Origin of the sequence: Vibrio sp. 10N.261.52.C2 (genome assembly GCF_041471425.1) — a bacterium.
GTDB classification, from domain to species: domain Bacteria; phylum Pseudomonadota; class Gammaproteobacteria; order Enterobacterales; family Vibrionaceae; genus Vibrio; species Vibrio crassostreae_C.
In genome coordinates, this window is record NZ_JBFROH010000015.1 from 57,672 (window position 1) to 113,397 (window position 55,726).

The following is a 55,726-nucleotide window of genomic DNA, read 5'->3' on the forward strand; positions in this document are numbered from 1 at the left end:
GGATGAGCCAGCCGTTACGATTAAGTGATCAAACACGCCAATCGATTCGAAGTATTCACAAATTGACTTTTCATTGCTGATATTAAGGCCTGTATGTCGGCTAGCGACGTGCACTGTGTTGTTTTCGTTTCTCAATTTCATCGCGAGTGCTTTACCGATGCCTGATGTGCCACCAATGATGACGAAAGTGCGCTGCTCTTGATTAGTCGATTCGTTAGTCATGCTCTGAATTCCTGCGTTGTTCTGTTGATGTTTGTCATTATATGTATTCGACTAAATTTGATAATTGTCTAAAATATAAATTCATTATTCGGATAATCTGAATAGTGTGGCTAAGTGTTGAGATCGAGCATTAAGATCGAGAAGTAAGACGAAGAGACGGAAGCGAGAATCGTATGGATAAGTTTTCAGATATGGCGATGTTCGTCAGTATTGTTAAGCATCACGGGTTAGCGGCGGCTGGGCGCGAACTGGGTTTATCACCTGCGACCATGACAGCAAGGCTTCAAGCGCTGGAAGAGCGATATGGTGTGAAGTTGTTGAATCGAAGTACGCGCCATGTGTCTTTAACCGACTCTGGCGAGCTGTATCACAAGGCGTGTCTGGAGATATTGGATAATGTCAGTGAGGCCGAAAACCTGATCCAAAATGGCGTCAAAGAGGTCAAAGGTCCACTCAAAATCGCCGCGCCGAAAGACATCGGAAAGCAGTACATTCTTCCGATTCTCTCTGAGTTCTGTCAGCAATATCCCGACGTGATCCCTTACCTCTACTTGAACGATAACCTCTCGAACATTGCTGAATCTGGCATGGATATCGTGGTCCGTTATGGTGAATTGGTCGACAGCAGTTTGATATCCAGACGCTTGTCACCAAGCCGACGTGTGCTGTGTGCTTCTCCTGAATATCTTGCCAAGCATGGAACACCGTTAACACCACAAGATTTGGTAGATCACGATTGTTTAGCCATGCTGCGCAGCAATGAAGAGCTCAAGACATGGCACTTCCAAGATCATGATATGAAGAAGTCGATTACTGTTGTTCCAAAGCGATTTTCAGACGATGGCGAAGTGATTCGCTACTGGGCATTAAAAGGCGAGGGCATTGCTCTTAAATCGGTACTGGATGTGCAAGGCGACATCAATAACCAGCGCCTTGTGACGCTGCTTAATGGCTACATGAAGAACTTCAACACCGCGATGTCGGTGTCGAGTGCCGATTTGAATGTGGTGTACATCAGCAAGAAATATCAGCCCAAGCGTATCCGGTTGTTTCTTGATTTCTTGTTTGAGCGGTTTGGCGATTTGGTTGAAAAGTCTAGTTAGATTAGCCGAGAAGCAGCGCATGACAGATCTCTCGAACTCAACACCCGGGTACGGACAGAGAACATTGAACTGGTTATGATACGACCAACATAAGGATGTGATTGGAGAGAAAAATGAAAGTCGTCGGAGATACGGTTATCCAACCTTTTCACAAGGCAACCTGCCATTGCGGTGCGGTTGAACTAGAGTTCAGCTTACCTAACGGGATAGAAAAACCACGCCGCTGTGATTGCTCTATCTGTCGTCGCAGGGGAGCGATTGTGGGCTCTGTTGCACTGGACGGCATCAAGATCCTCAAAGGTGCCGAGCATCTCAAGCTTTATCAATTCAATACCAACACCGCAAAGCATTATTTCTGCTCAAACTGCGGCATCTATACCCATCATCAACGCCGTTCTAGCCCAAATGAATACGGTTTTAACATCGGCTGTTTGGAAGGGGTAAACCCTTTTGATATTGGTGATGTGGTGACCAACGATGGTGTCAATCATCCAGCTGATCGTTAATTTATTGAGCATAAAAAAGGAAGGAATTATGTCTGAATACGGAGCGATCATTCGCTGGAAAAAAGCAGAAGATGAAGTCTTTAGCGACAATCAATACAGTCGAGGTCATACGTGGGAGTTCGATGGTGGTGTCACTGTGCCTGCTTCGTCCTCTCCACATGTTGTGCCACTGCCGTTTTCGGTGGAAGCGAATGTTGATCCAGAAGAAGCGTTTATCGCGGCACTTTCTAGCTGCCATATGCTGACGTTTTTGGGCATTGCCGCAAAGCAGAAGTACGTGATCGACTCCTATGTCGATGATGCGATTGGTGTGCTGGAAGAAGATGAATCTGGCCGCTCATCGGTCACTAAGGTGACTCTGCGCCCTAAAATTGTGTTTTTAGGTACCAAAAAGCCCACCGCCAAGCAGCTCGACAAACTGCACCACTTGGCGCACAAAAACTGCTTTATCGCGAACTCGGTAAAAACGGACATTGTGGTAGAAACTAAAGCGTAAACCACACACGTTAACATCCAAAAACCGCGAGGTTGCTTAGTGCATCACTGGCGGTTTTTTTGTGTCTGTGTAATCCTACGTACGGTTTTAATTGAGTGACAGTTAGAAAGCTCTTGAATGGTAGGAATAGATTGATTAGCAGAGAGTTATGTTTAGCGTCCCATTGAATAGTTTTGTACATCGTGTGAGTGATAAAAGCCAAGTGATGGTGAATGCTGCGGAATGTGGATGTCAGTTGAAACGAGTTCGTCGTTCGCGTAATTGGCTGTTGGTCGCTCAAGAGTATCAACTCGTTGAATTTAAAACGATGTTAACCCATGAAAAAGACGGTTGGATAGCAATTGCAATCGACAAAGTGCTGCCTAAACCCGTGGTGTGTTTGGCATCTCTGTTGGCCGCTACACCTTCAATGACTGTGGCTCAGCTGGTGATGGAATCTGGATGTTCAATGGCCGAAGCAAGACGTGCTATTGATGAACATGAAGGTCTGTAGGCGTATTCAAATCGTGTGAAAAGAGAATTGCGAGCAGCAAAAAGCCCGTAACGATATTGCGCTGGAAAACGTCATATCGTTACGGGCTTTATCATCTGTGCTGCTGTTAAGCTAAGCCATGCGGCTTATGAAGCATTGAATCGATTAAGAGTTCGCTACTTTTACACGAATCGTGTTTTTGCCAAGCTTTGACAAGTTCAGCTTGTTTAGTGCCGCTTTAGCTTCTTCTTGCTCTGGCATTTCAACAAAAGCGAAGCCTTTTGAGTCGCCAGTTTCTTGGTCTAAAACTAGGCTGCACTCTTTTACTGAGCCAAACTCAGAAAATAGCACACGGATGTCTTGCTCAGAGGTAGAGCGCGATAGGTTACGAACTAGAAGTTTCATAATAAACCTTGAATATGAATTTACGCCGAGCATTGTCGCACACTTTCATGCTCACCCTCACAAATAATTACTCTAATCATTTCTTTGGTAATGTGTCGCTCTATTTACCGATTAAGCGAGCTGTTTACCTGCTAGCCGCGGTTTATCGTGATATCTGACACGAATCCATGCTCTGTGCTGGTCAACGCCTGTTGTAGCATCTGAGCGGCTTCTTGCGCGGTCATAAAGCTCGAGGTATCCATGCCTTTACCGCTTGTATTCCAAAACTCGGTCGCCATTCCTCCAGGGTAAACCGCCACGATTTTCATCGGGTGACCTTTTAGCTCTAACCTTACCGATTCGATAAAGCCTTTCACGGCCCATTTTGCCGCGCAGTAGGTGGACTCTTCCGCTTTAGCACCTTGTGCCGCCGTCGACATCACCACAGCGATGGTGACCGATTGATCTTTGTAGCGCTGTACAAGCTCGCGAATCAAAAAGATCGAAGACTCAATATTGTTCTTCAGCATGTCGCTGATGATGGTTGGATCTTGCTGTTCTATCTTACCGAAGTACCCACTGCCAGCGCTGTGGATCACCAGCTTCGGCATTTCAGGTAACGCATCCAATAACTCGCTCACTGAGTGCGGGTCACAGAGATCACACGCTTGGCTAATGGTATTCGCAGGTAGGCCTTGCGCCACTTCTGCTAAACGTTGTGCATTGCGACCTGTAATGGCTACGCGCTGAGCGTCGGCGTTAGCATATTGTTTCGCGAGAGCTGCGCCTAAACCGCTGCTTGATCCGGTAATTAAAATCATACTGTCTTCAATTTGTAGAGTTGATTCGAGATAGTAAGGGGCTAGGCTAAGATTTTCTGAGATCTATGGCTAAAGTTGATCGATAGCCTGGTTGATAGGTTGATAGGTTGATAGGTTGATAGGTTGATAGGTTGATAGGTTGATAGCTTGGGTGATCGGTCGAGCGGTAAGGCTGAGCTAAGAAAGTGGGGGAAAGCCGTTAAGAATCGACGGGTTTAGCAAGAAATAACAGCGTTAAAAAACAACGAACTAACAAGTAAAAGCGCCGGCATAGAGCCAGCGCTTTTGAGTAATCATAAGTGATTATTCGTCGTCGAACTGTTTGATCGTGAACGCGTCTTCGATTCGGTTAAGCTCTTCTTGTTCTTTCACTCGCTTCTCTTCTTGCAGAGTCGCTCTCGTTTCGTTGAAACGTTTTTTCTCTGACTTAGTCAGGAATTTTACAGCTTTTTTGTTGGTCAGTGCGTAAGCAACTACGTCTTCACCTTTTTCTCTGCGGTCGTTTACGCGTTGTGAGAAACGTTCATTGTCGCGAGCTTTACGCTCCGCTGAGGTCAACTTGCTCATGCTTTAAAGCCTTTTCAATTATTCATGGTAGGGAATCTACGCTTAGCGAAACAAATGGGGACTGCTTAGTGTCAGTCTAGTCCATTTGTATGCTGGTGGCGCATCTTAGCACAATGGCTTGAGCATGCAGGTATGCTATTCGAGGGATCAAACAAAACAGCCCACAATTTTCGTTGTGGGCTGTTTTGTTACTTACTGTAGATGTAGTCATCGTTTTAAAACTAAGAATCAGAAACGGCAGTTACATCAAATCTTCTCGATGAATAAGATGACCTCTCCGACTTTAAAGCCAAACTTAGACATCTCAGTCTTGTTGAACAAGCGTTTATCGTCCATTAAGAACATCCAATCATCGAGCACCACTTCATAGGTGCTGCCGTCTACTTCAATCTCTAAGTCATATTTCCAATACAGCGCAGAACCTTGGGTTTCACCATAAGCGGTTCCAACGACATCGTTGGCAGTCCCAGAATAGGTGTTTTCGCCCGTTTTGATCAGATTCCAAACGCGAGTTGAGCGCTCGCCATCAGCAAAAGAGAACCACTCTTTTATTTCTCCGTTGTCACCGTCCCAAGTCGCGATCAGTTTGGCATCAAAGCGGCGCAGTAAGTTACCAGAGCGGTCTAGCACCATGCCGTAGGCCATTAGCTCGCCATTAAAAAAGGTTTCAAGCTTGAGCTCTGGCGTTGTGTCGACATGGTCTTCTAAACTTGCAGAGCCACAGCCCACTAGCCAAGTGAGTGAAAAAAATGCCAGAGCAAATTTTATTATTGTTGTTTTTGGATTCATTTGTTCAAACCTAAAAGTTGTTTACGAAGACCGGGTTCAGAGGTGTTTTCAGACAACCAAATCGCTAGAAAGGCTTCACCAAATTGCTTGTCTTGGATGGTGCCGATCGGTTGTTCATCGAAATAAAAACGACTTACGTTATCTTCAGCGACACGAATCGTGAGTGTGCTTCCTTCTTCCACGTTCGGCCACATCGCGTACAAGGGTTTCAACCAACGTTGAATGTTGCTGTCAGAGTAGCCAAGCTTGTTCCACTGATCTTCGGTAGCGTCTACGAGGTCTTTGCTATCGATAGAGCGGTAATACTCAAGCTTCAAAGCTCGTTCGGAGTTGGTTGGAGTCGCGTAGAATTCTGCCGAGTAGAGAGTCCAAAACAGGTAACTCATTTCACCCTCACCACGTTTGTTCAGATCATCGACAGCAGAGGCTCTAGCGTGTCCGGCAAATAACAGCGCAGCAAAGATTAACGGGAGAGTAATAAAGCTTAGAAGTGTGTTTTTTGCTTGCTGATGAGCGCGAACAATACCTCGCTCAGGTTTGAACGTTTGTGTCGGGTTGCGTGGATAAGCCATAAGTCACCTCGTTATTGCCATTTTAGGTTGTATTAAGTTGGAGTAGGCGGCCACCAGTAAGGGCAACAAAATCCCCCAACTTATTGCAAGGGCAGCAACTACCGATGCATCTGGCCAAGTAGTAAGAAGAGCACCTGCTTTGATGCCTCCCCAATAACTACTAGTACCTGCTACGAACCCTATGACAAACAAGATCACTTTCGAGCATTTTAAAAGCCAATTTAGGCTGTGGTTAAAACTGATTAAGAACATGATCCACAGGCAGACAAGCCACACCGGGAACCACGATTGATTCGCAATTTCAGAGTCGACGGCAAACACGCCGAAGTGGAGTAAGAGGCTATCAAGCAATAGCCCCAATGGTAATAAAATGAGTATCTTCAAATCGCTACTGCGAGTCGGTGATAGAAGGAAGTGAACCACTACAATCAGTGGTGTGACGAACGGGGCTTGCGCGGTAAAGAAAGCACTGCAAACCCAGGTCGCTTGAAACAGTACGAGATTAATAATCCAAAACCGCTTCATCTTTTTCTCCAAAGTAACGAGGTTTTCTTGCGACTACATGGTGAGTGCTGATCACGCGCTCTTTGAATGCGCCTTCACAGTAGCAGAAGTAGAAGGTCCATAAGCGTTTAAACTCTTCTGAATAGCCGAGAGACTCTAGCTCTTCCCAACTATTTTCAAAGGCGATGTTCCAATCATTCAGCGTTCGAGCGTAGTGCAGGCCAATGTCATCAATTTCTTGAACCACAAGGTCGGTGCTGGTCGCAAGGTGTTGGGTCATCACTGAAACAGAAGGTAGGCAACCGCCGGGGAAGATGTACTTCTGAATAAAGTCGACACCTATACGGTATTTGTCGTAACGGCTGTCAGCAATAGTAATTGCTTGAATCAGCATCTTGCCTGAGGGCTTAAGTAGCGAGGAACATTTTTCAAAGAAGGTTTGTAGATACTCATGTCCGACCGCCTCTATCATCTCGATCGAAACCAACTTGTCATACTCACCAGTGAGATTGCGATAATCCTCTTTGAGCAGGGTGATTTTGTCGGTTAAACCAAGCGCTTTTACTCTCTGTTCAGCAAGTGCATGTTGGGCATCTGAGATCGTGGTAGTGGTGACGTGGCAACCGTAGTGTTGCGCCATGAAGATGGCTAAGCCGCCCCACCCTGTGCCTATCTCGACCACGCTATCTTTCTCAGACAGTTCTAGTCGCTCACAGATGGTTTTCATTTTGTTTTGTTGAGCCTTCGACAAGGTTTCTGCGTCTTCGCTGTAGATTGCGGAAGAGTACTGCATCGAGCTATCTAAGAAGCGCTCATACAGTTCGTTGCCAATGTCGTAGTGGGCGAGAATATTTCGCTTAGAGCCTTGCTCGGTGTTGGCATTCTTACGGCGCAGCAATAGGTTTTTGATGCGAGAAATCCATTGTGTCTTGTCATCAAGCTCATCCAATTGGGCTTGGTTACGAGCCATGATTTGAATCACACGCGTGAGGTTTGGGCTGGTCCATTTACCATCGATATAGGCTTCAGATGCGCCGATACTGCCGTTGATGACCACATCTCTAAAAAAGGTCGCATCATGAATCACGATTCGACCTTTCAATTCAGCTTCTCGATCACCAAATACTGAATGCTGGTCGCGCTCAATGATTTCAAGCGTTGCGAATTGCAGGCTTTCTAACACCTTGAAGATTAAAGCTCGATATTTACAGTTGCTTGAAACAGCAACGGCTTTAGCTTGTTGTTCAATATTGTTGTTTTGTTTGGCAAGCTGTTCCATGTAAACCTCGCTGATAACTCATTCTAATATTTTGTGCCAACTAAGCTGAGTTCTGCTCCTTGATTGGAGCGAACCCAAGCTTCAATTGAGTTCTTTCATGTGCGCTTAAGACGTTGAGTCTGGATGCGCCACAAACGGTACTTTTTTCAGGAATAATTTGAGAGCCTGATAATAAATTCCCATCACGACTTTTATCGTCATCGCCGGAATCTTGAATACCGTTCGTCTAATGTTTGTCTTGGTTACTGACTGCTTCGTCAGGGCTAGTGTCGCATCGAAAAGCTTGTCGTCTCGGCGGCTTTCGATGTGAACTAACGTGCGTTTCGCTGGTGGCTTAATCTTCCAAAAATAAGTCATGTTCAAATCCATGAACGGCGAAACGTGAAACTCTTTTTTTACCTTCAATTCTTGGTGCATGTCGATGAGATAGTAGTGTCTTTCTCGCCAAGGCGTGTTACTCACCTCAGCCAACATGTACTTACAATCTCCAGTCTCGTCATAACAGAAGAAACAGTTGATTGGGCTGAAGTAGATGCCTAAACAGCGGCACTGAGCCAGCATCGTCACACGGTTTGAATCAGACCAAACCCCACCAAGTTGTTGCACTTTGGAAGCTATACGTTGCTTAAGTGATTTTGGTTCATCCGTGGTGACATTTTCTTTTTTTTCAGCGAGATAATCCGATTCGACAAAGCGAATCGGGTTGTACCAACGAGTTCCGAACAGCGCACTGCGCGCTGTGGTTTGGGGCAGCTCATCAAGATCTAACCCCATCATATACAGCTGATAGCTGAACTCATGAGTGATGTCGCCAAAGCGGCGATGTCTGACGTTACCCCAATAGATACCGCTGAGCTCTTCACTCTTTTCGGATGCGATCCCCATCTCGGGTGTCAGGGTTTGACTGTTCATAGCGCGGAACTCGTACTCAAATCTAAACCGAAGCGTTTGGTCACATCGAGTGCACTGTGGACACCGTCTTCATGGAAGCCGTTATACCAATAAGCGCCAGCAAAGTGCGTCTGGTTTTTGCCACAGATTTGCTCACGCTTGTGCTGAGCTTCGACCGTGTTCGAATTAAGTACCGGGTGATGATAAACAAAGCTGCGAATAATTTTTTCTGGGTCGATGGCTTCGCTTTGATTCAAGGTGACACAGAAGGTGTCTTGGCTTTCGATGCCTTGCAGAATGTTCATGTTGTACGTGACACAGGCAGGTCGTTTACTGTCGCCATCCAACATGTAGTTCCAGCTTGCCCAAGCCAGTTTTCTGTCTGGTAACAAGCGAGTATCGGTGTGCAGAACCACTTCATTGCGGCTGTATGGGATCTCGCCCAGTACCTGTTGCTCTTGTTCTGTTGCATCACCAAGCAAGCGTAAGGCTTGGTCTGAGTGGCAAGCAAAGATTACTTCGTCGAAACCTTGTGCGCTGCCATCTTCAAATTCAATCGTGACGCCTGTTTCTTGGCGAGTCACTTGTTTAATCGATGTATTCAGTGCAACAGTCTTACTTAGGCGTGAAAGGATGATTTCAACATAAGAACGCGATCCCTTTGGTATCACATACCACTGAGGACGGTTCGCGATATCGAGCAATCCATGGTTGTAGAAAAACTGAATGAAGAACTTGAGCTCAAACTCTTCCATTTCTTCCAAGCTTGTCGACCAAATCGCCGCGCCCATCGGTAAGATGTAGTGCTGGCTGAAAAAGTCGGAAAATTGATTATCTCGTAGGAAACTGCCAAGGGTAACGTCTGGTGTGAATTCATTGCTTTCAAACTGAGCCTTACACAGCTTGTTGAACTTGAGAATGTCAGACACTAAAGACCAGAACTGAGGTTTGAAGATGTTGCTCCTCTGCGCGAACAACGAATTAATGCTGTGGCCGTTGTACTCGAACTTAGTGGTGGTGTTGTGGACGCTGAAGCTCATCTCAGTCGGTTGCCTTTCGACATCGAGTTGTTCTAGAAGCTGATTGAAATTCGGGTAGGTTCGATCGTTGAATACGATGAAACCTGTATCTATCGAAAACGCCGAGCCTTGATGTTCAATATCAACGGTCGCGGTGTGCCCCCCAACGTAATCATTCTTTTCGAATACTGTTACGTCGTGGTGCTTATCTAATATATGCGCGCAAGTGAGTCCAGAGATACCTGAACCAATAATGGCGATTTTCTTCATTGTTATACCATCCTTGAAGCGAGTTTTTGCCAAACTGGAGTTGGAAGCATTCTTAGTAGCTTCATCAACATGATGAATCGTCTTGGGAAATCAATTTCACTCTTTCCTTGAGCGATACCATTTACGATTCGCTGAGTTGCGGCCTCACTACTAATAATCATAGGCATAGAGAACGTATTTCGCTCGGTTAATGGCGTTTCAACAAAGCCAGGGTGCACAATTGAGACATGAATGTTGTGCGTTGCCAGATCAACCGAAAGTGTTCTGCCTAAGTAGGTGAGAGCTGCCTTTGAAGCGCCATAAGCCTCGGCTCTTGGCAAAGGTAAAAAGCTGGCGCTGGAGCTGACTAAAACCAAACGGCCGCCGGGCTTGATGTTTTTTAACCAAGCTTTAAGGGCGTAGCCAATTGAAATTAGGTTTATGTTGATGACGCGCTCAAAAAGCTCGGCATCAAAATTCACTGGGTCGTCGATGTACTCACAATCACCCGCATTTAAAATCAGCAGATCGAGCGGCTTGTCTTGGTCGAGTTCTGGGAAGTTGTGGTAATCAGTCAAGTCGAAACAGAGCGGTGAAATTGATGAATGCGCGACGTCTGTCTCGTGCGAGTCAACTAAGGCTTGCAGCTTGTCTGAGTTGCGGCCACAAGCAATCACCTGATGCCCTTGCTGAGCGTAATCTTTAGCTAGGGATTGGCCGATACCAGAGGTCGCGCCTGTAATCATAATACGCATTATCGGCTCGCCCTCTTTTTGATGGATTTGATCGCGCAGCCCAGTACTGGAATGTGTTCGTACAACATAGAGCCGACGTCGAGGTAGTCTCTGTGGTAGACCACTTGACCGTCGAGCATCTTAAGGTGGCTGTGCCCTTGTACTTCGATTGGCTTTTGCCCATTTAATTGCTTGTGAGCAAACTGCATCGTCCAGTAAACGGAAGCTTCGTCGTTCGCTTCGAAAGTGTGTTCGATATGAAAGTAACAGCTGGTTACTTGGGTGTAGAGGTTCTCGAAGTAGTGCGTAAGCGCCGAAATACCGCTGACATGATGCAGCGGATCTTGGAATTCAATATCAGGGTGATAAACCGTCTTAAGCACGTCGAAATTGTCGGTTCCGAGTTCTCGATACATGTTGAGAAAGTTATCAAGCCATAGAGAGTTATCCATAATATTCACTCTAATTATTTGAAGAAGGCTAAGGCTCTCAATCGTGCTTCTTTATGCTCAACGATGGGTTGCCAGTATTCGCTGTCTATTCCGTTTTTAGCGATAAAGTCATGTGGGAAATGTACATGCTTATCTGGGATATTTTGCAGCTCTGGTATGTACTTACGAATAAAAATTCCTTTTGGATCAAACTTTTCACTCTGAGTGATTGGATTGAAAATTCGGAAGTAAGGTTGAGCATCACAGCCAGTACTTGAAGCCCACTGCCAGCCACCATTGTTGGCACTAAAGTCTCCGTCGATAAGGTGCGACATAAAGAAACGCTCGCCCCAACGCCAGTCAATAAGCAGGTGCTTGGTTAGGAAGCTTGCCACCACCATTCTTAGTCTGTTGTGCATCCAGCCCGTTTCAACCAGTTGACGCATTGCGGCATCAACCAATGGATATCCTGTTTTTCCTTCGCACCAAGCTTTGAAGCTAGGATGATCGTGATACCAATCTAAACCATTGTATTTTTGCTGAAAGTTAGCACCTTTGACCAGTTTAGGGTGGTGGAACATCAAATGCTTATAAAAATCTCGCCAAATCAATTCATTGAGCCAACAAAAGGCCGGTAATTGCGTATCAAATAACAGATCGGGTTGCTGCTGAATCAATTGAATCGCTAACCAACGTGGGCTCACGGCGCCAATCGCTAAATAAGGTGATAGCCCCGATGTTCCTTTAACTGAGGGAATATCTCTCAGACGTGCGTAGTCGTTGACTTTATTGCCTAAGAAATTGGGGATCACATTGCCCAATACATCTTGGCTTAATGGCCAGCGACTCGAATCAACACGCGGAAAATCGAAATCATAGTCAGCAGAGATGGTTAAGGCTTGTAAGTCGTCAGGAAGCTGTGTTTGTGAACGTTCAGCTGACTCGACAGGAGCTGGACTGCAGATGATGCCTTTCACCTGAACTTCTTTTAACCAAGCGTTCTTAAAGGGCGTAAAGACTTTGAACATCTCGCCTTGTTTGTTGAGAACGCTACCGAGTGGCAGCATAACGTCACAATCGCTGATCTTCAGGTTTAGGCCGCTTGAAATCAGCTTTTTATCGCGAGCTTGTTCATCGACCTCTGGTTCAGAGTTAGCGTAGACGCACTTGGCATCAAGCTGCTGGCACAAATCGATGAGCTGTTTGGATTGGTCGTCAAAGTCGCTAGCTTTCAGGTGAAGCAACGTTATCCCGAATTCAGCGAGCTGGGAATCGAGTTGTTTTAGATGACGATAGATGAAATCAGCTTTGATCGGCGCAAGGTGGTGTTGCCGCCACGTTTGAGGAGTTGAAATGAAAACGGCGATTGTTACGCCGTTTTCAACTGCCGAGACGAGCGCTGGGTTATCGAGAATCCGCAGGTCTCGTCGTATCCATAGTATGTCGCTCAATATCCGTATCTCAGTTTAAGTTCTTGAGGGTGCGGGTTTAGGTAAACCTGTGATTCTAGGTATTCGTTCGGGTATTCCATCAGGTAGTGATTGATCAGTGTCAGCGGCACTAACAGTGGGATAACACCTTCTCGAAAAGCTGCAATTTGGTTGGTCAACTCTTGTTTGTGGGCGCTACTCAGTTGTTTCTTAAAGTAACCCTGCAAATGATGCAGCGTATTGGCGTGACTGCCTCGATTCGCGTGATGTGACAATGCTGTCATCAAGCCCTCGATGTATTGAGCCGCCAATTCGTCGATTTCTAAGTCATTACCCGCTAGCAGTTTGCCTAAGCTTTTGTAACCCTCAACGTGGTGACACATGACGAGGTACTTGTGGGCGCTGTGGAACTGAATCAGTTTGTGTTTGGTCACACCTTCATCCACAAGATCGAGCCATTTTTGGTATGTGAATACTCGAGTCATGAAGTTTTCACGCAAAATGGGATCGTTAAGGCGACCGTTTTCTTCAACGGGGAGTAACGGGTTACCGTCCATAATTTGTTGGGTGAACATGCCTACGCCAGTCGATTCAGAGCCGCGACCATGGTGGTGGTACACCTTCACGCGCTCCATACCGCAGGTTGGGCTTTTTTGACACACAATAAAGCCAGCAATGTGTTGGTTTTTCTTTGAGTAGTTTTGACCGAACTCGATCAGTTCGTTGGTCACATCACCTGAGCCATCAGGGCGAGAAACATGGATGATGTCATCTAGCATTCTTGTCTGACGAATGGTTGGACGAGGGGTTGGAAGACCAACAGCCATCTCTGGGCAAACAGGTTCCAATTCCACGTAGTCTGCTAGGTCGTCTGTACAAAAACGAGAGCGTTTATGACCTGTGTCGAAACGTACTTTATGTCCAGCAACACATGCACTGATACCGATTTTGATTTTCTTTTCCATTGGCCAACTCCTTTGCTCTTGCTCTGAGCTTTTTCTTATAGTTCAACATTGCTAATCGTATTTACAGAGCTGGGTGTGTTTTTACTTTGACACCGTAGTTGTTTTTATTCAGATGTATTGACGATATACAGGATAGCTTTATGCCATCCTGTATATTTATAGCCTGCAACTGGGTTAATAGATATATTTTCCAAGTGGATTGAATAGTTGGCTCACACCTTTTGTGAAGTAAAGCGCATCACTTGAAACGGTTAAACAGACACAACCTTCTTTTGTTGCCGGTTGATGAGTGTGATTGCCATCCAACCAGATGAAGTCACCTTTGTTGTAAACGCCCATTTCGTCTTCGAAACTGCCCTCTAGAAGAAGCGTGATCTCGAAGCCTTTGTGGGTGTGGCAAGGCACTTGTCCATCTTTGTCGATGTGCAACAAGCTGGTGTGGTGTGCTTCGTCAGCAAAATCGAGTCTTGCTCGTGAAATTTTGCCTAGGTTCATCCAGTCCTTTCTCGCTACTGAGTTTAGAGCGCGAGGGATTGTGAATGTCGTGTCAGCAACAGTTACTTTCTGAACCTCTGGAGTCACTTCAACAGACTGAGAAGTATCAGCTGTGATTTGCTCTATCGCGTCAAAATCAAAGTCCATGTCGTCCATTGAGAAGCTGTCTAGATCTTCATTTGAGAATACTGGCTCTGCGTCAAAAGCATTATTCGCTGCTACAGCTGTAAGCTGCTTGACTTGTTGTTGGCAGTGTTCACACAGCTCTACATGGCTAGAAACAATCAAAGAAACTGAATCAGCCAACGTGCCATCGACGAAGTCTTTCAAGATTGCCGCGTTTGGGTGATGTTTAATCATGGTCTTGTTCCCCCATGTGAACTTTTAATTTGGCTAAAGCGAGTCTCAGACGTGATTTCACTGTTCCAAGTGGGACGCCAAGTTGCTGAGCGAGTTGCTCTTGAGAGAGCTCTTGAAAGTAAACGCCTTTGACGATGGTTTTCTGAGCGAGAGGCAACTTTTCTATTTGAGTCATTACGTGTCGGCTCATCAAATGGTCACCGAATGGCAAATCTTCGCTTTGAGACTCGGCTACCATCGCATCGATTGGCCAGATATCGTCGGCTATCGTTTGTTCGGCTTTCGCTTTCACTTTGCGCAACATGTCGAATGCTGCATTACGCATTACCGTGTAGACCCAAGTGGTCGCAGCGCCTTTATCTACATTGTAGAGATGTGCTTTCTTCCAAACATTAGTCATCGTGTCTTGAACTAGCTCGTTTGCAGCAGCTTCGCCACCCAACTTACTGATACCAAAACGCTTGATCTTAGGAGCGAAGAACTTGAACAAACAGGTGAACGCCTGCTTGTCTCGGTCTGTACCAACCAACACCAGCCAGCTCGAGAGCTCTGTCGGTACTTTGTTGTCTGTAGGTACTTTGTTATCGGGAATAATGACATGCTCCTTGCCGTTCCCTGAACTTCTGCTTTCCACTTGCATAGTAACTAACCATCATGCGAATTTGATGGGCACTACGTGAAAGGAGAAAGTCGGGATCACTTTAATTTAAATTAATTTCTACTATACAAAATTATAGTGAAGAAAAGTGCTTATTGCCCCGTAATGATTTGATTCAAAAAAGGAACTAGAGACGGAAAACTGGCTGGCTCAGTAAATTCTGTTTTCTTTTCCAGTGGGATAGGCATCATTTCGAGCAATCGCGCACAGATCCATTGTGGGCTCTCAAAATCAGGAGTGGGATAGAGTGTTCTTATCGAATCGTGGTCGCGAAACAACTGAACCAAAAAAGCGGTAAACACGTTAGGCACTTTATATTCATCGGTAGGCCAGTGAGGCAACAAGCTGAACTTACTTTTAATCAGGTCATCATCGTCTCGAAACGACCCATGCAATTGCACCAACTTTTCGCCTTCGACATCAATTTCTAATATCTGGTCGTCCGACATATTGAAGTCGACGATGGTCACCTTTGTTCCCCAAGAGCTGAGATGATCAGAGTTAGATTTGTCTTGAGTGGCGATAATGAAACCATCGCCCTGCGCTGCGTGAGCGACCATCGCGAGATACTTTGGCTCAAAAATGCGCAGTCTTTGTCTGCCTCCCGGTAAAAGGAAGATGGGGAGGGGAAACACAGCGAGCTCCAGAGAAGACTCTACGGGTGTTTCTGGTTCGGCGTCTGTCCGCGTGGTCTTCCTAGGTGAATTCGGCACATAGTACTCCTTAGTTCAAATGTGATTTGAGAAGATATACGCGGGGAGGGTGGTGTTCGATCAATTCGCTTCGGCTTATGTTCGTAAAGGGATAGGTATTTTGTTGCACCTGTTCATAAATTCACTGTTTTTACCTTTTTTCATACGCGTCATTATGTAATATATGTACAAATAGTAAGCGAATGGGTAGTCGCCAGACGATGCTTATATCTGACGTTCTTCTATACCTAACATCGCATCAAAGGAATGGTCATGATTGTTATTTATGGTATCAAAGAGTGCTTAAATCCAATTAAGTTGCAGCTCTCTAATGTGTTGCAGCAGTGCTTGAATAGTGAAATGGGTTTACCCGATGACAAGCGAGCACATCGATTTGTGCCATTGGAACGGGATGACTTCTTTTACCCAGAAGGAAGAACAGAAGCCTATACCGTCATTGAGATCAACATGATGGAAGGTCGAGCGGTAAACACCAAAAAGCGTCTAATCAAGAAGATCTTTTCTGAGATTGAAAAGCAGCTCTCTATCTCTCCGATTGATATTGAAATCACCATTAAAGAGCAGCCTTCACATTGTTGGGGTTTTCGAGGGATGACGGGCGATGAAGCACAAGATCTGAAGTACAAAGTGAACGTCTAGGGTTTAAGCTCTTAACTCTTAACTCTTAACTCTTAACACGTAAGACTTAAGCCAATCTATCGAGTGACGGCTTTGGAATTTGATGCCAAAGCCGTTTTCCTAGTTCTCGACACTAACCTTTAAGCATCTAAGCATCTAAGCATCTAAGCATCTAAGCATCGTCACTCTTTTTTAAATACTGATGCCAATTTTCATTGATCACGTCAAAGTGCTCAACGCAGAACTCTTTTCTGTCTTTCAAATAGTCGTTTTCCACTTCATCGAGCAAGTTCTTATAGGCATCGGGATCGCTGCCATACACCAAGCATAACGTGGAGAAGTAACGCTGCAGGTCGAAACTGTGCTCGTCGATGTATTCCCCCAAGTCGTAATACTCTGGGCGGTCTTCTGACTCGAAAGCGAACATGTCTGCAGCGCTGATAGCAGCGTCGGCCCCATGCTCTACGTAGTTAAGCAGTAGCACGGTTGCTAGGTTATCAACCGCATCTTCTTCTTTACCCAATATGGCAATGTTCTGATCTTCGATATACGCATGCCCAGTCTCGTGTAGCAGGGTGTGCAGCAAGGTATCAATAGCGCCGGTTTGCGCAGATTTCCCATACTCTTTTTCGTATTGGTTCTTCTCAAAGTAATTGAGTGACTCAGCGTAAAAACTGTAAGGGATCAGTACTTGATGGGTTTGTGGATCGTAGAGTGGTCCTTCTTCCCCGCCATATTGAATGGTTAATGGCTTCTCAAACATGAAGAGTTGGTTTGATAGGTCGACCACGGTGTCATTAACGCCACTGCTTTGAATCTCTCGTTTGAGCTGCTCTTCTTCGGTATTTTGCGGTGTAGAGTACTCGACGATTAGGTTACTTTGGGTGGCTTGTTCACTAGATGCATAAGTTGTGGCAAACATTGCACTCAGGGCTAGGCTGCAGGTCAATGTTCGTTTCAATAATGTCATCGGCTATCCTTGTGATTACGTTGCGATTCAGAGTCGTGCTGGGGGTAACAACTCCAAGCTGTGTACCCTGATTTAGTTATTGCGTTAGAGTATAAGTTTAGACGGAATTTTGATGCATCGAGGACTGCAATTTTTGAAGTAGGCGCTATCCTATCAATGAATAATCCGCTTAGAGATTCGCCACAAAGAATAAGTAAGCTGAATGAGCGGTGTCGATGTGATTCGTTTCTATTGGTAATTAACAGATAAATTTCGGTTCAACACAACCCTTGTGCTATACTCCGCGCCCCAATCCGAATTGGCTTGTTTAATCTTAGGAAATTATTATGAGTGTTAAAAACGAACTTCAACAAATTAACAACCGTCTAGACAAGTGTCGCCACAAGTTAGATGCTGCTAAAACTCGTAATGATCGTCCTGTTGTTCGTCAGTTCGAGGAAGAGATTAAGAAGCTAACTAAGAAAATTGCCCAGCTTAAACACAAAGAAAGCTATGATGTGAACCAAGAGCGTAAGTCTCTGGTTGATATGCCATTTAGCCGTGAGATCACTAAGGCTGAGCAAGCGGATATGGGTAAACTTAAAAAGTCTGTTAAAGGACTCGTAATTGTTCACCCAATGACGAAGATCGGTAAAGAACTTCGCATTGAGGTTATGACTGGTTACGCACCGAAAAAATTCTAATTACCAGCGATGGTGATTAAAGAGGAGCTAGAAATAGCTCCTTTTTGCTTTTTTAGGTTTTAAGAAAGCAGAGTCAGCGGCATAGGTACTCACGCCGTTTTCAACTTTTAGGAGGTGATTGTTGTCACAAATCCTTTTATCTCCTATAAAAGTTAACGTGCTACTAACATGGTACTAAGCGATCGCAGTAATGTGTTCGCTTTTCGAATCCACACTTTCTCTCCAGTTTGTATAAATATAGGTAGAGCAGCACAAATAATTACAGATAAAACTAGACTCATTAGGGAAGATGAGAACGTAAAAAAATAGAGGTTATATGAATCAATTAATTTCAATTGGACCACTAGAATCCTTCCTAATCGCGATTAGTGTTTTGTTTCTAGGTCATTTCGTCAATGCAAAGCTTCCGATTCTCAAAAAGTACAACATTCCAGAGCCCATTGTCGGCGGCTTGATTGTCGCTTTTGCTATTACAGCCCTGCACTTTAACGGCCTTGATCTTGAGTTTTCCTTGCCCCTGCAGAACACGTTTATGTTGATGTTCTTTGCAACGGTCGGTCTTGCGGCGAACTACACGCAGCTGATAAAAGGTGGTGCTAAGGTATTCCTATTCTTAGGGGTAGCGTCGGTTTACATCATTATCCAAAACGGTGTAGGCGTAACCTTAGCTACGGCACTAGGCCTTGAACCCTTGATGGGTTTGATTGCTGGCTCTATCACCCTTTCGGGCGGTCACGGCACAGGCGCGGCTTGGTCTCAAACTTTTGCAGACACGTTTGGCATTGCAAATACGCTAGAAATCGCGATGGCTTCAGCGACCTTTGGTTTGATCATCGGTGGTATTATCGGTAGCCCAGTGGCGCAAAAGCTGATTGATAAAAACCAGCTTGAATCTGAGTACGGCACTGGCACGCAAACACATGAACGCTTCCCTGAACTTGTTACTTACAACGAGTATGAAGAAGACAAAGTGACGGCGAAGAAGGTGATTGAAGTGTTGTTCATCCTTCTTATCTGTATCACGGGTGCGAAGTACCTAGAGCAGTGGGTGGCGACTTTTGAAATTTCTTGGTTGATGATTCCTGACTTCGTTTACGCGTTGTTTATCGGTGTGTTCATCACTAACGTGTTTGAAGTGACTAAGCTGCATAAGACTGACAGCGAAACGGTCGATATTCTTGGTACGGTGTCATTGTCACTGTTCCTAGCAATGGCGCTAATGAGCCTTAAGCTTTGGAACATATTTGACCTTGCGATTCCGTTCTTGGTTATCCTGGCGGTTCAGGCGGTTGTGTTAGGTATCTTCTCTTACTTTGTGACGTTCAAAGTAATGGGTTCTAATTACGACGCAGCGGTTATGGCGGGTGGTCACTGTGGTTTCGGCCTAGGTGCAACACCAACAGCGGTAATGAACATGGGCTCTTTGGTGAACCGTTTTGGTCCTTCACCACAGGCGTTCATGGTGGTGCCAATTGTTGGTGCCTTCTTTATCGATATCGTTAACCTGATTATCCTTCAAGGTTACATCTCGTTTATCGGTTAATGTTCGCCTTTGTTTAAACGCGATGAGCTCATCGCACTAAGATGAACACAAGAAAGCCAGTCTGTTGACTGGCTTTTTTTGTTCTTGTTTATCGAGGTTTTCTTGCCTGATACCCCTGCGGTTAGGGCTCTGTCACATCAACACGCCCTAAAGTGTTGTAATGACTTCATCAAGAGCTAGGCGCGCTTTTGGTTTGCCGTAGTTGTAGTCTTCGCCGTCTTTGTGGTAGCCGATAGCTAGAGCTACATCAACAACGTGACCTTCTAGTTCGTCAGCAAACTCTTCGCTGATCATAGCTGCATCTACACCTTCCATAGGTGTTGAAGCGATACCTAGACGAGCTAGTGTGTGCAGTGTGTTACCTAGTGCGATGTAAACTTGAGACTTAGTCCAGTTACCGTTGAAACCTGTTTCGTCTGTGTTCATTTCTGCGAATGCGTAAGCACCTAAGAATTGCTCGTACATTTCAGCTGGTAAGTGACCAGAGCTTACTTCTGTATCAGCACGCTTCGCGAATTTCTCTTTAGTGTACTTAGGATCGTGAGCAAACAGGATCGTGTGTGACGCTTCTTTCGCATGTGGTTGGTTAAACTGGAACATGTTTTCGAAAGTATTGTGGAAGCGTTGTTTTGCTGCGTCACTCTCAATGATGATGAATTTCCAAGGCTGAGAGTTGATAGAAGAAGCTGACAAGCGAAGTGCTTCTTTGATTACTTCCATGTCTTCCGCAGAGATGCGTTTTTCTGCATCGTATTTTTTAGCTGTGTAACGAGTGTTTAGATCAGTAATGATTGGATGAGTCATGTTGAATCCTAATATCTATCAATAATAAATGTTGTAGGGTTTTATGTTCAGTTACGTCAACAATAAACGGATAACCAATTTAAACGAATCTCAATAGATTGAACGTCTAAATAGTTATCGAACATGCCCCAATAAATCGAGTATCTGCGGTAGCTCAAGTCGATGGGTGTAAGATAATAGAAGAATGACTCGGGAAAAATAGCGAACATATCAAATCACTATGGTTAATAATGTCCATAATGATTCAATAAGTGTGATCTTAATGGAGGTGGAATCTCTAGATTCAGTAGCTTAGTACGCTTTGATACCATATTGGCGCAATAATGGCGGAAGTACGCTGTCTAGGTTGGGGATATCTTCTGGCGTGATTTCGATTAAACCAAAACCATGCTCTTCATAGATTTTTCTCGTAGCTTCACGTTTATTTTCGGCGATTGGCGCAGAATCAGTTCCCCAGAACTGGATGTATACTTTGCCACTTGGTAGATAAAAATCGCTGATCACTTCTTTTGATATCGGAAGCGGACGCTCGTACGCATGGACCACTCCTGCCATATAAAGCCAGTTATCAATGATCAGCTCTCCCTTTGATCGAACATAATGCCCGTCTAAGCTTCGGTGCTTCGCCTCAAATTTCTGACGAAAACTGGAGAATGACACATCGGTCGAGTGGCTTTCAGCATCATGCCCTAGGAATTCAACAACAGACTGCTTTAAACGTTTATTGCGAACCAATGAGTCGTGCCATACCACGAATAAGTTTTGAGTCGCTTTGTCTTCTCTTTGTTCACCTCCGGCTTTTAAGCCTGTAGAGGTGACATGCCAACCGTCTTCTTCTTTTGTTATCCAACCAAGCTCGTTGAGCAGTAAGTTGATTTTCTTTGCGCTGAGTTGAAAGGCACTGCCAAGCTGGGTGGCGGTGAGTGTTTTTCCTGAGAATGAGTCCAAATCGATAAGCAGTTTCTCTGGCCAGACAATAAAGACACCAAACTTCTTGTGTTCGACATATTCCCCACCAAAGCTTTCTCCCCGTTCTGTGAGAATCCAACGCTCTTGTGAGCGCACGATATAACCTGCTGTTTTTAGATCGCTAAATAAAGTTTTAGCTTCTATGCCTTTTTGTTTAGCGAGTGCGGATGTGGAAATTTTGTCTGACATAGTCTTTTCTCAAATAGCAGAGTGATCCGCTGATGGGTTTTGGTGAGATACATGATGTGATAGCACAGGCGAGTACCATATCACATCTACTAATGCCAACTGCTGCTCACTGGTCTATGTTTTTAGTAGAAAGTCATGTCTGATTTTGATTTTGTGGGAAATGTGGTTCTTTCTGTAATTAAATTACATGATTAGCGATTCTGCTCATCTGGGTGCATATTTTCTATACGTGACACGATGTTCTTTTATACGGTTTATATAGATCTTAGATGCTATATTTTATTAAGTGTGATTTTGATCACTATTTATTTTTAAGTATTACAAGATAAAGTGTGATCTAGATCTTGCGTTAATGATATTTATTCTCATTAATTTGGCTTTGTAATTTTAATTCATGGTATTTTTGTGATCTAAAGTGCTCTTGTTAACCCTAAAGTGTTTTTCGTGTGTGATGGTTGTCACGAAAGTTGGGCTAAGGTGCATTTTAGAAATGTTGTGATACATTTTAATCGACTTTTGAGTACACACTTTCGGTCATTTGACCAACCAATACATTACGGGGTTCTACCTATGTTATCACCAGAAGCAAAGATTAAGGTTCAAAACTTTGGTCGTTTCTTATCCAATATGGTAATGCCAAACATCGGCGCATTTATTGCGTGGGGTTTCATTACTGCACTATTCATCCCAACCGGTTGGTGGCCTAACGAAACGTTAGCATCAATGGTTGGCCCTATGATTACATACCTATTGCCACTATTGATTGGTTACACCGGTGGTAAAATGGTTGGTGGTGACCGCGGTGCGGTAGTAGGTGCCATCACGACAATGGGTGTTATCGTTGGTACTGATATCCCAATGTTCATGGGTGCAATGATTGTGGGTCCACTAGGTGGTATCGCAATTAAAAAATTCGATGAAGCTGTTCACGGTAAAGTGAAGAGTGGTTTCGAAATGCTAGTGAATAACTTCTCTGCGGGTATCATCGGCATGATCTGTGCGATCATCGCGTTCATCGTGATTGGTCCTGCGGTTAAGATTCTATCTGGCGGACTTGCTGCTGGCGTAAACGCAATGGTAGAAGCAGGTGCATTACCTCTAGCATCTATTTTTGTTGAACCTGCGAAAATTCTATTCCTAAATAACGCAATCAACCACGGTATCTTCTCTCCACTAGGTATCCAGCAATCTGAAGAGATTGGTCGTTCAATCTTCTTCTTAATCGAAGCAAACCCAGGTCCTGGTTTTGGTCTTCTACTTGCTTACATGGTGTTTGGTAAAGGTAGCGCGAAGCAATCTGCTGCTGGTGCATCTATCATCCACTTCCTAGGTGGTATCCACGAAATTTACTTCCCTTACGTTCTAATGAACCCACGTCTAATTCTTGCGGTAATCGCAGGTGGTATGGCGGGTGTATTCACTAACGTAGTGTTCGATTCTGGCCTTATCTCTCCAGCATCTCCAGGTTCTATCTTCGCAGTCTTACTGATGACGCCAAAAGGCTCTTACATCGGCGTGATTCTATCTGTTATCGCAGCAACGGCAGTATCGTTTGTTGTAGCGTCAATCCTTCTTAAAACATCAGCGCAAGATGATGAGGAAGATTCACTAGAGAAAGCTTCTGCACAAATGAAAGACATGAAAGCGTCTTCTAAAGGTGCAGCAGCAGAAGCAAACGTAAACCTAGCGGATGTAAAAGCAGTTTATGTAGCGTGTGATGCGGGTATGGGTTCAAGTGCAATGGGTGCAGGTCTACTACGTAAGAAAGTAGCAACAGCTGGCCTAGACATTGAAGTAACCAACTACGCAATCAACAACCTACCGGCTGATTCGCAAATCGTTATTACGCATAAAGACCTAACAGACCGTGCTCGTAGCACTGTGCCAGGTGCGATGCATATGTCTCTAAGCAACTTCCTAGACGGCGGCGTATACGACCAACTAGTTGCTGAGCTTGTCGATGCTCAAAGTGGTGAAGCGAAAGTAGAAGCTCCGGCAGCAGCTCCAGCGCAAGAAAGCAACAAGCTTGCACTCACTGACGACAGCATCTTCCTTGGCCTTAAAGCGACTCAAAAAGAAGACGCAATTAAGTTTGCTGGCGAACAATTAGTAAAACTTGGCAACGTATCACCAGAATATGTAGATGGCATGTTTGCTCGTGAAGAGCTTGTGTCTACTTACCTAGGTGAGTCTATCGCAGTACCACACGGCACAATCGAAGCGAAACAGTACGTACAAAAAACCGGCATCGTTTTCTGTCAGTACCCTGAAGGTATTCAGTGGGGCGAAGATGAAGACGATATCGCGAAGATGGTTATCGGTATTGCCGCACAAGGCGATGAGCACAACATGGTGCTGATGGCTATTACCAATTCACTCGATGATGAAGAAGCTGTGGAATGCCTACAGAACACAACAAACCCTGCTGATGTTCTACGTATTCTCAACGGAAACTAAAAAGCTCTAGTCAAGCTCCTGAGTGAAGGAGGCCGGTATCCCCCTACTGGCCTCATTTTCGGTCTTAATCTTTCTAACAAGATTCAGTCTGAATAGCTTACTGCTTAATGCCGAGGGCACATCGTCAAGGCATGTTGTTGAGCAGTTAGCTATCTAGATTCAAATATTTATAAGGTCAAAATTATGAAAGCGTTACATTTTGGTGCAGGTAATATCGGTCGTGGTTTCATTGGTAAGCTTCTTTCTGATGCTGGTATGAAGGTTACGTTTGCTGACGTAAATGAAACGGTTGTAAATGCGTTAATTGAACGCCAAGAATACCCAGTTAAGATTGTTGGCGAAGAGTGTGTTGTCGAAGTTGTTAAGAACGTGACAGCAGTAAACTCAGCGACAAGCGCAGTAGTAGATTGCATTGCTGAGTCTGATCTTGTGACGACTGCAGTGGGCCCTACGGTTCTTAAAATCATCTCTAAGTCTATCGCTCAAGGCATTGAAAAGCGTGCAGCAGCAAACAACACTGCACCAATGAACATCATCGCGGCAGAGAACATGGTTCGCGGTACTAGCCAATTAAAAGCAGCCGTGTTAGAGCACCTTTCTGATGAAATGAAAGCGTTCACTGAAGAGCACATTGGCTTTGTTGATTCTGCGGTTGACCGTATTGTTCCACCGGCAGAAGCGGGCGAAACAGATCCTCTAGCGGTAACGGTTGAAACGTTCAGCGAGTGGATCGTAGATCAAACACAATTCAAAGGTGAGATTCCAAACATCCCAGGAATGGAATGCACTGATAACCTAATGGCTTTCGTTGAGCGTAAACTGTTCACGCTAAACACAGGTCACTTGGTAACGGCATACCTTGGTGTGCTTGCAGGTCATGAGACTATTAAAGACTCTATCGAAGATGACGTAATCCGCGCTGAAGTAACAGCGACGATGGAAGAGAGTGGTGCGGTTCTGATTAAGCGTTACGGCTTTGATCCAGAAGCACACGCTGCCTACATCCAAAAGATTCTAGGTCGTTTTGCTAACCCGTTCCTACGTGATGAAGTAGACCGCGTTGGTCGTCAGCCAATTCGTAAACTGAGCCCGCAAGACCGCCTAGTTAAGCCTCTAAACGGTACATTAGAGTACGGCCTACCGAATGCTCACCTAGTAAAAGCAATCGCTGCTGCGTTCCATTACAAGAACGAAGACGACCCACAAGCGGTTGAACTTCAAGCAATGTTCGCAGAAAAAGGCTTTGCTGAGACATTAGCGCATTATTCTGAGCTGAATAGTGACTCAGAAGTTGTTAAACTAGCGGAAGAAGCTTATCTAGCATTGAAATGATTAACCATCAAAGTGCCACACCAGTGGCACTTTCTTATTGTCGAGCCGTTATGCCAATACAAACAAGCCATGAAACTGAATTACTCGAAGCCCTTTCGGAAGCTGAGAGTGCTAGCGCTTGCCTAATGGCTGCTTATGATGCATTGGACGACACGGTAGATGCCGTATTAAAAAACATCTTTAAGAAAGACGACACTGCAATTAAGTTCGTTGTCGAGCCACTTCTCAACAGTGGTGGGCCGTTAGGCGAGATCATGATTCGTGCTAAGTTGCTACTCGGACTTGGCGTGATCAGTAAAGAACTCTACGATGATCTAGAGGTTTTCGTTACCTTGAAAGAGTGGGCGAAAATACAGGGTGAAGACACCAGCTTTACAGAAGTTGATGTGATATTTGAGCTCAACAAGGTGCACGCGATTCAGCGTATTATGCCTATCGAATATGACGCGGAGATGGTGGAAACGATGTCTGGCCCAATGCTTGAAATGTTCTTGGGGCGACATAATCAAAAGGTGAAGTCGACGATCGTATTAGCTATCACTGACATTATCACTACCCTATGCCGAGATAACGCGCTGAGCTCTTAGCTCTAGTTTGCAGCTCTGCTTATCTTGTTTCACATCCTACATAACTTGTAGCTGTTCGTTCGTTTCAATACAAAGATTAAAATGATGGCGGTTTCTCTCGTTGGAGAAATCGCTTTGTTGTTTTTGTGCTTCTAAAAAATATCCGAAATATCTTCCCATTAAATACAAAAGCAGCAGGCACAAAAAAAGCCACATTCAGTGGCTTTTTCTATTCAAGACGCTCTCTTTATAAAAACGCCCTGCTATTCAAGACTATAGGAATTATAGGTCTTGGATGTTCTCAGCTTCTAGCTCTTGGAAGTAGCGTAGAGTCTTAACTTTTAGCTCTTGTTGAGCTGGCTCATCAGCAACGATGATAGCTTTACGGTGCATCTGTAGAGCTGTAACAGTCCACATGTGGTTTACAGAACCTTCGATAGCCATTTGAAGCGCTTGAGCTTTGTTGTGGCCTAGAGAAAGGATCATCACTTCTTCTGCATCTAGAAGAGTCGCAACACCGATAGTTAGTGCGTATTTAGGAACTTGGTTGATGTCGCCATCGAAGAAACGAGAGTTCGCGATACGAGTGTCTTCAGTCAACGTTTTGATACGAGTGCGTGAAGATAGAGAAGAACCTGGTTCGTTGAATGCGATGTGACCGTCGATGCCTACGCCGCCCATGAACAGGTTGATTTTGCCGTATGAACGGATTTTCTCTTCGTATGCTGCACAGTGAGCATCGATATCTTCAGCTTTGCCGTCTAGCAGGTTGATGTTTTCTGCTTGGATATCAACGTGGTTGAAGAAGTTCTCGTGCATGAATGTGCGGTAAGACTCTGGGTGGTTAGGGTCGATGCCAACGTACTCATCCATATTGAATGTTACAACGTGCTTGAAGCTAACTTCGCCAGCTTTGTAAAGTTCAATTAGCTCAGCGTAAGTAGTTAGAGGTGTGCTACCAGTAGGAAGACCTAGTACAAATGGACGCTCAGCCGTTGGAGCGAACTTGTTGATTGAATCTGCGATATGACGAGCAGCCCATTTACCTACTTTAGCTTTGTTGCTTAATGGAATAAGTCTCATTGATTTTGCCCCTAGAAATAAAATTTTATAGTGTTCTGAAACATTAATTCGCATTATAAAATAAGTTATCCAGTTCCGCTATTGTTTTAGGTCAAGTTTTTGCTTTTTTCGTCGTAACTGTGACTGGAACTATCAAAATTGCACAATTATTGTATGGATATTTGGTGGCGTTAAACAAGATTAATACGTTTGTCATATACAGCAATGTTGATCTAATTCAGCACCTGAAAGGGTTGGTGTGTTTCTATGCCTTGATACGATTATTGCAATAATGGCATCGCTCGAACCATTGACGAATTTTGGTGCATTAACGTGTTTCGAGTATAAACAAGCGTTGAGCGTATAGTTGAAACTAGAAAAATAATGATGGCAATGGAGCGCTATCGTGATAAAAGACAGGGGCAGGATGAAGAACGATGAATCTCAGTGGGATGAATACCCATAAGATTGAACGAGAGCTGTGTTTTAGTCACGCTATCGCTATGAATTGTATATAAATATTGGTAAAAATGGATAGGTTGGCTAAACTTACCAATTACAAAGAAGATGTGTGTTTGAAGGCAAAAAAAAGCCCAAAGTGATGAGGTATCACTTTGAGCGATTTTACTAATCTTCTAACACTAACTCACTTTCGTATTCTTCCCTAGATACGTCGCCGCGTTTGCAGCCGTTTAGGGTGTGAAAGCGACGGCGTCCACGAGCCAGTTGAATGTACTTCAACCAAACACGCTCTAACTTGGACTTTGCCTTATGAGGGTGAGACAACACTTTAATGAAGTGTTTTTCTTCTGCATTGATTGGTGCTAGTTCACCAGTTTCAAGTGCAAGCATAGTGTCACCAAACAAGGTTAGGATTTCCTCTTCTGAAAGAGTAAAATCACCCGACTTAGCGAACCCTCTCGGGAATTTAATGGTGTCATAAAAACGTTTTTTTCCGTGTCGGAATTCGGTCTCAGACATATCAGCCTCAGTAATGTGGTTAGATAGAAATTAGTGTTTATTGCTCACGCGAAAATATTGTTAAAAGGCTAAAATAGGAAACAAAATGTTTTTGCCTTTACGATAAACAATCCTAGATCGGCTAGTTAGCAGATTTATTACAGAGATGTATTTGATGGATGTGAAAGTATTTAGAACCTTTCTTGAGGTTGCAAGGGTGCGCCATTTTGGGCGTGCAGCTGAAAACTTGTATTTAACACAAGCGGCGGTGAGTGCGCGGATCAAACAGCTTGAAGGCTATTTTGATACTCAGCTCTTCATTCGTGACCGCAATAACATCAAACTCACATCTTCCGGTGAACGTTTGATTGGTTATGCCGAAGTGATGGTGTCCACCCTACAACAAGCCAAATTTGAGCTGTCGTTAGAGAGTGGTAAAGCCTTGCAGTTAACGCTGGGCGGCACGCCGAATATTTGGGATGCGTATCTGCAAAACTGTTTAAGTGTGGTAACCGACTCTTTTGGTGGTTACGGCTTTATGGCAGAGGTGATGGGGCGCGAGCAACTGAACCGTAATTTGTTAGAACGAACCTTAGATATGGCTTTCGCGTTCGATCAGATCAAAGCAGAAGAGCTGAACTGTAAAAAAGTCGCTGACTTGGTTTTGGTGTTGGTATCAACGCAGCAAGATGATCTGGAATCTGTATTTCAACATAAGTATGTTTATGTGGATTGGGGAACGCGCTTTGGTTCTGAACACGCAGAACGTCACCCTAAAGTGCCAGCACCGTACCTACGTACCTCTACAGCCCGTATCGCCCTCGATTTCATTTTAGAGAAAGGCGGCAGTGCGTATCTTCCGGTGTCTCTAGTCGAACCTTTTATCGATTCGGGTCAGCTGCACAAGGTGAAAGGGGTTGAAGACTGGTATCTCCCAATTTATCTGAGCTACCGTAAAAGCAGCACCTCGGTTGATGCGATCATGCAGGTTGAGAAGTTGGTTAATGAGATTGACCCATCGACGGCTTACACATTGCAGCAAGCCGCTGAACAAGCACCTGAGTAACGGCATTCGCGGTAAGCAGTGGCTTTGCTGATTAGATTCAATAAAAAATGGCTCCCAACTAATTGTATAGTTGGGAGCCATTTTTGTTTTAAACCAGAAATGTACTTCTTTTCGGAACTAGAGATCGTTTCTAATTCCATAAATATCGTTTAAGCCTGGTATGTGTAGCCTTTATTAAAAGCCCTATAGGTTCATTAGATTCTCAATAGACTCTTCAAGAGAGTGTGACATGTACGAATGGATTTGATTGCCATCCGTTGCGTCAATCTCGATCATAGAAATCCCGTTGTCCGCTTTGTCTTCAAGAAAGCTTAGAGACTGCTCGACTGATTGACTGGTGAGAACCTGTTGATTTGATAAAACAATACGACATGTGTGTAGAACCATAGCCTTTTCCTTTTTATATTCGATAGGTCTCTGCATCTTGGCGTGCTAAGTACCGATCGTTGACGTTGTGAGAAGAATGTCCTCTCTAGGTTAAATTTAGTCGAATTGAATAAAATTAAAACCCTTTTTTGTGATTTATCTGACCTTCGCTTCCGAAAGTGGCTAGCGACAATGGTGGTTCACGGTAAACTTTTAGGTATCGGATCAAACGCTATGGTAAGTGGGAAGAGTACGGCATGTCGAAAAAGATCAATCACAACAGCAGCTTAACCAGTGAGCAGTGCCATTTGGCTCGATATGCACGAGATGCTCGCTTTGATGGGATGTTTTTTACAGCGGTGAAAACGACAGGAATTTTTTGTCGCCCGATTTGCCCAGCCACACCACCCAAAGAAGAAAACGTCGAATATTTTTCCCATCAAGCTCAAGCATTGAAAGCGGGATATCGTCCTTGTTTACGTTGTCGACCAGACAGCGCACCTTTTTCGCCGGCTTGGAAGGGCGTCGAAACCACTTTCTTACGTGCGATGCAGTTGATTGATAATGGCGCTCTGAATTCAGGATCTATCGTCGACCTTGCAACGCGGTTAGGTATTTCAGATCGTTATTTACGAACCTTATTCGACAATTACATCGGCGTGTCACCCAAGCAATATAGTCTGTACAGTCAATTGATGTTTGCCAAGCAGTTGCTGCACACCAGTAGCATGAGCATTACTGATGTCGGCTTTGCTAGTGGCTTCAATAGTACGCGCCGTTTTAATGATGCCTTTCAAAAAGAGCTGCAGCTTTCGCCAAGCCAAATTAGGCGAGCGAAGCCAAGTGACACTCAGAGTAATCATATTCAGCTTGGTTTTCATGGACCCTTAGATTGGAACCACTTGTTGAGGTTTTATCGACGAAGAATGATTGAGGGCTTAGAAGGCGTTGGCGAAGATTATTATAAGCGCACGGTAAATGTGAACGGGTCAAAGGGTTGGTTCAAGGCGACTTTAGCCAAAGATAACCGCTTGGATATTGAATTCGAGTTGGATGATATAAGCCAATTAAGAAGCTTGATTGCGAATATCCGCCGTATGTTTGATCTTGATGTCGATATTGCCAAGGTTGAGACGTTCTTTACGACTATCGATCCTAACTTGGTGGCTAAGAGTGGTATCCGTATTCCTGGCGTGTGGAGTGCTTGGGAGGCAGGCGTGAGAGCGATTCTAGGACAGCAAGTTTCGGTAACCGCGGCGATTGGTCAGCTTAACTTATTGGTCAAAGAGCTTTCTGATGAACATGAGAAAGCCAGCTTCCCAACACCAAAACAGATAGCGGACGCTGATGTTAGCTTCTTGAGAATGCCGGGAAGCCGCAAAGAGACCCTAAAGCGTTTTGCCGAATACATGGTCGACAATGAAGCTGAGCATCCTTCCAAATGGATTGAGCTAAAAGGGATTGGGCCTTGGACTATTCAATATGCACTGCTTCGCGGGTTAAGCGAACCTAATCATCTGTTGGTTGGTGACTTGGTGGTGAAGAAGTTTATTGAGCATCGCCCCGCCATCAACACGGAGAGTGTTTCGCCTTGGGGTAGTTACGCCACGTTCCACTGTTGGAATCAGTCTTAATCGGAATACTAAGCTAGGAGATATCATGGACAACCGTTTTACTTACTATGAGAGCCCATTGGGAACCGTGACGTTACAGGCGAACGATGAAGGCTTGCTCGGCCTTTGGTTCGAGACACATACCACCAAGCCGGAACCGTTGGGTGTTCAAGATGATAGCTTTCCGATCTTTGCATTGGCTATCGAGCAGCTTAATCGCTATTTCTCGGGCGAAGCTATTCAGTTTTCTGTGCCGATTGCAGCTAAGGGCACGCCATTTCAGCAGTCGGTTTGGCAGGCGCTGACGACCATTCCTTATGGAGAGACTTGGAGCTATGCACAACTGGCCGATGCGATAGGCAATCCGAAAGCCGTTCGTGCTGTGGGTTTGGCGAATGGCAAAAATCCGGTTTCAGTGATTGTGCCGTGTCACCGTGTGATTGGTAAAAACGGCAAACTGACGGGTTATGCAGGTGGCGTAGAACGTAAACAGCACTTATTGGTGATAGAGGGAAGAGAGCAAGACTAGCAAGCGATTTAGCCATGAGCCTGTCGAGATGCTGGCTGAATATCTCGTACTACTTAATGGTGAAGGCGAGTGGTTCTTAAAATATGACTTTGAATTAAAATCAACGCTTTCTGGGAAATATCGATTTGGTTGCATATTCTTTGACTATGTTCTCTAGGCAAGGATGCCCAAATGAATAGATTCCCCTTACTAATATCTGGCTGCAGCTCTGCATTATTGCTGACAGGTTGTTTAACTGATACCAGCCGACCTTTCGAGGTTCCACAGCTTGCTCTGTTCAAAGGTATGTATGAGAACGCAGATAATGACAGTTATCTACTTTTTGAATCCGGGCAAGTGACTTATCAAACAACGGATAATTCCGTGACTCGAACCTATCGTGTTGATGATGACTTGATCACCATTGAATTCAATTCTGGAAGCAGCCGAACTGACTCTAGACTAGTGATGCGCATTCAACAGAAGGGCGAGATGCTAACTTGCAACCAATGTCCAGCGATACAATTGAGTAACGTCTGGACACTTGTAGATAAGCCTGTGAAAGACAGTTCGAACTAGAAAAGATCTCCGAATTAGAAAAGATCGCCATTAAGCCATAGGTGTGCAGCGATACTGACGGCATAGCCAATCATGATCACTGGCATCCATTTCAAGTGGCCAAAGAAGGTGTATTTGCCATGCGCCGCGCCCATTAACGCCACACCTGCCGCACTACCAATAGATAACAAGCTGCCGCCAACGCCTGCGGTTAAGGTGATCAGTAGCCAGTTACCCATCGACATTTGAGGTTCCATCGATAACACGGCAAACATCACCGGAATGTTATCGACAATCGCAGATAAGATCCCCACCATGATGTTGGCCCAAATTGGATCCCATTGGCTATACATCACGCCAGAGGCAAGCTCCAAGTATCCCAGTAGACTCAAGCCACCTACACACATTACCACGCCGTAGAAGAACAGCAGAGTGTCCCATTCGGCATGGGACACTCTTCGAAATACATCAAAGGGCACGACTGAACCGAGTCGCTTCAATGCCCCCCCATCATTGTTGGCAATCGCCACCGCTTTTTTCTTCGCCAGTGAATTTGGTAAGGTCTTACGCAAGAAATAACCAAAGAACTGTAGATACGCCAGCCCCATCATCATGCCCATTACTGGAGGGAAGTGGAGTACGGCATGGAAAGCAACCGCAGTGCCGATGGTCATGATGAACAACAACACGATGCGTCTTGCACCGCGTTTTAATTCAACGTGCTGATGCACCGTGTCGGGTTGGGTTGTGGGAACAAAGTAAGACATGATCATTGCAGGGACGAGGTAATTCATCACTGAAGGAATAAATAAGGGAATGAATTCACTGAAGCTCACATAACCAGCCTGCCACACCATCAACGTTGTGATGTCACCGAATGGGCTGAACGCGCCGCCAGCGTTAGCGGCTATCACGATATTCACACAGGCTAGGTTAACGAATTTAGGGTTAGATCCTGCGACTTTCAGAACCACGGCGCACATCAATAGAGCTGTGGTGAGGTTGTCGGCGATCGGTGAGATAAAGAAGGCCAGAATACCGGTTAGCCAGAACAGAGAGCGGAAATTAAAGCCTTTGCCCACCATCCACGCTTGCAGCGCATCAAACAGTCTTCTCTCTTCCATGGCGCTGATGTAGGTCATGGCGACGAGTAGGAAAAGTAACAGCTCAGCGTATTCCAGTAAGTTGTGTTCGAGTGCTTGCTTAGCGACTTCAACAAGGTTGTGTTCTTGGTAGATAAAACCAATGATTATCCAGATCAGTCCTGCTGCAAGTAACACTGGCTTAGATTTTCGGAGCTTTAGGTACTCTTCCATCATCACCACGATGTAGGCGACAACGAAAATGGTCAGGGATAGGTAGCCAGCGAATGAGTTGGTGAGCTTGAGTGGTTCTCCCAACTGAGAAGTGGCAGCACCTGCTACCGAAGAAAAGAGTAACAAAGAGAGAACAGCAGAAAGCTGGATACCTAACATGGATTACGCTCCGAAGTTAATAAGTTATTAACACGGGTAAAAGAGTAGACCTAAATAACCATGTGCAGTGTGATAGATATCTTAATAATTCAATAGATTATAATGAAAAAGAAAGACGGTGGCGAAAGTATTAGCTTTGATGGATACTCCTGGCAACTCAGGCTTAGCATTGATTGCGTCGCTTCAAAGTACTGATGCTGGCGCGGGGCGATCGTTAACTTCTTCTCTTCAGGTACAGTACTGTTCACCCTTCCAGTTATGGATGGTTCTTTGGCGGTAACTTCGTCAATTGGCCTAGCGGTTGCTGTGATGTTTATCTTCAAGTTTGTTGGTGCAATACATGGGCCGTATTATGGGACCAATTGGTACTGAAGGTCGCTACATCCCGGTGATGATCGCGATTTCGGTATTGAATGCCTTTGGTGCAATGTTCTTGATGAACATTATTTTGTAACGTGACTTTGAACGGTTAGTTGCGAACAGCTTTCAGACGTTACAAAAAAGGAAACCCCGTTTGGCTTTCACCAAACGGGGTCTATTCTTTTCGTAGCCATCCTGCTACTGCGCGTTACTTATCTTTCAATAGGTAACTGGTGCTCCCTGCATCGTTCCTTGACGTGGCTAAATCCTTTAACCTATCCAATTCATCGCCGTCCTAGCGGTGTCCTTGCAAACTCATCATCCTGATAAGCGACTCTATCCTAGAGCATAACTTCCTTGCTGATAACTCATCCTAAGCCATCAAATCTTCATCCTGAAGATACCTAATCCGTTAGGCTTTTTCCTGTTCCTGCCAACTCCCTGTCGACATGTGTATTAAACACTGCAGAGGCTTTGCTCACAATCCACCCTAAGAAATAAATGTACCCACTGATCGAAAGAAATATGCGTGGATTCATACAAAACAAGGGCTTGGGTTTGTATTTTAGGAATTTTCTGCGAAGCTTGATTGTGATCTCTTACGTTCGGTGTGAGAGATCTCTTACAAGTACTCGGGTGCGATTTTCATTTTATCTCGGCGGGTGTTGTCGAACAGATAACAAAGAACACTGAGTAAACACAAAATAATAGGGAAATATGATGGTTACAGCACTTTACGCAGCCTTGCTGACGATCGTAATGATTTGGTTAGCAATAGAGGTGATCAAGCAAAGGCGAATCAATCTTGTTGCTCATGCTGATGGCGGTGTCGAGTCGTTACAGATAGCACGTTCGGCACAAAGTAATGCTATGGATTACATCCCAATCACCGTTATTTTGATGGGATTGTTAGAGATGAATGGCGCCGGTGTGTGGCTGATTCATGTCATTGGTGTGGCGTTTATTCTGGGGCGTGTGATTCATGCGAAAGGGATCTTAGCGAAGAACTTCAAAGGTCGAAAAGTGGGTATGGTGTTAACGCTTATCTGCATGATCTCTTTGATTGTCCTAAACTTAGCTTACCTACCTTTTGATAAAATGTTCTAGGGAGCATTATGGCGTTGCGTCTTCCTCCTGCTTGGGCGATTGTCCTCGCAGGCTTGATACTCAACATCATGGCGATTGTCATGTCGAGCTTGGTGCTCGATAAAATTGAAGCTGAGAAAGCGGAGTACAACGATCGCAAATACGGCAATGTGTACTCAATACAGCTTGCTTGGAATACGATTGAAACCCTAGAGCGCAAGCGTGAAGCGATTTTGATTCACCTTGATAAACTAGAAACGGTGCAGCCGACCACGGTTCTCGACGAAGCACTGCGTGGGCAACTTAGGCGTTGGGTGAGTAGCGAAGTGCCAAGTATCTCTTTGGCTCACTTACCGAAACTGATGATGCTGATAAACAGTGCACAAGAAGCGCAACGAACTCGAATCGATGATTACTATTTGGATAACCTGACCTTGGTTGAGTTAATCCAAAGGCTTGATGAGAAAATAGCTTTCTATAAGAACATCGCCCTGTTTCTTCAAGTATTTGGCTTGGCGCTTATCTTAGCTCGCGATCTCGCTAGAAGACCTTAATCTTTAACCTTACTTCGTTCATTTACTTATCGACTTGTACCGTTAGCGAGACTCGTTTGGCAGGTTAGGGTGCTGTTGGCCTTGGTACTTTGGTAACTGTTCTTTTAGCCCCTTAAACGTGCTCAGTGCACTGCCTATCGATAACTTGTTCATCAACCAATTTGGCAAGATGCCACCTGCGTTCGCATACGCGGTGTAGGTGATGTAGGTATTGCCATTAGTCAGCGGTTGCAGCGTCCAAAGAGCGTCCACATCGTAGATTCGAATGTACCCCGACTCTTTCGCCAAATAGTTCGACGCATCCTTTATCGACAAGACAAACTGACCATCTTCAATGCTGTATTTTGAGTAGGTCACCATGTCTCGATCTCTGGCAGGCCACGGTGCTTTGAATTGGGTATAGACGATGTTTTCATCTTCAGATATCTGTATCAACACACGGCTTTGCGATACATTATCTATCCAGTTTGGCACGTTCTCACTGTCTTCCAATACCAGTAAAAAACCGGAGTAAGTGGTGGGCGTTTGCATCTGTGCTCGTATTTCGACCAAGCCTTCGCTGTGTGGCCTTTTATCAATCATGATGCCATCTTCACTTTTGACGAACTGCCATGGGTTGGCATAAGTCAGTGTCGATAGGGCGCAGAGGCCGAGTACCAAAATCTTAGGTAATGTCATTATTCTTCCATAAAAAGAAAAGCTTATCTGCTAGGAGTATAGAATAGAAATGGACTTAGTAGGTGTTGCCAATCGCTTTGGGTTGGCCTCTTTGGGGAAAATCCCAATGAAAACGGAAGCGTTCGGTCGCTTCCGTTTTATTCTTGGGCAATGGATAAGCGCTGTAGGCTAGAGCTTATAGGCTTCTACGGTTTTGATGGTTGTCCAGTTGCTGTTGGCGTCTTGGATGAACTCTTGTGTATTCTCCAGCCAGCGTTTCTGAACCGATTTGTCTAAGTTCAGATACAACTTTCCATCTTCCACCTTCCACCTTCCAAGCGAGAGGGTCGGTTTCAAACTTCTTACCCATGGCTACTCCAAACGCGCAGTAACCGCCATATTGAGGGGCATAGGCTTCTGGATTGGCTCGAAATTCATCTCTGTTTTCACTGCTCGCAAAGTTATAGATCGCATTCTTATAGGTCGCTGTGAACTCAGATGTGCCTTTTACTGGACCTTCATTGGCAAAGTAAGCGACAGGATCATAGCCTTTAATTGCGAGGTTATTGCTGTCGACACTCATATCAAGGTCTGCTGCCATTAACGAAAAGCTGGTGCCTAGTAACGCGGCCATTAGAGTGATTTTTTGACTGGTCGATTTCATGTGTGACATATCAAGTTCCTTGTCAGTGTTGGTTATCTTGTTTGAAATAATTTAGCCCACTCGTCCGGTCTATAGAGGGACAAAAGAACTAAAAACTAAGCGAATCGTTCGGAGGATGCATGGATCTGCTTTCACAACTAATGGAACACTTCTCGATACGCACTGGCGTTTTCTATTCTGGAAACCTGTGTGGAGTATCGTCATTTAACGCGCAACAAGGTAAAGAGGGCCACCTTCATGTATTGAGCGCGGGGGAGTTGAGCTTGTCTAGCGCTCACACGGAACACAGGCATTTGTCGCAGCCTTGCATTGTTTATTTGCCGAAATGGCGTCACTGGCCGCGATGTCTCGTACTCAGTTTATTGAAGCGTTCAAACGGGAAGTGGGTGAAACGCCGGGAGATTATGTGCAAAAGTGGCGAGTCTCTGTTGCTCAATCTCTGTTATTGCAAAATAAGCCGATCAATTGGGTCGCTGATGAAGTGGGTTACAATAGCTATTCAGGATTCTCACGTGCTTTTCAACATGTTGCCGGAGTGTCGCCGCGCCTTTGGCTAAAGCAAAATGCGTCGTGAAACGGCAGGCAATCCCCACCCGATTTATGGCTATTCGTATCTGGCTGGTCTATGTTTTAGCGGAAATTGTATGTAGTTTGTTCTTTTATCGGAAGAGGGTGTAAAAAGGTGGACTTTATAAGCTCGTTGTAACATCCTGCCCGTCCTATTTTATCTAGACACCAATGAGACGAAGTGCCTGCTGAACATTATTCAGCCTCCCGTATCTCATTAAAGTATTAAGGAGTTCAACTTGAACCTATTTGTAAGAGACCTTACCGTTATCGATTCTTCATACATCTGTGAACACAGAGGGGTCGTAGGAGATAGTTGGATTTTAGATGTCACCATGTCTGGTGAACTTAATGAAATGAGCATGGTGCTGGATTTTAGCAAGGTCAAAAAGCAGATCAAACAGCTTGTCGATGAGCATGTTGATCATCGTTTGCTGCTGCCAATGCAGAGCGCTGCAATTGTTCTTCAAGCGAGCAAAGCGGGCTACTCTAAGGTTGATGTGTTGCGTGGTGACAAGAGTCTTCATCTACATTGCCCTGATGAAGCATATTGCCTCATTGATGCAGAAGCGATCACCATCGAGAGTGTGACCGCACACGTTTACAATATTCTTCGCGATAACCTACCAAGTAACGTCACAGGGTTAGAGATCACCCTACGTCATGAGAACATTAATGGCGCGTTCTACCACTACACCCATGGTTTAAAAAAGCATGATGGCAACTGCCAACGCATCGCGCATGGTCACCGTTCTCCAGTAGAAATCGTGGTCGATGGTCAGCGTGACGGGCAACGTGAACAAGCATTTGCTCAGCGTTGGGAAGACATTTATTTAGGTTCTAAAGAAGACCAAGTTTCAGTTTCATCACTTAACCTGAGTGAAAACGCGAACAGTGTTAATGATGAAAGTCACTATGGCTTCCGCTACACCGCGCCACAAGGCGAATTTGAGCTAGCGATTGCTAAGAGTGAGACGGAAATTTTACCGACAGATACCACGGTGGAATTACTTGCTGGCTATATCGCGGATCAAGTTGAACCGAGCCTAGCAGAGAACCAATCACTACAAATCGTCGCTTATGAAGGTGTTGGCAAGGGCGCAATGGCGTTCCGATAACACTCCAGCGAGTGACACAGTCTCATTACTGACATGATGAAATAAAGGCAAGATAATCCGTTATCTTGCCTTTATTTTTTGTGACTCTTTAAAACTGATTTAGCTGATGATGTTAGGCACAAACACTAACGAAGCAGCACACGTCGCAGTGGTGTTTTTTCGATTCCAACAACCAACCCGAAGCTCAACAATACGGTGCCAAAAAATACCGTAACGTCTTTTGCCAATTCCGTAATGCCTAAAACTCCACAGACATTGAACAACACGATAATGATCAGCAAATGGCTGACGTAGATACCTAGCATGCGATTTGAAATGGCGCGAACCCAAGCGTAGTTACCCATGTTTGGATTTGCTAAAAGCCACATGAACACGCCCATCCCCCATAGCGCCGTGCCAAACAAGAAATCATTCATGTTGAATCCGACGTCGAACGTGGTGAGCCATGATGCCTCAGCAAAATGAATCAACATGCCTAACGCTAATAACCCCAACGCTTTAGTTGATGACACCTTCCATTGATTCTGACGAATAAGGAAACCTAAGGTCACCATTAACGTGCTAAAGAACGGGCCATTACGCGTGAAGAAAGGTGCTTCTAACCCGGCTAGCGTTGCGTAGCTGCCCGCTAAAACACCATAAACGTAAAGTACAATGGCCGCTGGTAATAGCAGTTTGTCGAGTTTCATTTCGACTATCAAAGCAATGATCAAAACTGCACATACGAGAGCGGGAATAAACCATAAATGAACCAATCCACCCTCTAAGAAAGAGTTAAGTGGCGTGTTCATTAAAAAGCCCCAATAGCCTTGGCGCTCACCTAGGTAACCAAACTCTTCTACCTTCGCGAGGTTGAATGGCATCACTAAGCAAATGATGCTCCATGCTAACCAAACCTTAAGCAGTGGTTTAGAGTAATTAATGACGGTTTGCCACGGGGAGGCAGTCAGCTTGGGCTGAATAAGATAACCGGAAATTAGGAAAAACAGAGGTACCGCAAAACGAGCGGTTTGGTTGAGTACATAACCGATCCAAGGCACTTCATCTATTTGCCAATAAGTGAGTGCCATTTGACCGTGTAAACCAATGATCGCCAAGATAGCAATCACTCGGCCTAACTCGATACTGGCGATGTGTTGTGAAGGCGTATGTTGAACGGAAGACATATCAGATCTCTTAGTAAAATTTTTACGAAATCTAGCAGTCTTTATGCCTAACCAGTTAGTCCTAAATCAAGGCTTATGACCTTTGTTTCAAGGCTAGTGTCGGTTTTTTGAAGCCTGTCGCAGCTATATTAAATCCATTGCAGTAAGTACAAAAATACCGAGAGTACAAGTGATAAGAGAAACAACAGTAGTAAGCGCGATGATGTTAGCCGCCAGTGTTGAGTTTCCTCCCATCGCACGAGCCATAACGTAGCTTGCCGCTGCCGTTGGTGCCGCGCTCATCAAGAAGATAAGCCCGAGATCGAGCCCTTCAAATCCTAAGTACCCAGCCGCCAATGTAATCAGTAACGGTGAGGCAATTAACTTGTAGCTAGAGGCAAACCACGTCGATAACTTTTCTTGTTTGAGCGAGCTGATATCGAGCGACCCACCGGTACACAGCAGTGCTAAAGGCAACGTCATGTTGGCAAAATATTGACCAGCATCAGTGACCATTTTTGGGATAGGAATCGAAAGTGCATAGAAGACGACCGCTAAGAAAATAGCGATGATCAATGGGTTTTTGGTAATCGACTTAGCGATCACTTTAATCGCTTTCGCGCCTGTGTCTTCGCCTTTGGGTGTCAGTGCAATTACGGCTTGAATGTTATATAGCACGGTTAGGGATGCGACATAGATAGCCGCCAATGCCACGCCTTGGTTACCATAAATATTAGCTACATAGGCGAGGCCGATGATCGCGGTATTAGCGCGGAATCCACCTTGGACAATCACACCTTGATCTTTCGAACCTTTAAATACTAACTTGGTCGAGAAAATCGTGAACAAGAAAAAGATAAAGTTAGCGATGACGCCAAAGGCAACTAACGCGCTACTGGCTGAAAAGTTGTGATTCGATTGAACAATACTCAGAAATAGCATCGCGGGTAGGGTGACTTGAAAGACCACCTTAGATGCGACATCAATGAAATTGTCGTTGATTAAGCCGATTCGTTTGAGCATCACACCAAGAAACAGCATTAAACAGATAGGGCCTGTTACTGACGCCGAAAACGCAAACTGTTCCCAAAGTGTGTTCATTGTTTTTCCTTTGTTAGTCGATTTCAATTTCCTTTGAATACTGTCGCATTTTTCCACAATTCTTTGAGAAGAGAAATTGAATCCCAATAGATAAGTAAAAATCTTTGAAAAAAAGAACGAACGTGCTAAAAATAACGTATCAGATTTATCCTTGGTGAATAATGAGTAAAGGAAAGATAACCAAAGAGTATATTTTGAGTCATGCATTCGCACTTGCGAGTGAAAACGGGCTTGAGAGTTTGACGATTGGCGAATTAGCCAAACAGTGTGGCATGTCTAAGAGTGGCTTGTTTGCACACTTCAACTCTAAAGAAAACCTGCAACTCTCTGTACTGGAGTATTCCAACGCCATATTCACCGAAAGAGTCATCATTCCCGCAAGAGAGCTGGGAGATGGTGATATTGAAGCGAAATTGAAACAGCTGCTTGACAATTGGTTGGGCTGGAACCATTCATTCCAAGGCAGTTGCATGTTTATTGATGCATGGAAAGATGCGGGCAGTGAAACGTCTGTGATTCAGAAAGCACTGCAGAAAACCATTTCAGTGTGGATTGACTACTTGACGATTCAGGTAGCAAAAGCGGTTGAGAGCAAACAGTTCAGAGCCGATTTAGACCCGAAACAGGCAACCTTCGAGTTATACGGTCTTTATTTGAGTGCGAACTTGTTCTACTCGTTACGAGGCCAACAAGCGAGCCACACCCATTTTTGGAGTGGTGTCGAGCGCTTGGTAGCCAGTTGGAGAGCGGTTTAATACATACAGCAGGTTAACTCGCAAATCATGTGACTTTGCTTAACTAAGGTTTGCAAAAGATTTTAACAGAAGTGGCGGCAAGCAATCATAAACAGCGCTATCGTCATTTTTTATACTAACAAATAGCACGGTCGTTCGATTTTCAGGGCCGAGCTCGATCCGCCAATGATGATGGCGATACAAGGAGCGGTCATGAGTGACAAAATCTACTTTAATACATCGAACAAATTCAGCTTCAAGCGCAGCTTAATTGGCGCAACAACCAATCTTCATTACATCCTAGCGCCGAGTCATGCGAAGAAAACAGCACGTAAGTTGCTGCTCACTCCAATGCGTACTGAGCAGAAAAACGCTGATCCACAAGGGTTGATTAAGAGTGAAATCAAAGGCCGTGATGGCGTGCTAAAAACGTACTCTCTGGGTACAGGTCCAGTTTGGGTGCTGACTCATGGTTGGTCTGGTACGGCGAGTCAGTTCTTTCCTCTTATGGAACATATCGCAGCCAAAGGCTTTACGGCTCTGGCTTACGATCATCCAGCTCATGGTGGTAGTGATGGTGTTCATGGTCATATCCCTGCGTTTGTGAATGGCTTGGAAGCGATTCTAGATTCGGTTGGCGAAGTGGCAGGCTTAGTAGGTCACAGCATGGGTACCGCTTCTGCGTTGGAATGTAAGCACATTAAATTGGAAAACAAGCCATTATTGCTGATTGCACCTGTATTGGATTATCTAGAAAACCTATTTGGCAGCGTCGCGCGTTCTGGTTACTCAATGAAGCTTTTTGAGGCGGTAGTCGGTGAAGTGGAAGAGCAATTTAATTACCCAATTCAGTCTGTTGATCCTTATGGAAAGCTAGCGCTTCGTGAGTCTCAGACGATCATCGTTCATGATGAGCAAGACAAGTTTACTAAGTTTGATGTGTCTCAGCGTGCGGCTAATGAAATGGGTCGCGTTACTTTAATTGCGACTCAAGGACAGGGCCACGGGCGAGTAATGAAGTGCCCACAAGTGTTCGAGAGCTTTGATAACTTAATTGGCTAAGCACAACGAGCGCAAGTCAGTAGGACGCCAGTAAAAAGATCGTAAGCTCAAAGCTAAGAAAACAAACATTAAAAAGGCCAACCAGACATTATCTGGTTGGCCTTGCTTTTAGGTGCTTAGTTGGTGTTTAGCTCAATCCTATTTTTAGTTAGCACAGCTTGCTGGGCCGATCTCTTTCCACACGCCCCATTGGCCTGTCGTTGTTGGATCTTCACCGGTTGTCCACCATTTCGCTTCCCAAACCTTACCGCCTTGAGTCACTTGGTCGCCACCAGTGTAAACCGCGCCTGAATCCCAAGCGTTAGTACACGTACCGCCGCCTGTGGTTTTCTTAAGAACTTTCACTGAAGTAGCTGCTACCGATGTCTCTGTGCCATCGCTGACTGTTACAGAGAAGTTCAGCGTTGTATCTTTCGTGTATTCCGCTGCGACAAAGCTCACTGAAGAACCTTGAACCGTTGCATCAATACCAGCAGGTACATCCCATGTGAAGGTCAATGTGTCTTGGTCTGCATCGCTTGAAGCCGAAGCATCAACCACGACTACATCACCCGCATTAACTTCAGCCGGAGCCGTAACCACTGCTACTGGTGCTGTGTTTACTGGGCCTGTATCTTTAGGGCTTACTGTTACAACAACGGTGTCAGTAGAAGTAGCACCTTCGTTGTCCGTTACCGTTAGGCTGAAGGTTAGTGTTTCTTGCTGAGCGACTTCAACAACATCGAAGCTCGCAACCGCAGCATTAGCGTTCGCCAGTGTTACTGCTGTACCGCCGACTTGAGACCAAGCGTAGCTCGCGATTGTACCATCGCTGTCTTTTGAAGCGCTGCCATCTAGAGAAACAGAAGCTGGGCCTTCAACCGATTGGTCTGTACCTGCAGCTGCCGTTGGTTTGCGGTTGACAGGATCAGTTGTACCGCCCGCTAGGCCTTCATGCATTGCATTCAGGATGTCGCCGTTATCTGCATCAATTTCCCAAGAGAATAGACCCGCAAGGCCAAGGCTACGAACGTACGCGCCTTTTGCTTTTACAGAGCGATCATCATCAAATGTGATTAGCTGACCTGAAGTGCGGTTCCAAACGTAAGGCGCTTCTGCCATTTCGTCATAGCCATATTCGAAGCCGTTGATGCCTTGGTTATTCGCGCCAAGCATGTTTGCTTTAATGCCTTTGTAATCAATAACGCCATCTTCCCATACGCCTTGCGCAGAGCTGCCTTTCAGTTTGCCGTTACCAACGCCAGTCATTGGGTCGCTCGGATCGGTGAGTGATGATGGTAATACGCCTTCCCAACCACGACCGTACATCGCTGTACCAACCACAAGCTTGTTCGCTGGAACACCTTGCTCAAGCAACAGTTGGATGCCGTTGTCTGTGGTGTAAGCTGGGCCTGTGTATTGTTCGCCATTTTCATCAAGGCCTGTGCCATCACATTGACCAGGACGCATGAAGTTACCGCAGTTTAGTGCTGTTTGGTGACCTAACACGTTGTTCCAACCGCCGTAGAAGTCGTAAGTCATTGCGAAGATGTAATCCATGTATTGGATAGCATCGCCGTAGTTCACGTCTTCAATCTTATCGTGACCAACACCGATCGCAGAAGTGAGCTCGTAAGTACGACCGTTTTCCGCTTCTAGCTCATCTAGCATCACGCGAAGTTCTGCCATCAGTGCAATGTAAGCTGGGCCGTCATTTACAGGATCACCAAGGTCTGGAGCAGCACCGCCACCACCAGGGAATTCCCAATCGATATCCACACCGTCGTAGAATTTCCATGTGTTAAGGAATTTCTTAACAGACGCTACAAAGGTGTCACGGTTGGCTTTAGTTGTGAAATCAAAGAACGGGTCAGACAGCGTCCAGCCACCAATCGATGGGATGATCTTCAAATCAGGATTACGCTGTTTGAGCGCCATCATCATTGCGTAGTTACCCTTGATCGGTGAGCTGTATTCGTGTCCCGCTTGAGGGAAGCTTTTCTGGAAAGCCGCCCAAGGGTCATGAATCACCACTTCGTAATCGTTAACACCCTGACAAGCTGTCATGAGTGCGTTGTAGCTGTTACCGCCTACTGATTTAACTGATTCGTTCGGACCACAAATTGGGATGAAGCCATAAAGGATATGGGTTAAGTTGTCAGCGGGTAGGTTATCAACGGTGTAATCACGGCCGTAAATACCCCACTCTACAAAGTAAGTACCGACTACCGTATTTGGATCTGTGTTGTATGACTTGTTGTTCGGATCCACATTCATCGCAAGTGGCGCTAAGTGTGCGCCATCTGTATCGGCAATCGTGATTTTAGCGGGTGCGCTTTTGCTACAACCTGTTTCGTCACACGCTTCTATTTCCATTTCGAATAAGCCGCCTTGGCCATATTCGAATGAAGCCGTGGTTTGGCTGCCAGTGATTGGGCCAGTGGCTACTTTAACGCCATCAAAGTAGATGTTGTACGTGTTTCCTGACGTTCCGCTCCATTGGTTGAACTTAACGTCGACTTTTGCTTTGTCGTGATATTTAACCATCTGGTTGTAGCCAGAGGTGGTTTCCATCGCGAGTTCAATTTTAGAAAATTGCAGGTTGTTGGAACCGTACATGTCGATGCTAGGTGCTGTTGGAGCAGCTAATGCTGTACCAGATAGCGCTAGAGCAATGCTTGCAGCACAGGTATTTATACGAATCATACTATTTCTCTCATTCCTTGAAGATTACGAGAACCCAATGGCCCCATAAACGGCTCCAATCAGTTTTGAAGGAGCTTCCCAGTCAGTATTCGAGAGAGTTTTAATTTCATAACTGAAAATAAATCCGTTTTCGATGGACAACTAAAAAATTGTATCTTGTTACAATTCTGTTGCTTAATGAATGAGAGGCTGAGTCCATGTTTTATAAAATAAAACATCCTTCAGTAGGAAAATCTCACAAGTGTAAATTCACGACATGAAGTTATGAAAAGGTGCGACAAACTATAAGAAAATACTGTGGATTGAAGCTGAATCACAAAGTGAAGTATGTTGAGCGAGCGGGGTCGATCGACGGGTAAACTTGAAGACGAATGCTTATGGCAGTATGGATAAGAGGGTTATCTTTTGAATTGCTCAGCTAAGGAAGTGCGTCGTTGTTGCATGACACTATGGGTATCACCAGTCGCAGTATCTTCGTAGCCTTCTTTAATAAATTGCTGAGATGGTACGCTTGGCTCTAATCGCTTTAAGCGAGGCGAATCGTAAGTACCACTGATGGTGTAAACGGTGGTTCCAGAGCCAGTGTTGATCGTGACGATCTTCCCGTCAAAATCGAATGAGGTAGTGATAAGACGATGATTCATCATCACACCGTTTTCTGAAAGTGTCAGGATGTCGGTGTTGTAAGGTGGCGCCGCAATCTCTATCCATGTGCCATAGACGTTGCTTGGGCTGACAGATTGCTGGTGGGCTTGGTAAGCAAAATAGCCGGCGGTGAGGGCAACCATAAAGCCAGCTAATAGGAAGCCGTAGAGTAACGAGTTGGCAAATAGATCTCTGCTTTTAGTCGGCTTTTTTGCCATTATCTCTTCATTTTTCGACTGATATTGTTTTAGATTCTATTAATTAAAACCTTAGTTTGCAAAAATTGTTCTAAGAGTTAGAAGCAGGATCGAATGTTCTAATAAATGTGGTTGCGTTAGTGGTTTTTAGCCTTGCTCCTCAGTATTTACGCTATCAATGAAAGCGAACTCCAGAAATGCTTAAGCTATGCGTATTTATTTCTTGTAGGAAAGTCTCGAATTGGTTAAAACAATTATCACCTAAATTTACGCATAGGCTTACTCGGTGAGCTCAATAATTGCAATTTGAAGATAACAAGGAAGTACAATGATTAAAGAAAACACATACTTTGAAGGTGGCGTTAAGTCGTTAGCGTTTAACCAGTCTGGTGCTGATGTGAGTGTTGGTGTAATGGCGGCTGGTGAGTACACTTTTGGTACTGCGGCTCCAGAAAAGATGACCGTTGTTAAAGGTGCTTTGATTGTAAAGCGTGTTGGCGATGATGATTGGACGACATACCAATCTGGTGAGTCTTTTGACGTTGCGGGTGACTCTTCATTCGACCTACAGGTAAAAGAAGCGACAGCTTACCTATGTGAGTATTTGTAATCAGATCTAAATTTGTTCAATCAGGGCATCGTTTGTCTCTGATTGAATAGAAAAAAACCACGCTCTAGGAGCGTGGTTAAATAAGTGATAGTAACCGGCAGTGGATAGTGTCACTTGTTTTTGTAGTCATCAAATGGATGACCAAATCGTTGTTCGTTACAAAATCTCTTCAATCTTCAAAGCTCAAAGCTCAAAGCTCAAAGCTCAAAGCCAAGACATCAGTAAGTCTCAAACACACCGTTGTTGTAGTCTTGAATTGTCTGTTCAATCTCTTCCATCGAGTTCATGACAAACGGGCCATAATGCACAACCGGCTCATTAATCGGCTGACCAGAAAAAATCAGTACACCTGAATCTTCTAGGCTTTCTAAAGACAACAATTCAGCTTTGGTGAGCAGGGCAAGTTGACTTTGGTTGATGACTTTGTCGCCGATCTTAATACTGCCTCGGTACACATAAGTCATGGCATTGTGATTAACATTAGTCCCTAACGTGACTTTTTGCCCAGAATGAGAGCGCCAATCCGCAACGCTTAATGGCACACCTGTTTTCTGTAATGGACCCTGCGCTCGTAAAGCCTCTGAATCCTTGTCAGTTTGGTTGTGCAGTTCAAACCCTCCGGCAATCACTCTTAACAAACCACTTTGTTCACTTTGATGCTCCGCGATGCTTTCACTTTGGAAATCGTGATACTGAGCTGGCTGCATTTTGTGTGTCGCAGGTTGGTTTATCCAAATCTGAAAACCATGCAGCGCACCTTCTTCCATCATTGGCATTTCGCTGTGAATGACACCACGGCCTGCGGCCATCCATTGAGCGCCACCGCTGCGTAGCTCTCCAACATTCCCCATATGGTCTTTGTGTTGGAAGTGACCTTGGAGCATGTAAGTGAGCGTTTCTATCCCACGGTGAGGATGTGGAGGAAAGCCGCCAACATAGTCTTTGCTTTCATCCGACTTCAGTTCATCAATCATTAAAAATGGAGAGAAACGTGCGTTATTAAAACCTGCGAGTCGTTGGATTTTGACGCCATCACCATCTGAGGTGGCATGTGCTGTAATCACATGATCTACTGCTCTTACATTCGTCATTTTGAAACCCTCATAAACTTGAATAGCTGTAGTTTATGTAATTTGATTTAAAAAGAAGATGGCACAGCGTTGAGTGACTTATTCGAAAATCTTGAACAGGTAACAATATGAAATTATGTCTATACTCAATAGAGAGTATATCGCCAAGGAGGCCGCTATGGCAGTTCAGCAAAAACATGGCGAAAGGCATGGTCGGATAGGTTTTGATAACGACTTTACAACGGAGCAAAGCCAGCGCTTTACAGAGGTTGCAAACAGCGCAGTTAAACGCCGCGTGAAAAAACGTGAGATAGAAGCGCCGTTTATTCAGTCAGCTAAGCAAGCCGCTTTTAAAACCGTGGTGAGGCGACCTAAAGGAAATAACCCAAACCGAACACGTCAAGTCATATGGATTATTATGATCGGGTTAGTGAGTCTTTGGCTTATGTACCTTGCAGGTTAGCAGCGCCGCTCCGTTATAGGAATGGCTAGCGTTGGCGCGTTTTTAATAGCGTAACATTGTTCCCTTCGATCTTCGCTTCAAAGCAATCTTCAAGTTCAGATGAATCCGGTGCTGAGCTAACAAGGCTCGTTGGTAGTTCTTCTATCAGGGTCGATACTGGGTTGTCGTGATAATAAGCATATCGGTTTTTTCCTGAATGCTTGGCAACATACATCGCTTTATCAGCACATCTCGTCAGCTCATGTAATTCTTGGGCATCTTGCGGATACAAAGCAACCCCAACACTTAACGTCAATTCCTTGATTCTCTCGTTTGTTTGGCAGCCGCTTTCGAACAGCCCGCAGATCCTATCTAGAATGCCGTCTAGATCTTTACGAGTTGGCACATCGTAGAGCATCAGAACAAACTCGTCTCCAGCAAAGCGCGCGATGGAATAATCGTATTCATGGCTTTTTCTGTCTCTGGTTCGAATGTTGTTGCTCAAGCGATTGGCAAAATGCTGTAAGACACTGTCTCCCACATCGTGCCCGTAGCTGTCGTTAATGCCTTTAAAGTCATCTATATCCAAAAAGACCAATGCCGTAAGTGATCGCTCACTATCCACGGTGGCTAGTTTTTCTGTCGCCCAGCGTTCAAAGCTCCAACGGTTTGCCAAGCCGGTTAACTGATCTCTGTAAGCGAGATCTTCAATGCCTTCTTTATACAGGCGTTGAATATAACTGACGGCTTTTGTGTAGTAATAGGCGGATGTGTGGCACACCAAGCTCATGGTAAATAAGCTAAGGAAAAATCTGTGTGTGCTGTTAAATGGTAAAGAAAAATTGTTGGGCATTGCTGTAATCAAGGTGCTGATGAACAGGCAAAACGAGGTGCTGAAGATTATGCCAATTCTAAAATCATTAATGAAAATGACCGCGGCCAGAATTGGGTAGAGCCAGAGGATGCGATCTGGGATGGCGTGACTGTACAAGAATAGGATGACGCCCTGAACTAGAAGAACACCACTCAGAATCAATTCGGAATACTCAGGATTGATGACTTTTCTTACATATAAAGCGTTAGAAATGGCAATGATGGCGAAGCACAATTCGAATATTGACAGCGTGTAATGCTCGCCTTCGAAGTAAGCCCAAGTATAGAAAATGAATAACGCAGCGGCAGTCAGTGAAAAGGAGTGGACAATTTTTTGCTTGCGGGTGGATCGTATGTCCGCCATTTCTTCTAGGTGCCTGCCGACGAGCCTTTTCATGTGATCTGTGCCAAAGTTTTTGATAATGGTGGTAATAGTAGATTAAATAACAAGCTATGCAGAGGCTTAGATGTCTATTTAGTGTGACTACTATCAAGGTTTCATATGAAAGGCTGTTCAATCAATTCCAAATAGTGATGTATATCACCGATGGTGCTGGTCATCTCTAGAAGATTAGATTTAAGCATCAAACTTGTAACCGTTGTTTGATGTTTATCTACTTGCTTTCCAGAGAGTTACTCCACATAGTTTGTAAACGACCAAAATTAAGAAAGGCTCATTATGTTAATTACCTTTAGTTGTAAAGCTCATGCTAGTGTCACGATGTTTGGTGAAGTCGGCCTCCAGTTCATCAAGATGCTTGGGCATAGCGGCTCCATCCCAGGTGCTATGGATGCTTCAGAGGTTCCTCAAGCTCTGGATAATCTACGTGCTGCTATTGCAGCAGAGCAGAGCAAGTCCGTAGAGCATGAAAATACTGATGACGACAATGAAGAAGAGGTGGTTGAAGCGCCTGTTAATATCGGTAGTCGAGCGTTCCCACTGGTTGAATTATTAAAAGCTGCCATCAAAGATGAATGTGAAGTAATGTGGGAAGACGGTAGCGGCAAGCGACTGTAGTACGATTCACGCGAAACGTAACAAGCCTATTGAATCTATTTTAATCAGAATGAATGCTGAACCAGTATCGGACACACCATGACCATGGAGTTTTATGGTGATGAACCGATACTGGTGTTTTTTTAGTGAAGTAATCCACTCGTTTCTGTTTATTTACAAGGTTCGTCAGCCCTGAAATGAGTGACTTTTGTTATCGTAATATCAATCCATAACAGACCGTAAACAAAGTGATGCTGTTCACGCTTTCTTGACTCCCAATTCTGAACTAAGAATTTTTCCTAGTTATTCTAAGACCCTCTCTCATGCGGTCGATTTTTAGACTCCTTATTATTTCACGGTCAACTAACAAACAATGTATGGCCGCAATTATGCCGTGCAGACCTCACAAAAAATAAGAGAGTTCACAATGTTAAAGTTCCTAGATCAGGTTCGAAAACCGACGCTGGATCTTCCGGTCGAAACTAGAAGAAAAATGTGGTTTAAACCATTCCTACAATCTTACCTCGTCGTGTTCATTGGTTATCTAACCATGTATTTGATCCGTAAGAACTTCAATGTCGCGCAAAACGACATGATTTCTACTTATGGATTATCGATGACGGATCTAGGTCTTATCGGTCTGGGTTTCTCTATCACTTACGGTATCGGTAAAACCGTCGTTTCCTATTATGCCGATGGTAAAAACACCAAGCAGTTCCTGCCATTCATGCTTGTCCTTTCTGGTATCGCTATGTTGGGCTTCAGCTTCAGTATGGGCGGTGGCAGTGCTAGCTTATTCTTGATGGTTGCCTTCTATGCGTTGAGTGGTTTCTTCCAAAGTACCGGCGGTCCTTCAAGCTACTCGACCATCACTAAATGGACGCCTCGTAACAAGCGTGGTTCTTATTTAGGCCTTTGGAATATGTCGCACAACGTGGGTGGCGCAGGTGCCGCTGGTGTTGCTCTGTTCGGTGCTAACTACCTTTTTGATGGCAACGTGATCGGTATGTTCGTGTTCCCATCAATCATTGCGATTGTGGTTGGCTTTATTGGTATGCGCTTTGGTAATGACTCTCCAGAAGCCTATGGTCTAGGTACGGTTGAAGAGTTGTTTGATGAAGAAGTCAGCGAAGAAGATACGGCTGCTGAAGAAAATCAAATGACTAAGAAAGAGATCTTTGTTGAATACATCCTGAAAAACAAAGTGATCTGGTTGCTCTGCTTCGCGAATATCTTCTTATACATTGTTCGTATCGGTATCGATCAATGGTCTACCGTTTATGCGTATCAAGAGCTAGGTCTATCAAAAGAAACCGCGATTTCAGGCTTCACTCTGTTTGAGGTTGGTGCACTGGTCGGTACGTTAATGTGGGGTTATCTGTCAGACCTTGCGAACGGACGCCGTGCTTTGGTTGCTTGTGTATCGCTTGGCCTGATTATCGTTTCGCTAGAGTTCTACCAGCATGCAACCAGTGAGTTCATGTACCTAGCATCACTGTTTGTGCTTGGTTTCCTAGTATTTGGTCCTCAGTTGCTGATTGGTGTTGCTGCAGTAGGTTTCGTGCCTAAGAAAGCAATCAGCGTTGCGGATGGCGTGAAAGGTACATTTGCTTACTTAATTGGTGACAGCTTTGCCAAACTTGGCCTAGGTATGATTGCAGACGGCACACCTATTTTTGGCTTAACGGGTTGGAAAGGCACGTTCGCAGCGCTTGATACGTCAGCTGCCATTTGTATCGTGTTACTGCTATTCGTTGCGGTTGCGGAAGAGAAGAAGATTCGCCACGCTAAGAAAATACACTTAGCGTCTCAAAACGCGTAGCGAGTCTCACGTGCTTTATTGGTTTAAAGCACGTGAGATCATACCAATCGTTAGTTCGATTCAGTATCATCTCTATTAATAAACTTAATTTTAGATAGCTCCTGTTGGGGCTATTTTTCTTTCTTACTCTTAATTTTGGTTAATATCATGATTAATGTTGCGCTTGTTGATGACCACGTCATTGTTCGATCTGGCTTTGCTCAATTACTCAGTCTTGAAGCTGATATTACGGTCGTGGGGGAATTCAACTCTGCGGCAGAAGCGCGCCTAGGATTGCCAAGTTGTCACCCTGATGTCGTGATCTTAGATATCTCAATGCAAGACGAAAGTGGCCTGTGCTTATTGGAAGAGATTCCATCAGGCATTGCCAGTATCATGCTGAGCGTACATGACTCTCCGGCGATGGTTGAGAAGTCATTAGAGTTAGGAGCTAAAGGCTACCTCAGTAAGCGCTGTAGCCCAGATGAGTTAATCCAAGCCGTACATACGAGCGCAAATGGTGGCTGTTATCTCACGCCCGATATCGCTATAAAGCTTGCGACACCAATGAAGAATAAAGCCTCTTTAAACCAACTCACCCGCCGAGAAAGCGAAGTGTGTCAGTTATTGGCAACAGGGCTCGATGTGAAATCTATCGCCGTTGAGCTAGGGGTTAGTCATAAAACGGTGCATGTACACCGTGCCAATGCGATGGACAAACTCAATGTTAAGAACAACGTTGAGTTAGCTAAATTGTTCACTCAAGATCAGTACTAATGCGCTCCTATCTAGCCACTTCACTATGTGGGGTTTTTATGGCTGGCTGTGCATGGTTTTGTTTATGGGTTATTGCCTTCTATTTTATTAATGACCCTGAGTTAGCCATTCTGCTTTTCCCATTCTCACTTCGATTGGGAATGACGCTGCACACTCGCACTCACTATTGGCCCGCTATCTATATTGCAGAGTGGGGGCTTGCGATTGCTTTAGCTCTGCTACTTGATGAACCTCAATGGCTGACGATACTCATCGCCAGTGGGTTGAGTATTCCTGCCACTCTAATTGCCAAGCGTTATTATTCTGGTGACCAAAATCGTCACTTGTTAGTGATGGCGAGCTTAATCATGGTCACAGCATTTATTAATGTTGCCGTGGTGGGCTCTCATGTACCAGCCGTTTACATGGTGTGGTTAGCGAGTATCACGGGTGGACTGATGCTGGTGCCGATGTGTTATCTGGTCTGGAACTATCTATTCCAAAATAAGTGGGCGCCACTGAGCTCTTATTTAATCAACAATGTTGTTGAGTTCAAAATCCGTCATATTGCTTTATATAGCGTGTTGTTGGTCGCCAGTATTTTGATACAAACCAGTTTGCCTGATGAGCTAAGGCGCTTTGCCCCGTTCTGTATGGCGATCCCTATTATCTTGCTCGCCGTTCGTTACGGATGGCAAGGCGCTCTGCTTGCAACAATGCTAAATAGTGTCGCGCTGATTGCTGCTCATAGTGGAACGTCCAAACTCGAAATTACCGATTTGCTCTTGTCTCTATCTGCTCAAACCATCACTGGTATATTGCTTGGTTTAGCGGTTCAAAAGCAGAAAGATCTCAACTCGAAATTGCGAAGTGAACTTTCCAGGAATCAAAATCTTTCACGCCAGCTAGTGACCGCTGAAGAGTCGGTTCGTCGTGATATAGCTCGTGAGCTGCATGATGAAATAGGCCAAAACATTACGGCAATCCGTACACAGGCAAGCATTATTAAACGCGTCGATGCCGCTAAGATGAGTGTTCGCTGTGCAGGTACGATTGAGTCATTGTCTTTGAATGTTTATGACACCACCAAACGTCTACTTACAAAACTAAGACCTAAAATGTTGGACGATCTTGATCTAAAAGATTCCGTGGAACAGCTTATTCGGGAGATGGAGTTTTCGGACCATGGCGTTGATATCCAGTTAAATTGGCAAGGTGATTATTCATGTTTGAGTGACACGCTCAAGGTCACTCTCTTCCGACTCTGTCAAGAGTCATTAAATAACGCCCATAAATATGCTCAAGCGAGCGAGATTAAAATTGAACTGATTTTAGATGATCAGGCTTATCTTCAGATATCAGATAATGGCGTTGGTTTTACAGCGCAAGATCTTCTCAAAGGAATGGGGGTTCGCGGTATGCAAGAGCGTGTTCAGGCGCTCGGCGGCAAGATGACCATTAACGCTAATGGCTCATCTTCGGGTACCAATATCAGCGTTACATTACCTAAAGTGTGAGAACGAATATGTTTGGATTTCTGCGCTCAGCTACGTCAAATACTCATGCTCTAACAGATGATGAAGTCAACCAGAGTTATCGCTACTGGCGTCTCCACATCATGATAGGAATGTATGTCGGCTATGCGGGTTTTTACTTCACTCGTAAAACCTTTAATTATGCCGCGCCCGCAATGATCACCGATCTTGGTTTGGACAAAGGAGATATTGGCTTAATTGGCACGCTCTTTTATCTTTCTTATGGTTTATCGAAATTTATTTCAGGCACGATATCGGATCGCTCAAACCCGCGCTACTTCATGGGGCTTGGCTTAATCGCGACAGGCTTGATCAATATAGCGTTTGGCTTTTCTAGTTCTTTGGCGGCTTTTATCTTGCTTTGGGTGCTCAATGCATGGTTCCAAGGTTGGGGCTGGCCATCGTGTTCCAAGTTATTGACGACTTGGTATTCTCGCTCCGAAAGAGGATTCCGTTGGGCAATCTGGAATACAGCCCATAACGTTGGTGGGGCGCTAATTCCTATTCTCGTGGGTTATCTAACGCTGCAATTCAGTTGGCGAGCTGGGTTTATCTGGCCGGGTGTGATAGGTGTATTTATCGGTCTTATCGTTTGCTGGCGCTTACGTGATAAGCCGACCACCATGGGACTTCCGACGGTAGGGAAGTGGCGCAATGATCATCTAGAGTTGGCGCAAGAGAACCATGGGCAAGGGTTAAGCTATCGAGAGATCTTAAAAACTTACGTGTTCAGTAACAAGTACATTTGGTTGCTCGCCTTTAGCTATGTGCTGGTTTACATCGTCAGAACGGCCGTCAACGATTGGGGTAATTTATATCTCACCGAAGAACATCATTACAGTTTGATCAACGCAAATGCTGCTTTGTCTCTGTTTGAGATTGGCGGCTTCGTTGGTTCACTTGTTGCTGGATGGGGATCGGATAGACTGTTTGGTGGCAACCGTGGCCCGATGAACATCCTGTTTGCGATTGGTATCTTCCTCTCGGTATCGGCTTTATGGCTTATGCCTTTAACCAACTTTGTGTTTCAAGCGGCTGGGCTGTTTTGTGTCGGTTTTTTTGTTTTTGGTCCTCAAATGCTTATTGGCATGGCGGCGGCAGAATGTTCGCACAAAGACTCTGCTGGGGCGGCGACAGGCTTTGTGGGCTTGTTTGCTTACATGGGTGCAGCACTTTCTGGTTACCCATTAGCGCTCGTTCTAGAAACTTATGGCTGGAGTGGGTTCTTCATTACCATCTCGACTTGTGCGGCCGTTATTGGCTTGCTGCTACTGCCTTTCCTACAAGCTCAATCACCTCAGAAAAGTGCAGAAGCTCGCTCTGGTTTTTAAGGAACGATAACAAGATAGTCACTAGTGTTTGTATTCAGATGCTTGTATCGCTGCTGTAATCAGTGCGATACAAGCCGCTATCTTATTCTCAGCGCTTTCTACTCGTGATATTCAAATGTGACTATTTTCACGCTTTTCATCGGTCTCACCTGTTTCTAAGAATTTTTCCTATTGCGTCTAAGACCTCATCTCATGTGGGTTCTAGCCGAGCTCTGTAGTCTTTCTAATTATTTACGTTATTAGAAATCAGCTCTCTGAATTGTGTTCAAAGGGCTCACTACGGAAAACGCCATGTCACTCAGCCACCTCTCAGAACACTCATTTTTCCCAATGGAAA

59 protein-coding genes and 3 pseudogenes (2 of these 62 only partly in view) are annotated in these 55,726 nt (G+C 44.8%); 30 read left to right on the plus strand and 32 right to left on the minus strand.

Translation table 11 applies throughout. The features are described 5' to 3' along the window. A protein-coding gene (locus AB4307_RS05290) for an SDR family oxidoreductase (protein WP_372131351.1) crosses the window boundary here: on the minus strand, positions 1–222 show its 5' portion. It extends 462 nt beyond the left edge of the window; 222 of the gene's 684 nt are visible here — the first part of the coding sequence; its start codon is at positions 220–222; its stop codon lies beyond the left edge, outside the window. A 173-nt stretch (positions 223–395) separates the two neighbouring features. Here AB4307_RS05290 and AB4307_RS05295 point away from each other — a divergent pair, with 173 nt between their 5' ends. From AB4307_RS05295 to AB4307_RS05310, 4 genes are all read left to right on the plus strand, one after another. Then, a complete protein-coding gene (locus AB4307_RS05295; RefSeq protein ID WP_102320399.1) occupies positions 396–1,325 on the plus strand; it encodes a LysR family transcriptional regulator in 930 nt (309 codons plus the stop codon). 113 nt (positions 1,326–1,438) lie between these two features. Then, positions 1,439–1,831: a GFA family protein gene (locus tag AB4307_RS05300; protein ID WP_017061270.1), complete on the plus strand. Its 393-nt coding sequence runs from the start codon at positions 1,439–1,441 to the stop codon at positions 1,829–1,831. 28 nt (positions 1,832–1,859) lie between these two features. Then, positions 1,860–2,327 (plus strand): OsmC family protein, encoded by a 468-nt coding sequence (locus AB4307_RS05305; protein WP_017065091.1) that lies wholly within the window; start codon positions 1,860–1,862, stop codon positions 2,325–2,327. Between the two features lie 148 nt (positions 2,328–2,475). After that, positions 2,476–2,820: a ribosome recycling factor family protein gene (locus tag AB4307_RS05310; protein ID WP_017061272.1), complete on the plus strand. Its 345-nt coding sequence runs from the start codon at positions 2,476–2,478 to the stop codon at positions 2,818–2,820. Positions 2,821–2,964: 144 nt separating this feature from the next. Here AB4307_RS05310 and AB4307_RS05315 read toward each other — a convergent pair whose 3' ends face one another. From AB4307_RS05315 to AB4307_RS05390, 16 genes are all read right to left on the minus strand, one after another. Continuing rightward, positions 2,965–3,204: an RNA recognition motif domain-containing protein gene (locus AB4307_RS05315; protein ID WP_017061273.1), complete on the minus strand. Its 240-nt coding sequence runs from the start codon at positions 3,202–3,204 to the stop codon at positions 2,965–2,967. A 131-nt stretch (positions 3,205–3,335) separates the two neighbouring features. Further along, positions 3,336–4,004, minus strand: coding sequence for an SDR family NAD(P)-dependent oxidoreductase (locus AB4307_RS05320; RefSeq protein WP_017065090.1), 669 nt, complete (start codon positions 4,002–4,004; stop codon positions 3,336–3,338). 303 nt (positions 4,005–4,307) lie between these two features. Beyond that, positions 4,308–4,571 carry a hypothetical protein gene (locus AB4307_RS05325; RefSeq protein ID WP_017061275.1) on the minus strand — a complete coding sequence of 88 codons (264 nt, stop codon included), beginning with the start codon at positions 4,569–4,571 and terminating at the stop codon, positions 4,308–4,310. A gap of 246 nt (positions 4,572–4,817) precedes the next feature. Continuing rightward, entirely contained in the window at positions 4,818–5,360 is a 543-nt protein-coding gene (locus AB4307_RS05330; RefSeq protein ID WP_229647556.1) for a DUF3833 domain-containing protein, read from the minus strand. Continuing rightward, positions 5,357–5,932: a chalcone isomerase family protein gene (locus AB4307_RS05335; RefSeq protein ID WP_017061277.1), complete on the minus strand. Its 576-nt coding sequence runs from the start codon at positions 5,930–5,932 to the stop codon at positions 5,357–5,359. The genes AB4307_RS05330 and AB4307_RS05335 overlap by 4 nt, the downstream gene beginning before the upstream one ends. 3 nt (positions 5,933–5,935) lie before the next feature. Then, the gene (locus tag AB4307_RS05340; RefSeq protein WP_017061278.1) at positions 5,936–6,457 is read right to left on the minus strand and encodes a DUF2878 domain-containing protein; all 522 of its coding nucleotides are present in this window, start codon (positions 6,455–6,457) and stop codon (positions 5,936–5,938) included. Further along, positions 6,435–7,715: a class I SAM-dependent methyltransferase gene (locus AB4307_RS05345; RefSeq protein ID WP_372131354.1), complete on the minus strand. Its 1,281-nt coding sequence runs from the start codon at positions 7,713–7,715 to the stop codon at positions 6,435–6,437. Before AB4307_RS05345 ends, AB4307_RS05340 begins: the two co-directional genes overlap by 23 nt. A 105-nt stretch (positions 7,716–7,820) precedes the next feature. Continuing rightward, entirely contained in the window at positions 7,821–8,627 is an 807-nt protein-coding gene (locus AB4307_RS05350) for a DUF1365 domain-containing protein (RefSeq protein WP_017061280.1), read from the minus strand. Then, positions 8,624–9,895 (minus strand): NAD(P)/FAD-dependent oxidoreductase, encoded by a 1,272-nt coding sequence (locus AB4307_RS05355; protein WP_102428126.1) that lies wholly within the window; start codon positions 9,893–9,895, stop codon positions 8,624–8,626. The genes AB4307_RS05350 and AB4307_RS05355 overlap by 4 nt, the downstream gene beginning before the upstream one ends. Positions 9,896–9,897: 2 nt before the next feature. Beyond that, positions 9,898–10,629 (minus strand): SDR family NAD(P)-dependent oxidoreductase, encoded by a 732-nt coding sequence (locus AB4307_RS05360; RefSeq protein ID WP_017061282.1) that lies wholly within the window; start codon positions 10,627–10,629, stop codon positions 9,898–9,900. Next, entirely contained in the window at positions 10,629–11,060 is a 432-nt protein-coding gene (locus tag AB4307_RS05365; RefSeq protein ID WP_017061283.1) for a nuclear transport factor 2 family protein, read from the minus strand. The genes AB4307_RS05360 and AB4307_RS05365 overlap by 1 nt, the downstream gene beginning before the upstream one ends. A gap of 14 nt (positions 11,061–11,074) precedes the next feature. After that, positions 11,075–12,490 carry a deoxyribodipyrimidine photo-lyase gene (gene phrB, locus AB4307_RS05370; RefSeq protein WP_372131356.1) on the minus strand — a complete coding sequence of 472 codons (1,416 nt, stop codon included), beginning with the start codon at positions 12,488–12,490 and terminating at the stop codon, positions 11,075–11,077. After that, positions 12,487–13,434: a YbgA family protein gene (locus AB4307_RS05375; protein ID WP_017070215.1), complete on the minus strand. Its 948-nt coding sequence runs from the start codon at positions 13,432–13,434 to the stop codon at positions 12,487–12,489. The genes phrB and AB4307_RS05375 overlap by 4 nt, the downstream gene beginning before the upstream one ends. Before the next feature lie 174 nt (positions 13,435–13,608). After that, positions 13,609–14,289, minus strand: coding sequence for a ChrR family anti-sigma-E factor (locus tag AB4307_RS05380; RefSeq protein WP_017060966.1), 681 nt, complete (start codon positions 14,287–14,289; stop codon positions 13,609–13,611). Further along, on the minus strand, positions 14,282–14,929 hold the full coding sequence (locus AB4307_RS05385) for a sigma-70 family RNA polymerase sigma factor (protein WP_017060967.1): 648 nt from the start codon (positions 14,927–14,929) through the stop codon (positions 14,282–14,284). Before AB4307_RS05385 ends, AB4307_RS05380 begins: the two co-directional genes overlap by 8 nt. A gap of 110 nt (positions 14,930–15,039) precedes the next feature. Continuing rightward, positions 15,040–15,660: an LON peptidase substrate-binding domain-containing protein gene (locus AB4307_RS05390; RefSeq protein WP_017065084.1), complete on the minus strand. Its 621-nt coding sequence runs from the start codon at positions 15,658–15,660 to the stop codon at positions 15,040–15,042. Positions 15,661–15,912: 252 nt separating this feature from the next. Here AB4307_RS05390 and AB4307_RS05395 point away from each other — a divergent pair, with 252 nt between their 5' ends. Next, a complete protein-coding gene (locus AB4307_RS05395) occupies positions 15,913–16,299 on the plus strand; it encodes a tautomerase family protein (protein ID WP_017060969.1) in 387 nt (128 codons plus the stop codon). Positions 16,300–16,450: 151 nt separating this feature from the next. On the opposite strand, the gene AB4307_RS05400 is transcribed toward AB4307_RS05395, so the two are convergent. Further along, positions 16,451–17,248, minus strand: a complete 798-nt coding sequence (locus AB4307_RS05400) for a DUF4344 domain-containing metallopeptidase (RefSeq protein ID WP_017060970.1) — start codon at positions 17,246–17,248, stop codon at positions 16,451–16,453. Positions 17,249–17,574: 326 nt separating this feature from the next. Here AB4307_RS05400 and AB4307_RS05405 point away from each other — a divergent pair, with 326 nt between their 5' ends. Continuing rightward, a complete protein-coding gene (locus AB4307_RS05405; protein ID WP_017060971.1) occupies positions 17,575–17,931 on the plus strand; it encodes a YibL family ribosome-associated protein in 357 nt (118 codons plus the stop codon). Between the two features lie 316 nt (positions 17,932–18,247). Next, complete coding sequence (gltS, locus tag AB4307_RS05410) at positions 18,248–19,474, plus strand: sodium/glutamate symporter (protein ID WP_017060972.1); 1,227 nt, start codon at positions 18,248–18,250, stop codon at positions 19,472–19,474. A gap of 147 nt (positions 19,475–19,621) precedes the next feature. On the opposite strand, the gene AB4307_RS05415 is transcribed toward gltS, so the two are convergent. Then, positions 19,622–20,278, minus strand: a complete 657-nt coding sequence (locus AB4307_RS05415) for an NAD(P)H-dependent oxidoreductase (protein WP_104216093.1) — start codon at positions 20,276–20,278, stop codon at positions 19,622–19,624. A gap of 291 nt (positions 20,279–20,569) precedes the next feature. Continuing rightward, positions 20,570–21,436: a hypothetical protein gene (locus AB4307_RS05420; RefSeq protein WP_017061512.1), complete on the minus strand. Its 867-nt coding sequence runs from the start codon at positions 21,434–21,436 to the stop codon at positions 20,570–20,572. A gap of 570 nt (positions 21,437–22,006) precedes the next feature. Between AB4307_RS05420 and AB4307_RS05425 the strand changes: the two genes are divergently transcribed. From AB4307_RS05425 to AB4307_RS05435, 3 genes are all read left to right on the plus strand, one after another. Continuing rightward, on the plus strand, positions 22,007–23,893 hold the full coding sequence (locus AB4307_RS05425; protein ID WP_372131359.1) for a PTS mannitol transporter subunit IICBA: 1,887 nt from the start codon (positions 22,007–22,009) through the stop codon (positions 23,891–23,893). Positions 23,894–24,076: 183 nt separating this feature from the next. Further along, positions 24,077–25,225, plus strand: a complete 1,149-nt coding sequence (locus tag AB4307_RS05430) for a mannitol-1-phosphate 5-dehydrogenase (RefSeq protein WP_009846102.1) — start codon at positions 24,077–24,079, stop codon at positions 25,223–25,225. A gap of 50 nt (positions 25,226–25,275) precedes the next feature. Then, complete coding sequence (locus AB4307_RS05435; RefSeq protein WP_198592367.1) at positions 25,276–25,812, plus strand: MltR family transcriptional regulator; 537 nt, start codon at positions 25,276–25,278, stop codon at positions 25,810–25,812. Between the two features lie 261 nt (positions 25,813–26,073). Here AB4307_RS05435 and nagB read toward each other — a convergent pair whose 3' ends face one another. Both nagB and maoP read right to left on the minus strand, forming a co-directional pair. Then, positions 26,074–26,874: a glucosamine-6-phosphate deaminase gene (gene nagB / locus AB4307_RS05440; protein ID WP_017057618.1), complete on the minus strand. Its 801-nt coding sequence runs from the start codon at positions 26,872–26,874 to the stop codon at positions 26,074–26,076. Positions 26,875–27,480: 606 nt separating this feature from the next. Continuing rightward, on the minus strand, positions 27,481–27,834 hold the full coding sequence (gene maoP, locus AB4307_RS05445) for a MaoP family protein (protein ID WP_017061517.1): 354 nt from the start codon (positions 27,832–27,834) through the stop codon (positions 27,481–27,483). A 154-nt stretch (positions 27,835–27,988) separates the two neighbouring features. Here maoP and AB4307_RS05450 point away from each other — a divergent pair, with 154 nt between their 5' ends. After that, complete coding sequence (locus tag AB4307_RS05450; protein WP_017061518.1) at positions 27,989–28,879, plus strand: LysR family transcriptional regulator; 891 nt, start codon at positions 27,989–27,991, stop codon at positions 28,877–28,879. Between the two features lie 183 nt (positions 28,880–29,062). Here the strand turns inward: AB4307_RS05450 and AB4307_RS05455 are convergent, their stop codons facing one another. Then, positions 29,063–29,266, minus strand: a complete 204-nt coding sequence (locus AB4307_RS05455) for a hypothetical protein (protein ID WP_017061519.1) — start codon at positions 29,264–29,266, stop codon at positions 29,063–29,065. Positions 29,267–29,502: 236 nt separating this feature from the next. Between AB4307_RS05455 and AB4307_RS05460 the strand changes: the two genes are divergently transcribed. From AB4307_RS05460 to AB4307_RS05470, 3 genes are all read left to right on the plus strand, one after another. After that, complete coding sequence (locus AB4307_RS05460) at positions 29,503–30,879, plus strand: AlkA N-terminal domain-containing protein (RefSeq protein WP_017061520.1); 1,377 nt, start codon at positions 29,503–29,505, stop codon at positions 30,877–30,879. 25 nt (positions 30,880–30,904) lie between these two features. Continuing rightward, complete coding sequence (locus AB4307_RS05465; RefSeq protein ID WP_017061521.1) at positions 30,905–31,387, plus strand: methylated-DNA--[protein]-cysteine S-methyltransferase; 483 nt, start codon at positions 30,905–30,907, stop codon at positions 31,385–31,387. Between the two features lie 171 nt (positions 31,388–31,558). After that, a complete protein-coding gene (locus AB4307_RS05470) occupies positions 31,559–31,945 on the plus strand; it encodes a hypothetical protein (RefSeq protein WP_017061522.1) in 387 nt (128 codons plus the stop codon). Positions 31,946–31,959: 14 nt separating this feature from the next. On the opposite strand, the gene nhaD is transcribed toward AB4307_RS05470, so the two are convergent. After that, positions 31,960–33,399: a sodium:proton antiporter NhaD gene (gene nhaD, locus AB4307_RS05475; protein ID WP_017061523.1), complete on the minus strand. Its 1,440-nt coding sequence runs from the start codon at positions 33,397–33,399 to the stop codon at positions 31,960–31,962. A gap of 109 nt (positions 33,400–33,508) precedes the next feature. Here nhaD and AB4307_RS05480 point away from each other — a divergent pair. The 3 genes and pseudogenes from AB4307_RS05480 to AB4307_RS05490 form a co-directional block, all read left to right on the plus strand. Further along, a pseudogene (locus AB4307_RS05480) lies at positions 33,509–33,735 on the plus strand (nucleoside recognition domain-containing protein); the annotation flags it as partial. Positions 33,736–34,479: 744 nt separating this feature from the next. Next, complete coding sequence (locus AB4307_RS05485) at positions 34,480–34,866, plus strand: MAPEG family protein (RefSeq protein ID WP_017061526.1); 387 nt, start codon at positions 34,480–34,482, stop codon at positions 34,864–34,866. Between the two features lie 8 nt (positions 34,867–34,874). Further along, positions 34,875–35,399 carry a DNA mismatch repair protein gene (locus AB4307_RS05490; RefSeq protein WP_372131361.1) on the plus strand — a complete coding sequence of 175 codons (525 nt, stop codon included), beginning with the start codon at positions 34,875–34,877 and terminating at the stop codon, positions 35,397–35,399. Positions 35,400–35,441: 42 nt separating this feature from the next. Here the strand turns inward: AB4307_RS05490 and AB4307_RS05495 are convergent, their stop codons facing one another. Then, on the minus strand, positions 35,442–36,077 hold the full coding sequence (locus AB4307_RS05495) for an START domain-containing protein (RefSeq protein WP_372131362.1): 636 nt from the start codon (positions 36,075–36,077) through the stop codon (positions 35,442–35,444). A gap of 49 nt (positions 36,078–36,126) precedes the next feature. On the opposite strand from AB4307_RS05495, the gene AB4307_RS05500 reads away from it, so the two are divergent. After that, positions 36,127–36,249 (plus strand): hypothetical protein, encoded by a 123-nt coding sequence (locus tag AB4307_RS05500; protein WP_017061529.1) that lies wholly within the window; start codon positions 36,127–36,129, stop codon positions 36,247–36,249. Here AB4307_RS05500 and AB4307_RS05505 read toward each other — a convergent pair. Next, positions 36,246–36,729: pseudogene (locus AB4307_RS05505) on the minus strand (YHS domain-containing (seleno)protein). The gene AB4307_RS05500 and the pseudogene AB4307_RS05505 sit on opposite strands and share 4 nt — an antisense overlap. A 110-nt stretch (positions 36,730–36,839) precedes the next feature. On the opposite strand from AB4307_RS05505, the pseudogene AB4307_RS05510 reads away from it, so the two are divergent. Beyond that, positions 36,840–37,294, plus strand: a pseudogene (locus AB4307_RS05510) (helix-turn-helix domain-containing protein). Between the two features lie 232 nt (positions 37,295–37,526). Beyond that, positions 37,527–38,405, plus strand: a complete 879-nt coding sequence (locus AB4307_RS05515; protein ID WP_104216219.1) for a 6-pyruvoyl trahydropterin synthase family protein — start codon at positions 37,527–37,529, stop codon at positions 38,403–38,405. A 125-nt stretch (positions 38,406–38,530) separates the two neighbouring features. Here the strand turns inward: AB4307_RS05515 and AB4307_RS05520 are convergent, their stop codons facing one another. After that, positions 38,531–39,571, minus strand: coding sequence for an acyltransferase (locus tag AB4307_RS05520; RefSeq protein ID WP_372131364.1), 1,041 nt, complete (start codon positions 39,569–39,571; stop codon positions 38,531–38,533). A 123-nt stretch (positions 39,572–39,694) separates the two neighbouring features. Next, a complete protein-coding gene (locus tag AB4307_RS05525) occupies positions 39,695–40,651 on the minus strand; it encodes an AEC family transporter (protein ID WP_017072390.1) in 957 nt (318 codons plus the stop codon). 161 nt (positions 40,652–40,812) lie between these two features. Here AB4307_RS05525 and AB4307_RS05530 point away from each other — a divergent pair, with 161 nt between their 5' ends. Together AB4307_RS05530 and AB4307_RS05535 are read left to right on the plus strand one after the other, a co-directional pair. Next, positions 40,813–41,406: a TetR/AcrR family transcriptional regulator gene (locus tag AB4307_RS05530; protein WP_017067240.1), complete on the plus strand. Its 594-nt coding sequence runs from the start codon at positions 40,813–40,815 to the stop codon at positions 41,404–41,406. Between the two features lie 192 nt (positions 41,407–41,598). Beyond that, positions 41,599–42,447 (plus strand): alpha/beta hydrolase, encoded by an 849-nt coding sequence (locus AB4307_RS05535; protein ID WP_372131366.1) that lies wholly within the window; start codon positions 41,599–41,601, stop codon positions 42,445–42,447. A 144-nt stretch (positions 42,448–42,591) separates the two neighbouring features. Here the strand turns inward: AB4307_RS05535 and AB4307_RS05540 are convergent, their stop codons facing one another. Together AB4307_RS05540 and AB4307_RS05545 are read right to left on the minus strand one after the other, a co-directional pair. After that, positions 42,592–45,132 (minus strand): glycosyl hydrolase family 18 protein, encoded by a 2,541-nt coding sequence (locus AB4307_RS05540; RefSeq protein ID WP_171733667.1) that lies wholly within the window; start codon positions 45,130–45,132, stop codon positions 42,592–42,594. A gap of 398 nt (positions 45,133–45,530) precedes the next feature. Beyond that, on the minus strand, positions 45,531–45,995 hold the full coding sequence (locus tag AB4307_RS05545; RefSeq protein ID WP_372131368.1) for a DUF2850 domain-containing protein: 465 nt from the start codon (positions 45,993–45,995) through the stop codon (positions 45,531–45,533). A gap of 307 nt (positions 45,996–46,302) precedes the next feature. Between AB4307_RS05545 and ppnP the strand changes: the two genes are divergently transcribed. Continuing rightward, positions 46,303–46,584, plus strand: a complete 282-nt coding sequence (gene ppnP / locus AB4307_RS05550; protein WP_017057600.1) for a pyrimidine/purine nucleoside phosphorylase — start codon at positions 46,303–46,305, stop codon at positions 46,582–46,584. Between the two features lie 218 nt (positions 46,585–46,802). Here the strand turns inward: ppnP and AB4307_RS05555 are convergent, their stop codons facing one another. Beyond that, complete coding sequence (locus AB4307_RS05555; RefSeq protein ID WP_017069674.1) at positions 46,803–47,675, minus strand: pirin family protein; 873 nt, start codon at positions 47,673–47,675, stop codon at positions 46,803–46,805. A 157-nt stretch (positions 47,676–47,832) separates the two neighbouring features. Between AB4307_RS05555 and AB4307_RS05560 the strand changes: the two genes are divergently transcribed. Further along, complete coding sequence (locus tag AB4307_RS05560) at positions 47,833–48,117, plus strand: hypothetical protein (protein ID WP_017061541.1); 285 nt, start codon at positions 47,833–47,835, stop codon at positions 48,115–48,117. Between the two features lie 25 nt (positions 48,118–48,142). On the opposite strand, the gene AB4307_RS05565 is transcribed toward AB4307_RS05560, so the two are convergent. Then, positions 48,143–49,333 carry a GGDEF domain-containing protein gene (locus AB4307_RS05565; RefSeq protein WP_102321386.1) on the minus strand — a complete coding sequence of 397 codons (1,191 nt, stop codon included), beginning with the start codon at positions 49,331–49,333 and terminating at the stop codon, positions 48,143–48,145. 315 nt (positions 49,334–49,648) lie between these two features. Between AB4307_RS05565 and AB4307_RS05570 the strand changes: the two genes are divergently transcribed. From AB4307_RS05570 to manA, 6 genes are all read left to right on the plus strand, one after another. After that, positions 49,649–49,987, plus strand: coding sequence for a DUF1840 domain-containing protein (locus AB4307_RS05570; protein ID WP_017061543.1), 339 nt, complete (start codon positions 49,649–49,651; stop codon positions 49,985–49,987). 406 nt (positions 49,988–50,393) lie between these two features. Beyond that, positions 50,394–51,788 (plus strand): hexose-6-phosphate:phosphate antiporter UhpT, encoded by a 1,395-nt coding sequence (uhpT, locus tag AB4307_RS05575; RefSeq protein WP_017061544.1) that lies wholly within the window; start codon positions 50,394–50,396, stop codon positions 51,786–51,788. A gap of 147 nt (positions 51,789–51,935) precedes the next feature. Continuing rightward, a complete protein-coding gene (gene uhpA / locus AB4307_RS05580) occupies positions 51,936–52,544 on the plus strand; it encodes a response regulator transcription factor UhpA (protein ID WP_372131370.1) in 609 nt (202 codons plus the stop codon). Further along, positions 52,544–54,040, plus strand: coding sequence for a signal transduction histidine-protein kinase/phosphatase UhpB (gene uhpB, locus AB4307_RS05585; protein WP_171733553.1), 1,497 nt, complete (start codon positions 52,544–52,546; stop codon positions 54,038–54,040). Before uhpA ends, uhpB begins: the two co-directional genes overlap by 1 nt. An 8-nt stretch (positions 54,041–54,048) precedes the next feature. Then, positions 54,049–55,389 carry an MFS transporter gene (locus AB4307_RS05590; protein WP_372131372.1) on the plus strand — a complete coding sequence of 447 codons (1,341 nt, stop codon included), beginning with the start codon at positions 54,049–54,051 and terminating at the stop codon, positions 55,387–55,389. A 291-nt stretch (positions 55,390–55,680) separates the two neighbouring features. Continuing rightward, a protein-coding gene (manA, locus tag AB4307_RS05595) for a mannose-6-phosphate isomerase, class I (RefSeq protein WP_371721724.1) crosses the window boundary here: on the plus strand, positions 55,681–55,726 show its beginning. The gene runs 1,160 nt beyond the window's last position; only the first 46 of its 1,206 coding nucleotides appear in the window; its start codon is at positions 55,681–55,683; the stop codon falls past the right edge of the window.

Bases quoted from the DNA above. Each gene is read 5' to 3' on its own strand.
- AB4307_RS05295 (WP_102320399.1), top strand. From the start codon at position 396: ATGGATAAGTTTTCAGATATGGCGATGTTCGTCAGTATTGTTAAGCAT.
- AB4307_RS05300 (WP_017061270.1), top strand. From the start codon at position 1,439: ATGAAAGTCGTCGGAGATACGGTTATCCAACCTTTTCACAAGGCAACC.
- AB4307_RS05305 (WP_017065091.1), top strand. From the start codon at position 1,860: ATGTCTGAATACGGAGCGATCATTCGCTGGAAAAAAGCAGAAGATGAA.
- AB4307_RS05310 (WP_017061272.1), top strand. From the start codon at position 2,476: ATGTTTAGCGTCCCATTGAATAGTTTTGTACATCGTGTGAGTGATAAA.
- AB4307_RS05315 (WP_017061273.1), bottom strand. From the start codon at position 3,204: ATGAAACTTCTAGTTCGTAACCTATCGCGCTCTACCTCTGAGCAAGAC.
- AB4307_RS05320 (WP_017065090.1), bottom strand. From the start codon at position 4,004: ATGATTTTAATTACCGGATCAAGCAGCGGTTTAGGCGCAGCTCTCGCG.
- AB4307_RS05325 (WP_017061275.1), bottom strand. From the start codon at position 4,571: ATGAGCAAGTTGACCTCAGCGGAGCGTAAAGCTCGCGACAATGAACGT.
- AB4307_RS05330 (WP_229647556.1), bottom strand. From the start codon at position 5,360: ATGAATCCAAAAACAACAATAATAAAATTTGCTCTGGCATTTTTTTCA.
- AB4307_RS05335 (WP_017061277.1), bottom strand. From the start codon at position 5,932: ATGGCTTATCCACGCAACCCGACACAAACGTTCAAACCTGAGCGAGGT.
- AB4307_RS05340 (WP_017061278.1), bottom strand. From the start codon at position 6,457: ATGAAGCGGTTTTGGATTATTAATCTCGTACTGTTTCAAGCGACCTGG.
- AB4307_RS05345 (WP_372131354.1), bottom strand. From the start codon at position 7,715: ATGGAACAGCTTGCCAAACAAAACAACAATATTGAACAACAAGCTAAA.
- AB4307_RS05350 (WP_017061280.1), bottom strand. From the start codon at position 8,627: ATGAACAGTCAAACCCTGACACCCGAGATGGGGATCGCATCCGAAAAG.
- AB4307_RS05355 (WP_102428126.1), bottom strand. From the start codon at position 9,895: ATGAAGAAAATCGCCATTATTGGTTCAGGTATCTCTGGACTCACTTGC.
- AB4307_RS05360 (WP_017061282.1), bottom strand. From the start codon at position 10,629: ATGCGTATTATGATTACAGGCGCGACCTCTGGTATCGGCCAATCCCTA.
- AB4307_RS05365 (WP_017061283.1), bottom strand. From the start codon at position 11,060: ATGGATAACTCTCTATGGCTTGATAACTTTCTCAACATGTATCGAGAA.
- AB4307_RS05375 (WP_017070215.1), bottom strand. From the start codon at position 13,434: ATGGAAAAGAAAATCAAAATCGGTATCAGTGCATGTGTTGCTGGACAT.
- AB4307_RS05380 (WP_017060966.1), bottom strand. From the start codon at position 14,289: ATGATTAAACATCACCCAAACGCGGCAATCTTGAAAGACTTCGTCGAT.
- AB4307_RS05385 (WP_017060967.1), bottom strand. From the start codon at position 14,929: ATGCAAGTGGAAAGCAGAAGTTCAGGGAACGGCAAGGAGCATGTCATT.
- AB4307_RS05395 (WP_017060969.1), top strand. From the start codon at position 15,913: ATGATTGTTATTTATGGTATCAAAGAGTGCTTAAATCCAATTAAGTTG.
- AB4307_RS05400 (WP_017060970.1), bottom strand. From the start codon at position 17,248: ATGACATTATTGAAACGAACATTGACCTGCAGCCTAGCCCTGAGTGCA.
- AB4307_RS05405 (WP_017060971.1), top strand. From the start codon at position 17,575: ATGAGTGTTAAAAACGAACTTCAACAAATTAACAACCGTCTAGACAAG.
- gltS (WP_017060972.1), top strand. From the start codon at position 18,248: ATGAATCAATTAATTTCAATTGGACCACTAGAATCCTTCCTAATCGCG.
- AB4307_RS05415 (WP_104216093.1), bottom strand. From the start codon at position 20,278: ATGACTCATCCAATCATTACTGATCTAAACACTCGTTACACAGCTAAA.
- AB4307_RS05420 (WP_017061512.1), bottom strand. From the start codon at position 21,436: ATGTCAGACAAAATTTCCACATCCGCACTCGCTAAACAAAAAGGCATA.
- AB4307_RS05425 (WP_372131359.1), top strand. From the start codon at position 22,007: ATGTTATCACCAGAAGCAAAGATTAAGGTTCAAAACTTTGGTCGTTTC.
- AB4307_RS05430 (WP_009846102.1), top strand. From the start codon at position 24,077: ATGAAAGCGTTACATTTTGGTGCAGGTAATATCGGTCGTGGTTTCATT.
- AB4307_RS05435 (WP_198592367.1), top strand. From the start codon at position 25,276: ATGCCAATACAAACAAGCCATGAAACTGAATTACTCGAAGCCCTTTCG.
- nagB (WP_017057618.1), bottom strand. From the start codon at position 26,874: ATGAGACTTATTCCATTAAGCAACAAAGCTAAAGTAGGTAAATGGGCT.
- maoP (WP_017061517.1), bottom strand. From the start codon at position 27,834: ATGTCTGAGACCGAATTCCGACACGGAAAAAAACGTTTTTATGACACC.
- AB4307_RS05450 (WP_017061518.1), top strand. From the start codon at position 27,989: ATGGATGTGAAAGTATTTAGAACCTTTCTTGAGGTTGCAAGGGTGCGC.
- AB4307_RS05455 (WP_017061519.1), bottom strand. From the start codon at position 29,266: ATGGTTCTACACACATGTCGTATTGTTTTATCAAATCAACAGGTTCTC.
- AB4307_RS05460 (WP_017061520.1), top strand. From the start codon at position 29,503: ATGTCGAAAAAGATCAATCACAACAGCAGCTTAACCAGTGAGCAGTGC.
- AB4307_RS05465 (WP_017061521.1), top strand. From the start codon at position 30,905: ATGGACAACCGTTTTACTTACTATGAGAGCCCATTGGGAACCGTGACG.
- AB4307_RS05470 (WP_017061522.1), top strand. From the start codon at position 31,559: ATGAATAGATTCCCCTTACTAATATCTGGCTGCAGCTCTGCATTATTG.
- nhaD (WP_017061523.1), bottom strand. From the start codon at position 33,399: ATGTTAGGTATCCAGCTTTCTGCTGTTCTCTCTTTGTTACTCTTTTCT.
- AB4307_RS05485 (WP_017061526.1), top strand. From the start codon at position 34,480: ATGGTTACAGCACTTTACGCAGCCTTGCTGACGATCGTAATGATTTGG.
- AB4307_RS05490 (WP_372131361.1), top strand. From the start codon at position 34,875: ATGGCGTTGCGTCTTCCTCCTGCTTGGGCGATTGTCCTCGCAGGCTTG.
- AB4307_RS05495 (WP_372131362.1), bottom strand. From the start codon at position 36,077: ATGACATTACCTAAGATTTTGGTACTCGGCCTCTGCGCCCTATCGACA.
- AB4307_RS05500 (WP_017061529.1), top strand. From the start codon at position 36,127: ATGGACTTAGTAGGTGTTGCCAATCGCTTTGGGTTGGCCTCTTTGGGG.
- AB4307_RS05520 (WP_372131364.1), bottom strand. From the start codon at position 39,571: ATGTCTTCCGTTCAACATACGCCTTCACAACACATCGCCAGTATCGAG.
- AB4307_RS05525 (WP_017072390.1), bottom strand. From the start codon at position 40,651: ATGAACACACTTTGGGAACAGTTTGCGTTTTCGGCGTCAGTAACAGGC.
- AB4307_RS05530 (WP_017067240.1), top strand. From the start codon at position 40,813: ATGAGTAAAGGAAAGATAACCAAAGAGTATATTTTGAGTCATGCATTC.
- AB4307_RS05535 (WP_372131366.1), top strand. From the start codon at position 41,599: ATGAGTGACAAAATCTACTTTAATACATCGAACAAATTCAGCTTCAAG.
- AB4307_RS05540 (WP_171733667.1), bottom strand. From the start codon at position 45,132: ATGATTCGTATAAATACCTGTGCTGCAAGCATTGCTCTAGCGCTATCT.
- AB4307_RS05545 (WP_372131368.1), bottom strand. From the start codon at position 45,995: ATGGCAAAAAAGCCGACTAAAAGCAGAGATCTATTTGCCAACTCGTTA.
- ppnP (WP_017057600.1), top strand. From the start codon at position 46,303: ATGATTAAAGAAAACACATACTTTGAAGGTGGCGTTAAGTCGTTAGCG.
- AB4307_RS05555 (WP_017069674.1), bottom strand. From the start codon at position 47,675: ATGACGAATGTAAGAGCAGTAGATCATGTGATTACAGCACATGCCACC.
- AB4307_RS05560 (WP_017061541.1), top strand. From the start codon at position 47,833: ATGGCAGTTCAGCAAAAACATGGCGAAAGGCATGGTCGGATAGGTTTT.
- AB4307_RS05565 (WP_102321386.1), bottom strand. From the start codon at position 49,333: ATGGCGGACATACGATCCACCCGCAAGCAAAAAATTGTCCACTCCTTT.
- AB4307_RS05570 (WP_017061543.1), top strand. From the start codon at position 49,649: ATGTTAATTACCTTTAGTTGTAAAGCTCATGCTAGTGTCACGATGTTT.
- uhpT (WP_017061544.1), top strand. From the start codon at position 50,394: ATGTTAAAGTTCCTAGATCAGGTTCGAAAACCGACGCTGGATCTTCCG.
- uhpA (WP_372131370.1), top strand. From the start codon at position 51,936: ATGATTAATGTTGCGCTTGTTGATGACCACGTCATTGTTCGATCTGGC.
- uhpB (WP_171733553.1), top strand. From the start codon at position 52,544: ATGCGCTCCTATCTAGCCACTTCACTATGTGGGGTTTTTATGGCTGGC.
- AB4307_RS05590 (WP_372131372.1), top strand. From the start codon at position 54,049: ATGTTTGGATTTCTGCGCTCAGCTACGTCAAATACTCATGCTCTAACA.